Genomic DNA, 56,779 nt, shown 5'->3' on the forward strand with positions numbered 1-56,779 from the left:
TAGATCACGTATCGGTAAATACCCGTAGCCAGAGGGTACATTTCCTTCTCTGTCATAACGATGCTGGACCAATAGAATTCGTTCCAGGTTGTCGAGAAAGTTAGCATTAACAAGGTCCCGATGATCGGCATCGAAAGCGGAACTGCAATGCGGATGAAGGAGCTGAATTCGCTGGCCCCATCAATTCGTGCGGCTTCCAGAATTTCCTTGTGAATGCCATCGAAGAAGTTTTTCAGCAGCAGCATGAAATAGGCATTGGCCGCAGCCGGCAGCCAGAAAGCCCAATACGTGTTAATCATCCCTAAGCTTTGTAAATTCAGAAAGTTAGGTACGATATACGTCGCTGGCGGAATCAGCAAGGTTGAGAAGAAGAATAGCGTAACCACCCGCTTGAAAGGAACTCTTAGATGAGACAGCGCATATGCAGCCAAACCAATCAGCAGCAGCGAGCAAACAACATTTCCGACATAGATGAAAACCGTATTCTTCAAAAAGGTTAATAGCGGCAGGTCGAACCCGCTCCATGCATCTTTATAGTTTGTCCAAATCCAGTTTTTCGGGAAAAACGTCGGCGGAAAAGCGAAAAACTCTTCACGCGTTTTGAGCGATCCAAAAAAGGTGTTGAAAAAAGGATACAACGTCGTAATCGCAATCACGATCATGACCAAAACCATAAGGGTATAGCCGAATTTCACAGAACCCTTTTTCATGTCATAACCCGAAATAATGCCTCGCTCTGCTGGCTTCATGCCTTCCCCCCCCTACGTTGCATCAAGTTGTAAATAATGGATAACAGGATCAAGAAGAAGAACATTAAGCTCCCCATTGCGCTCGCCTTGCCGAAATCAAGATCACGGAACGCTGTATGGTTCATCCATAACAGATACGTCAGCGTCGCATTGTTAGGCCCGCCGTCGGTCATCGACAGCTGCGCTTGGAAACTTTGTGAGGTTGTGATCACCTGCAGCAGAAGCAAGAGCAGCATCAGCGTCTTAATACTTGGCAATGTAATGTGACGGATACGCTGCCAGACGCTTGCACCGTCGATTTCGGCAGCTTCATACACGTCTCTTGGAATTCCCACAACGGCTGCAATGTAGATGAGTGTTGCCGAACCAAAGTTTTGCCACGTTTCTAACAATACAATGGAAATCATCGCCATCTTCGGGCTGAAGAACTCTACTTTGGGAATGCCCAAGGTTTGAAACAGACTATTGATCGGACCTACAGCATCAAAGAACCACTGCCACATTCCATAAAGCACAATTGCCGGAACCGCACTAGGCAAATAACCGATAATACGGGCAGCGCCTTGAAACCATTTTAATTCAGAAATAATAATTGCAATCAGAGGCGGTATCCAGAAACCGAGTACAATACCTAAACCCATATAATACAAGGTGTTTTTTATCGAAGTGAATAATAAACTGTCTTTAAAAATACTCAGGTAGTTATTAAGTCCAATAAAATGATTGCCATCCACGAAATCAATATTGTAAAAACTGTAGAAGATTCCTTTGAAAATGGGTACCCATAAAAAGATGATAAATAAAATAATTTCCGGCAGGATGAACAATGTTCCCCACAAATACCAATTCATTTTCTTTTTGACAGCACGCTCGGCTGTGATTGGCCGTACATTCAGCTCTGTATCCATCCTGAACACTCCTTATAAAATCGGACCTAAACCGTGAAACGGCTTAGATCCGATGTTCCCGTCCCTATTCGACCTTTACTTTATCAAACACTTCGGTTTGTACTTTGTTCGACGCTTCTTCCAACGTCTTTTTCAGATCAACGTCTTTGGTTGTGAACACTTTCTGAATCACATTAGCCAGCTCTGTGTAATATTTTTGCGCTTCATATTGAGCTTCCGGCTTGCCGTCCCAAAGGCTGATCAGTTGTGGATCATATTTGAAAACATTATCGTATTTCGCTAGTAAATCTGTATATTTTTTACCGAAATCGGAAGAATCCTTCCAGTAGTTGATCGGTTGCGGAATGTAAACGCGATTTTTGCCTTTGCGATCTTCGATTTCTTTTTTCGTGGAATTCAAGAAATCGTCTGTGAAGTACTCATCTGTAATCCATTTGAAAGCCACTTGCTGTTGATCTTTGTCGCTTTTCGGATTGATTACACGGTAGTTGCCGCCCAGAACGCCTGTATGCTTACCGCCTTTGCTAATGGAAGGCATTGGATAAACAACGAGATCTTCTTTGCTGATACCGCCTTCATTAATCGCCGTATCTGCGGCATTTCCGCTTCCGCACATTACCATCGCACCGCGACCTTGGGAGAATGCATTCAAAGCATCGCCATAGCCAAGTGCCCAGTTCTGCGGAATCAAGTTCTCATCTTTCAGCTTTTTATAGAATTCAAGCGCTTTCAAGCCTGCGTCAGAGTTGAACAGCCCAACGACTTTACCATTATCAAGCTTTTGTACATCTCCGCCAGCAGCATAAAGGAAATTCGTCCAGTTCCAACCGGCTTCCGGACCTTTGCCCATCGGAATGAAGCCTGCGATCCCTTTGGCCGGATCATTGATTTTTCTAGCTGCCGTCAACAGATCATCCCAAGTCCAATCCATTGGAGGAAGATCTACGCCTTTTTCCTTAAACAGCTTTTTATTCAACGTAATGGTCATTACATAACCATCGATTGGCACACCATAGGTTTTCCCGTTAACGACAAACGGCTTGGAAAGCAGATCATTCATATCCTTGGCATGTTCCCAGCCATTAATGGAATCGGTAATGTCAGCAACCCACTTCTTATCAACGAGAACTTTTCCTTCTGTTGCATAAGTCGTATATTCCGTTGGCGCACTGTTCGATGCCATTTTGATTCCGATTTCCAGCGGGTTGTACTGCCAATCGTCCTTCTTGAAATCAACATTCGGGAATTTCGCTTTGAAGCGGGCAATACGCTGATCCAACTGATCATTTTTTTCCTTTTGGTCAGGTTTGAAGCCTTGCGCCGTAATTGTCACCTTTTTGGCTGCAGCCGGTGCCGTTGTCGCTGTACTGCCTGTAGTTGCCGCCGAGGTAGGCGCTGCTGTGCTCGTTGTTGTCGTACCGGTGCCACACCCTGCTAATAGGACCGTCAGTGCAATGGCACCAAGTGCGGAAGCATTCTTCTTTCTCATGTGTAGTTCCCCTTTCAATCGTTTCATCATATGTTTTGCTGCTACAATTTAGATTATAAAGGGAATATATGGGGCCGACGATGTGTCGTATTACGCTAATCGTGTCACATGTTACGATCCCGTTTGTTTAATCTCAGATATATTCATCCCGAAATGTTTCTTGAAAATTTTACTGAAATGCTCTGGAGATTCATAGCCGATTTCCTCTGAAATTTCGTATCTGCGCTTATCCGTCGTAAGGATCAACTGCCTTCCTTTCTCCATGCGAAGCTGCGTGACATAGTCCCAGATGTTGATGCCCATCACTTTTTTGAACAAATAACTCAAATAATTAGGGCTTAAATGCACCGCATCTGCGATATCTTGAAGCTTCAAGCCTTTGTCGCAGAAATGTCCTTCAATATAGGTTTTCGTCTCAAATACAATGCGATTATTAGCCTCATCCACTTGCGTATGGGTTAAATTTTGTTCATTCGTTGTTTTGCCGATATCATCAATGTAGAACATGTAGTGACCTTTATGCGTCTCGCTCCACGTCAAGCTCTCTATGGCTTCTTGATAAATAACAGGCCACTGCGTGACGCCTTCGCGTATGCGGCTAATTCCGATCTGGCATTTCACGTTGACGTATTTCTGCAAATTCGTATGAATCATCTGAGCAACCATGAGCAGTTGGTTAATGCTTTGAGTGCCACGATTCTCCTCTTCCGGTATTTGCAGCAGCAGCGAGAAGGTTGAATTATGGGTATTGAACACGAGATGGCACCATTGATTAGCCGTCTCTTCAATGATATTGAGCGCCGCATATTTCAGCAAGCTGCGGTCTTTCAAGGTCGCAATGGCCTGATCATGAATCCCGCCCCGGTCCAGAGCCAGCTTAATAACGAGCATGCTGTAGAAGGTTCCCGTCATGCGATTGCCAAGCTTCTCCATAATGTCCGGCACCTCAGACTCATGCAGCGTAGCCGTCACAAGCTCATTCAAATAATAGTTCAGCTCAAGCGTCGTATGCTCAGGAAGTCCTCGGTAGCCCTCCCATTCGGAGAAATGCTGCTGCTTCTCTTCCTTCTCCTGCAACAGCTTCGTGGCAACGGAGATGAGATGAGGCGGTGTGATCGGCTTCACCAAATACTCCTTCGCTCCGAAACGGATCGCTTTCTGGGCATATTCGAATTCGCCATGGGCGGATAAAATGACAATAGGAATCGTCGGATCTTCCATAAAAATATTTTCAATGAGCTCGATCCCGTTCATTTTTTCCATTTGGATATCGGTAAATACGAGATCAATTTTCTCCAAATGTATAAAATCTAAGGCTTCAAACCCGTTATATGCGATGAACACCTCAGCGATGTCCAGCTTCGACTGTTTCAATATGGACGCAACACCTTTGCAAATCATCGGTTCGTCGTCTACTACCAGAATATTAACCATAGGTCCACCTCGTCATTCTTATATGCATCATTACTATTTTAGTGTACAACGATGGATGTGGATAGGTATTTTATTACGGTAATCATGTCCGATATACGGGAAAACAAAGAAGAGCTGTCTGCTCCGTCCGTGAAGACAGAGAGACAGCTCCTTGCCAGTGACGCATGAAATCCGGTTAATTCATGAGATGCATGCTTTGCAGCAGTCGATGCAAAATAACGGTTGATTCGGCGCGCGTCGCGAGTGCTTGAGGCTCCAAGGTTGAGGCACTTTTCCCTTGGATAATGCCGCTAGACACCACTTGTGCGAAAGCATCTTGAGCCCAGCTGCTGATTGAAGCAGCATCTGTGTAGACAGCTAGCCGTCCTGAAGACACCGCCCCGGAAGTTGGCCGAAGCTTCCCGGCGCGTACAACCATCAATGCCATTTCTTCTCTTGTCACGGTTTGATTGGGCTTGAATGACTGATCCTCATATCCGTTAATGAGTGCATACTCAGCAGCCGTCTGGATATTGCTGTAATACCAGTCCTTCGAGCTGACATCACGGAAGTCCGTTTTAACCGACTCTCCTGCGGAAAGCCCCAGAGCACGCACTAACAAGGCCGCAAACTCAGCTCTGGTCACGCTCTGATCAGGTGCAAACGAAGATGATGTTTGACCGTTAACGATATGCTTCGCTGCAAGCAGCTCGATATCTTTCCTAGCCCAATGACCTGTCAGATCACCAAAAGACCGGGCATGTTGAATAATTGTATAGATGGAATTGCCCGTACTGTGGATAGCGGCCTCCGTCTGCCCATTCACGGCCTTGAATTCAGCCGGGACGTATTGGAATTCGCCTGTTTCGGGATGATAAATGGCTGCCGATGCTGTATTCGCATCAATCACCCGATCGAGCGTAATGGTACGCGTCACGTAGATACGGCCAAACTGCTTTAAAGTGATCGTTCGATCGCCATTTACTAAGCTAAGCTCAAAGCGGATCGGATACCCCACCAGCTCATTATCCTGCTTGCCGGCTGCTTGCTTGATTGCAGCAAGGTCTGTCTCGTTCACTTTCTCGATCTTCACTTTCAACCTGCTCTGCGATGGATCAAGGAGTTTGGCTTCTGGGCTCAGCAATGAAGTAATATCCGCTGGAAGCTCATAGGTTGCATTCAAGTGCTGAAGAGATACATGAGCGTCAGGAAGAGCAGAGTAAAGCTTCAATAACGCTGCAAGTGAGATCTCAAACTCCACAGCTTCGCTCGTTGAACCGCTGCTGATCGTAACCGTTTGCTGCTTGTCAGCGATTGCATCCGTAAACCATTTATCTGCAACTGAAATGCGAGTTGGATTTGGTATTGTAGCAAAACCTCCTCCCCCTCCTCCTGAACCACCGCTGGAGACGGGAGGAATCGTCGGCTGATCGGGATGAATGCTCGAGAAGCCGCGCCCTGACTCAACGACTGTCAAATTCGACCCCGCGCTAGTCGCCACATCTTGAATACGTGCTTGACGAATAATCACATTGTCTACATTCACAGAGCCCGTTATCGTACTAGCCACTTCGAAACCATTCGTACCCGCTCCGTCAATGACATTATTCTTGAATGCAACTTTGCTTACAGGGGAAGTGCCTTGAATGGAAATACCCTGGTACGTATTATCCAGCATAATATTATCTTGGATAAGGACATCGCTGTCGATTGCTTTCGTATCCGCATAGACCCATATCGCGCCGAAATTCGCATGAAGCCCTGCATCGCGACTGCCTGTGCGAATGAGGGTATTGCGTTCTACACGTGTTGTTCCTCTAAACGGAGTCAGCGGGCTAAAGCGCGTCGATACCGCAATACCGCCTCCCAATCCGATCGTATCCTGCAAAATGTTGTCCTGCATCTTGTTGTCTTTGCCGCCAAACACAACCATATTATTGGACAGCCATGGCAGCTGAACCGTGTCGAAACGGAACGTATTATTATCGGTATAATCGTCAGGGTAAGCCCCTTTGATCACCGTGGACCACATCGCAAGTCCATCATCGCCGGCATAACGCACATGAGACTGCTCCACCATGCTGTTCTTGGTATTCGTGCTGAAGTTAATGCCGTCAGCCATGAGATTGCGCATTCTTAAGCCGCCAACATAGAATTCATTCGTAAAGTTATCGCTGTTCAGCCCATAACTCAGCTGCGGTCTTGCGATCCACATCCCTGTTTTGGTATGTTCAATCCACACCTGCTGAACAGTCGAGCCCGTTCCAAACGCACCCTCGAAAGCATTCGTGTGAGCATCATCCTTGCGCACATTGAGCTCTCCGTCAATAGCCAGATCATAGACGCCGATATGGCTGCCATTCGCAAAGAACTTGGCGCCTTTGAGCGTCGTATGCCACATGCCCGCGCCACGAATGGTCACATCATCCAAGATGAACAACTTGGTCGTATCTTCCTCGCCGTCTTTCTTATCATCGGCAATGAAGCCGTTGTTATTGGCAAGTTCGAACACGCCTGCCGGAATCCAGACTCCTTTGTGTTGTAACTTGGCTGCCGCAATAGCAGCCTTCAAAGCTTGCGAGTCATCCAAGCCATCACCCGCAACAGCACCAAAATCGCTAATGGAGAGGAAGCCGCTTGGCTGTGAATATGCTTCAGGCGCTTGCTCCATTTCAACGAAATCAATTACGTAGGAACTCGCGTCATTGCCGCTGTCCTTTTGGAGCTTGATGGTTGCGCCGGCTTCCACATTTCCAATCAACGTATGAATTTCATCGAAGAAGCGGTGGGCGCTTCCTTGACCAGGCTCATTAGACCAAGGGTAATTGCCATATTCCCAAGCGTATTTGGACGTTAAATCAAGATCCTTCACCTTGACATCATTGACATACAGCCCCAGTTTAGCTTCAAGACCCTTCCCATCAGCACTGTCTGGAATGGAGTAGCGCAGCACGAGTGCATTGGCCTTCTTCGCCAACTGGAATTGCACGTACTGGCCGGTTTGGTCAAGCTTCACTGCTTGCCTGCCGGATGCTTCAGCGGCCAAATCTCTGTAAATACGCGAAGGCCCGATAAGCTGGCCGTTCGTCTGTCCGTGCTCTGCTTCATAGGTCGTATACGTTTCAATCGCTCCACGATATGCTTTATTCACGGAATCATGAACCGTCAAACGATCAATCGCAACCATCCCGCTATCACCCGCCAAATGTTCAAAAGACACCGAGTTATAGCCTGCACGCAGTGGGAGGGTGACCTCCTTTTCTTGCCAGCCAGCGCCAGCTTCGAAGGTCAACTGGCTTAAACCTAGTCCATTAACCAATAAACTTAATGTTTGATTAGTTGTACTAGTGTTCAAATAACGCACAGCCGCTTGATATGACGCCGCTTCTTGCGCATTGACTGCGATAATGGCTCTGGCGCCAACCGCCGAAAATTGGTCAAGATAACCTGATCCTGTAAAAGAACTGCTGCTAGCAGCTACTTGAACACCGCCGCCAACGAAAGCATTTTCAGCTTCATAAATGGCATCACCGCGAACAGGTTCAAACGTCCACTCAGCTACAGCTTGTTTAGCGTCAACAACTCCCTGTTTGACAGATGATCCATCGCTAAATACGATTTGCGGTACTGCCGCTGAGCTTATCAGCTTGTAGCCTAGGAAATCATCAATCATCCACTGGCTGTTGAGCTGATTCCGATCAGAACCGGTGCCAATAGCTCCGTCTGCCGTTTGCGGAGCTTGCAGCCAATGATCTGACGCACGATTCTTGATTAACTTATGTCCGTTGTAATCCTGAACAATCCATTGCGCGCTTGGCGCATTATTCGGCAAAGCCGCTGTGGACACTTGCCCATTAACTTCCTGGATAGCTTCCTTCGTAGCTTTATTAATCAGTTGAATGTAGCCTGTGTCTTCTATAATCGGTGTTCCTGTATCGGTATAGCGCTGTTCCGTGAGGTCTGGCTTAACCTGTGGCAGAACAACCTCCTCAAAAGTCCATTGCAGCTTCTTCTCGTTGCCGCCTGCACTGCGTGCGTACAATCCCCGCTCTGGGTAGCCCGCGCTGTTGACGACATTTAAGTACTCATCATCGAAGTCTGCCTGATGGCTGCGAATCCAGTATTTCCCGGCACCTGCGATATCCTCAATAACCCATTGAGACGATTGAAGATCCGGCGCTTGGGAAGAAGAAATGAATTCATACGCGGAACTTGTCAACATATAATGGCCTGTTGCCGCATTTTTGAATCGCTGAACACCATTGTCCGCTTCGATAATCCAATGGGAATAACCATCATTCGCAGCCGGCGAGCCGTACATCACGATACCTCTGCTGTTTTCATACAAATACTGTCCGTTGTCTACATTCTTAATCCGTTTCTGGCCGTTTGGCACATTAGGAGGCAGTGTAACGATTTCCATAGCAAATAAGGCGCTGTCATCATTGCCTTTCAATTTGCTTACCTTGAAATCTTGCTGGCTCACATCTGCGTACATATAGTGAGCTTGCGTCCAGCCGCTCTTCAGCATCACATAACCCGGAATGCTTGCATTGTCTATACTCCAGTTGGCACTCTTCCAGTTCGCATCTATCGTTGAATACGTAATCAACGAATCTGGCGGCGAATCCTGCTCAATATGAGGAACAACATTTTCCAACGTAACACCGGATCCGCTTTGGGCATTAATCAGATACTTGTAGTTGGCATCATTTTGAGACGTATTCAGGAACCAGAGAGAAGATAGATCACTGTCCGGTTTATCTCCGTATTTGAGCACATGATCTGCATTTTCGTACAAGTAGAGATTGGTTGCTTTATTTTTAAAACGAATAGGCTTAGGCACACCTGCTGTTACCGGAGTGAACCGCCAATTCTTGCTTTGCCATGACGATGGAATTTCGCTGTACTCCGCATACTTAATCAAGTTCTGGACGTTGATAAACTTCTGATGATTAGCATCTGTATTGGCGTCATTAACACTATGAATCTGCTTGGTGTTGCCATTAATCGTTTCAATGACCCATACTGCACTTCTCCAGGAATCCTCAACTGGGGTAACACGCAAGTGGCCGTTAACGGGATTTTCCGTATTGATATAATGACCGGTCGCTCGGTTCTTAATCCGCTTGCGTCCAGCAAACTTCTCGATGACCCATTGTGCGCGCTGATCATCTTCTTTGACATTGCCATATTTCAAATTGTTGTCAGTATCTTCAAACAAGGCTAATGAATTCCATGCATTCGTGATTTGAACGAATTGCTCAACGCCTGCGATCACAGATGGATCTTCGAAAAGCCACTGCGCAGCGTCCGCATCGGGACTCACCAAACTGGACTGAGCAAAACCAAGGTGATTGGAAGTATGGATATAGGCATTTCCATAAACCGTGCTTTGGACGGTGACGTAATCATCATACGTCTTCGAATTTGCAATCGACCATTGACCTGCCGTAGATCCGCTGTTCAAAGATGTGCTTAGCAAAGGAGCTGCGGGCTGGGCCTGATTCGGCTCCGTCATGTAATGGCCCGTACCTACGTTGCGCAGTCTTTTCTTTCCATTGTAATCTTCCACGACCCATTGATACACCGAGGTTGTAACCGTGCCCGAGGCAATGGCGCCATATTTCACAAGGCCATGCTCCTCGTAGAGATACTTATCGCTTACAGCTTCTGAGGTGTAATTGGCGATTCGAACCGGTTTGAGCTCTGACACGAGCTCGATTCTCCACTGCGCATTCGCCCGATCCAGAACGGACCAATTATTCGAGCGCGCCGAAGTATCCTCAAACTGTGTATTCAACACGTAGATTTGACTGCCTGCATCAATTTCATCGGGATCTCCGGGGATACGATCCGTGCCTTTGGCATAGACGTTGCTAAACGTCAACCAGCCATCGGACGTTCCAGCCGCCATGAGCCATTGATTTTTCGTCGTGGCTGCCATGGGCAAACTCTTGATCGGAGCCCATAGCGTGCCTTGCGTGATGTAATGGCCGCTTTGCTGATTCCTTAACCGTACAATTGGTACGCCGCTCCCGCCATCTTGGACATGTTCTATGATCCAATAAGTGCTTATGTCATCCATCGGCAGCTTGGCAAACTTAACTTCACTCGTTAATTTATCCTCGTACAAATATTGTCCTTCTCGGTACAAGTTGGAGATCCGCACAGGAACCTCATCGGACACGGCCTCAAGCTGCCATTGCGGACTGTCGAAAGCCGCATTGATATCGCTGCTCACCTGAGCAAAGCCAAGCTGGTCTTCTTCATGAATAAAGAAGTCCTGCGTGAGATCCGTTACACTCCGAATCGTGATAAAGTTCTCACTGGTCCCGTTCCTGAACTGCCACTGATCTGCAGTCGTGCTGACGGAAACCGCCGCGCTTCGCAAAGCATCTCTTCTAGCAACGCTGCTGCCCATCACGATAAAGTGGCCGGTTGAGCGGTTTTTGATCCGCTTGAAGCCGCTGTTGCCAGGTGCATCCTCGATCACCCAATGAGCGGTTTGATCTGACAAACTCGTAATACCGTAACGAATCACGCCTGCTGCATCCTCGTATAAATAATTGCTCTGCCATTTGTTCTTAATTTTCACAAAAGCTGAGCTACTAGCCCCCTGTGCGCCTGTGCCATTCACCGCAGGGGCATCAGCCGCCAGTGCCGCGCCATTCTGAAAAGGCAGCATAAGCAGAATCGCCATCCAAATAAGAAGCAACCGTTTCCACTTCAACATGACTCTTTAATACCTCCAATGGATAGATAAGATGAGTACCTGTCTTCCAGTATAGGAATGCGCTTTCACTTCAACAATGTGTAATATTATGGAAATCATGTCCAACATTACTTCTTTACGCAAAAACACCCATCCCCATCGTTTTTCGATGGGAACAGGTGTATGGACATCCAGTCTTATTTCATTTGCTGTTAAGGTATGTCCTGTCACGCTTTTCACAGCATCCGGACTCCAGTAGTGTCTTACATCAGCGAAGATTTGCGCTGTATTTGTAAGAGATTGCCAAATAACATAGCAACGCCGTTCAAGCTGTCGTTCTCTGTGGCAACCAGATAAGGGGCCCGCTTGCCGTTCCAATCAAACGAGGTATTCAAAATCGCTTCCATGAAATCTCCGTTAGGGAAGTGATCTGTCCAATGGCGCTGACCTTGGAAGCCGGAAAGGGTCGCGTTATGTCCCAGCGCTTCTTCGCCAAACTGAAGCTCGGCGAGACGCGGATTACCGATCATCAGATCTCTGACGATCAAGGACATTTTCACAACCGTCTCCCAATCCTGGTCTTTCTTGGCTCTCGTCGTTTGAATCTCGGGAGGATTCTTATCTGGTCCCTCAGCGCGCCAACGCCGGACTTCGCGAATTTGTCAGCCGCAGCTGCCGCTTCCGCAACACCACCGATACATGTGTCGGCAATAATACACTCTACAGGTTCACCGTTCGGATATTTCAACGTTTCGCTCAGCATCGCTGCGACAGCCTGTGCCATGTTCATCGTTTGCACTTCAAGAGACTCGCGAACACCTCTTCTTCTGCCGTCAATCGTTGGTCAGAATCCCGATTTTCGGGAAATCTTGCTTCCATCTGTGGTCACTGTTTGCCATATTCATTCATCCTCCTTGGGTTAGGGGGGGCTACTTAAATCCTGCCGATTTCATCAGTACGATTGGCAACAATAGAGTTATCGGTAATTCTTTTAGTTCGAAATGACACCTTTTTTCAAAATGATATTGGCGTACAGCGCCTTCTCGCTAGTCGCTACAATCGCATATGCTTTCTTGGCGCGTTCATAGAAGGCAAACCTTTCGACATATTCAATGGCTGGAGGTGCATGCTTCCCGATGAGTTCTTCGTATACGCCCCAAATCGGAGTTTCTACTTGATCTCCCGGAACGACAGCCATTAGCGCGACAGGCTGTTCACTGTATGTATCGAGGGGATACAAGGATAAAACCGCTTCCAATAATTCCGGAACGCCATGCCCATCACAGCGCAGCAACCGGTTCGTATGACTTGCCGCTGGGAAATTGCCATCCGCTAGGATGATTTCATCCCCATGCCCCATCTCCATTAGCACCTTCAAAAGCTCAGGCGACAGGATCGAAGGAATACCTTTCAGCATATTCAGAACCTCCTTGATTAATATGTGTTATCGATAACTCAAAATTAACAATTTTATGCCTTGCTGTCAATCCTTAATTTCTATACAATAGACAAATAGAAAGACACGAAAAGGTGACGTAACGATGATTACAATCTATGATATCGCTGAAAAAGCCGGCGTCTCGGCCATGACCGTCTCTCGCGTCATTAACCACACAGGACGAATCAGCGAGGCTACACGCAAGCGGGTGCGCAAAGTTATGGAAGATCTCAACTATATTCCAAACTCGATGGCGCGCAGCTTAGTTCTTCAGAAGACGAACATTCTTTCTTTGCTTATTACGGATATTACGAATCCGTTCTATACAACGCTTGCCCGCGGTGCAGAGGATGCGGCGCTGCGCGCGGGGTACCGCTTGCTTTTTGCCAATAGCGACGAGGATTACGCCAAAGAAAAAGGATACGTGGAGATGATTCTTTCCACGCGTGTGGATGGCGTGCTGTTCGCGCCAACCGGCGACCAATCGCTCGAGAATTTGCAGCAGCTCCAGAAGCACCAAATCCCCTTCGTCGTCTTGGATCGGGAAATACCCGAAATCGAGGCGGATCTCGTGCTGGGCGACAGCAAAGAAGGAGCTCGCAAGCTTGTTGATCATCTAATTGGCTTGGGCCATCGCCGCATCGCTTTAATCAATGGTTCGCCGGATGTGTCTACAGCCCGCTTGCGCTATACCGGCTATCGCGAAGCCCATTTGCTAAGCGGCTTGCCTGTCGAGGATTCCTTAGTCGTCCATCTGAATTACCGCGACTTCCATGACGAGACCGCGCTTGATGCGCTGCTGCATCACGAGAATCCACCAACCGCTATCTTCGCGGCCAACAATATGCTGGCTGTAGGCATTATCCAATCGCTGCGCCACCGCGGCCTGCAAGTTCCGGGAGATATTTCGGTTGTTTGCTTTGACGATTTTGGCCCGGTAGACGCCATCACCCCCTTTTTGACAGTGGCCTCCCAACCCGCTTATCAATTTGGCTTGCTGGGCATGCAGCTGCTCATCGACCGGATCGAAGGGGATTCCGCGCAGGAGCATCGCAAGATGATTCTGCCCTCAGAGCTTTTAATTCGCGCATCGACACAACCGCCTAAGGAGAACCGATAAATTGAATACACATGTAGAGCAAGCCTTGCTTGCAACATTAGCCAACTGGAAGGCCATGACTGCCTACCAAAGCGATGAACAGGAAGCCGTTGCGGATCAATTCCAATCGTCCTTCTATGTTTTCATTGATGCGCTCCGCGAATGGGTGCTTGCCCTAGACCCCAAACCACGGACTCTCGATGATCTAATGGCCTTGGATACTATGCAGGAGATTGCCGAGCGGCTCCCTGGCCCGCTGCTTTTGAATTTCGAAACCGAAGCCGAGTTGATCATGGACAACGAGCTGCGTGTTGATGAGGACAGCTATGATTGAGGTGGCGGATTTGGTTTTGGTTTAGTTTTGGCTCCCCGTCACCCCCAAAGGGAACTGTGATCCTCTATTTCGTGCAAAACCGCCCATTTTCATGGCGTAAGGGAACTACGTTCCTCTATTTCACGATTTCAGCCCCCTTCAAGGGGGCAAACGCTCAAATAGCGTATCTCAGTTCCCTCTCACTCCCCTTTCATCCCATTTACGCACAAATAGCGTACCATAGTTCCCTTTCACTCGTCACTCAGCCCTCTCTGCCCATGCATTCCCGCTAACTAGTGCTTTCCTACTCATCATCATCCATCCATCCCTCTCTCTGTCACGCAATTTACGCTCTCTAGTACCTTCCCACTCATCAGCTACTCTCTCCCACACATTTTCTGCTCACTAGCACCTTACTACTCATCAGCTACTCTCTCTGCCACACATTTTCTGCTCACTAGCACCTTACTACTCATCAGCTACTCTCTCTGCCACACATTTTCTGCTCTCTAGTACCTTCCCACTCATCATCTACCCTCACTGCCACGCAATTTCTGCTCTCTGGTACCTTCCCACTAATCATTTACTCTCTCTACCACGCAATTTCTGCTCTCTATTTCCTTACAACTCATCAGCCACACTCTCTCCCACACAATTTCTGCTCACTAGCACCTTACTACTCATCAGCTACTCTCTCTGCCACACATTTTCTGCTCTCTAGTACCTTCCCACTCATCATCTACCCTCACTGCCACGCAATTTCTGCTCTCTAATACCCTCCCAATCATCATCTACTCTCTCTGCCATACAATTTCCGCTCTCTAATTTCCTCTCACTCACCTCTCAGCCCCGCTTCCACACAATTGCTGCTCTCTAGTGCCTTCCCACTCACGAATCCCAATCTCCATCCACTTCCATACTGCCGCCCCTCAACTCCCTCTTATTAAGCAATTCCCTTTCAGCAGCACCACGTGTATACAAAAAAAGAACCATCAGCGCCCGTGTATTCCACGAAGCGGCTATGGTTCTTTCTAATACTACGGCTCAAAAGCCCTCAACACCTGCCGGGTCCTTCCCTACTCCGCATGAGCTAGGATGTTGATTAGCTTGCCGAACGGGTCGCGGACATAGAAGCGGCGCACACCCCACGGCTCATTAACGGGACCATACAGGATCGGAACCCCAGCCTCCCGCATACGCGCGAAAGCAGCATCGACATCGTCAACTTCGATTGACAAATCTGGTGTTGGCGACCCAGACCCTCCCTGAGAAGCAAAGCTAACTTGGACGCTCATCTCTTCACTAGAGCCATAAGTTGCGATCCATCCATGATCCATAAGAATATCCAGCCCGAGTATATCTTGGTAAAAGCTTTTTGCTTCCTTCACATCCTGCGTCTCAATATTCGCAACAATACGCGTGACCTTCACCGCTAATCCCTCTCCTCTCAGTTGCAAAAAAGACCTCCATCCCCAGGCTTGGAACACACGGAGTAGAGGCTTTCTTGGTGGCTTTGTAAATTCGGCTTACACCGTTTTATCTACAAAAGAAATCTGGTTCTGTTCGGCGAATTTCTTCAATCTTCCCGCCATTGCCGCCACGTCGAACCGATTCAACGTTTTGGTATATACCCAGCGCGGTGACTTGCCATTCAAGTCAATAATGACTTGCCCCGGCGAATAAACAATTTCTTTGATATGACTTGGCGTCAGCACAAGCTCCCTGGCCAGCCCTCTCTTGGAAAGGCTTGTCTTCGAAACTTTCAAATAAGGCCGACGAACAAAATAGATAAAAATACCAACAACCAAATAAGCGGAAGTCGTATACCAATACATGGTATCACCATCTGTTTTCGTCAACGTGGCGAGCAAAAAGATCGAAATCAGTATAAAAAACAGCGCAAGCATAATGCTGCGGCCTTTAAATACTTCAGGGCGATCCGGATCTGTGGAAATAGGCGCAATGCCCTTTTTGGAGCGATCCTTGTTGATTTTTTTCGAGTTTTTACTAACCATTCTTTCCCACTTGCGAGACATTCATTTCACTCCTCAACATATCTGCTTTGCTTTTTGCTTCATTTCAACACCCTTGTTAACACACCTTCATACCACTTCCATGGCAAAAGACTTCTTGCCCGCAGCCCCAGTTTCACGCCCCGCCCCATCGGATATCGCAGCTTAGGACGAGGGTTGTCCACAATCCTGACGATTTGGTCAGCGACTTCCTGCGGATCAGGCGCATGGGCTGCGGCTTTGCGAGAATAGATCAGCATTCGGCTGAGCGGCTTCCAGTACGGAGATTCCTCCGTGGTATGAACAGCATCGAATCCTTTTCGCCAAATCTCGGTTTTGTAAGCGCCAGGCTCCACCAGTACGACACGGACACCAAAAGGCTGCATTTCTAAGCGAAGCGACTCGCTAAAGCCTTCAATCGCAAATTTCGATGCACTGTATGGCGCATAACCGGGAAAAGCGGAGAGCCCGCTCACGCTGCTTAGATTCACAATACAGCCGGATTTCTGTACGCGCATGTGAGGAAGGACGGCTTGCGTCATCGCGATGACGCCGAATACATTCGTTTCGAACTGCGCTCTCCACGCGTCCATTGGCACATCTTCCACATAGCCGCCAACAGCAAAACCTGCATTGTTGATAAGCGCATCCATTCTTCCATACGTATACATGATATCAGAAACCGCCTGTTCAATCGAGCTATGATTGGTCACATCAATCTGCACCGTCTCCAAGCTGCCCTTGACGTGAGCTTGTTCCGCTTGTTCGAGCAAAAGCCCGCTTTTGCCAAGATCACGCATAGACGCAACAACCTGATACCCATTTCGAGCTAAAGCGATAGCTGTCAATAAACCAAATCCACTCGACGCACCTGTCACAAGCGCGACAGGCTTGCTAAAATGATCCATAGCCGCCCTCCAAATTTCTCTCATTCCTTCATATTCCCATACTCCTCACACAATGTCGATATGCAAAAGAATTTCCACACCAAAAAGCCGGAGCGCTGCCGCCCCGGCCCTTCCCTATGATGCCATTAGTTCACATTGTTGTTGTATAAATTTCCGCCGCCTGTACGCGTGTCATTCACAGCCTTAGTACCCGTTGCCGCACTTGTCGCAAAGACGACATATCCGCTCGAATTATCCAAGTTTACCGTATTGTTGTTAAACGAATTGTTCGTGCCGGTTGCATAGTCAGTTCCATGTGTGCGAACCTGGAAAGCATCCAGAATGTTCGCATTGCCGTTACGATAGCCTTGATTATAGCGAACAATCGTATTTACTCCTTTTACATCAACAAAGCTGTCTGCGCTGTTCTCACCACTGATGCCAGTTCCGTTAAATGTGCAATATTCAATAATCGTACCGCTGGCGCCTTCTTTGACATCAATATGCTCAGCCGTAATGCCGCCATTGAAATTCGTATGGCTAATGACATTGCCTGTCACCACATGCTCGTAGTTGGAACTGGAATCTGAGCCTACATAAGCGCCTTCGCCATAACCCGCCTGATACTTCCCTGTATCGTAGATCAACGAATATTCCAGCGTATTGTAGGAGCTTCCATCACGGAAATGCACACCTTCATCCCCTACATTGTGTACATTGACATTGTTCAAAAGATTGCGGTTCCCATTGTCAATGATGATCCCCTTTTGCGCATTCGTCACTTCGATATCGCGAATTTGCCAGTAGTCTCCGGTCAAGTGAATCCCGTAGGAGCCATCGTTCACATTCACCCCTTTCAAGATAGCGGGATTGGCGGCATCACAGCTTTTCAAGATGATGGGGTTGGCTGACGTTCCGTTTTTATCGGAGAAAAACAGACCTTGCCCGCCTGGATCACCGCTGGTTGAACGATTACCGACATATGTGCCTGGCGCAATGGAAATGACCGTGCCGGCCGACGCATTTTTCAGAGCATTTTGAATCGCGGTTGTTGTATTCAGTGCATTCGAGCAGCTTGGCGGTGCTGTTCCTCCAGTTGTTGTAACATTGATGCTGCTGCTTTGTGCCGATACATTCCCGGCTGCATCCTTCGCTTTGAGATAATAGCTATAAGCGGTTGAGGCGGTTAAACCTGTGTCGCTGGTCGAAGTGCCGCTGACGCTTTTGAGGAAAACGCCATTCCGATACACATCATATCCGGTCACGCCAACGTTATCGGAAGAAGCGCTCCAGTTCAAATTAATTTGACTGCTGGACGCCGCCGTGCCTGTCAATCCCGTTGGAACCGTAGGCGCCTGCGTATCTCCCGTAGTGCCTCCGCCGCTCACGACGACAAGCTGCGGCTTGTTCGCTGCATTTTCACTGCTGTTTAGCGTTGTATATTTCCCAACGCTTTCTTGCAAGGCAAATGAAACGACAGCATCCCCAGCTGCTTCTGCCGTTACGTAGGAAGTCACGTCAATCTCGTTGTATGTGTTGGTTGTGTTGATGGGTACACTGCCTGCGGAACTGCCAACCGTTGGTTTGTTATTCCAAGTGATGGCTGATTGGGTCCAACTGTCCGTCGTCTGATATGCCGAGAGCACAGTTGAGGAGGAAGCGCTGCCATAAATGCGCAGCTTGGCACTTGTCACCCCAGACAAGCCTGTTAGATTGAATTTCAGGAAGGTAAGGCGAGCTGCGCTAGGGTCATTTTTGACATACAGCGATGTCGCTGTCCCAAAATTGGAAGCCGCATTCCCTTGATGCACGTAGGAATCATCCGATGGGCTGAGCGTAGTCGTAGCTGCGCTGGCAACCGTCGGGACGGCCATAACAATTAAGGATGATATTAAAGTGATCACCCCTGATCTACCTGTGAAACTTGCGAATTGTTTGATCAAACGAACCATTCCTCCTATAAGATCTATTTTAGATAACGCTTACATTCCTTAGTATAAAAGATTGCCAAACATCCATGTGCCAGTCTATTGCCCTAAATTTGCACTGTGTTGCGGTTATTTAGAGCTGCATTCGGTAAACCTTGGGCGTTGTTCCTAAAACAGCTTTGAACACCCGACAGAAATAGGAGCCATTCAGAAATCCAACCTCTTGAGCTATGAAGCTCGCCGTTTTGGTTGTCGTTTCAAGCAGCAGGCATGCTTCCTTTAATCTGCGCGAGATAATAAACTCCGTGATGGAGCTGCCTGTCGACTGCCGAAACATATGGGATAAATAATACGTAGACAAATGAAGGTCTTCAGACATCCTGCTCAGATCAAATTTCTCTTTGTAGTGAAGCTCAATCCACTCTAGCATTTGCATGGCCGTATGACTGAAACGCGGTTTGCCCTCATCTTCCTTCCCTTTATAAATTTCCTTCTCATACGGTTCAAGATGCCGAAGAATAGACAACAGGCAGAGGATAAATTCTTCTTGCTGCTTATTAGCGGGAGCGTTTTTAAGCTTTATATTCAAATTCTCAAACAAATTGGCAACATGCTGTTGCTGCGGCAAAACTTGACTTGTTAATTCCTTCTTCCAAAGAATGTTAAACCATTTGCGGATACCGTTAAAAGCCAGCAGCGCACCATCCAGCTTATATGGATCAAACATGAGGATGGAACGGATGAAAGGTCCTTTCATTTGTATCCGATGCAGTTGAAACGGCTGAAATACAAGCAATGTGCCAGGTTCGATGCTGAGCAATCGCTTGTTCACTTCCACAGTTCCATGACCTTCGTAGACAAAAAGAAATTCCATACAAGGATGAGCATGATAAATTTCCCAAGCCTGCTTGCGACAACACTTATAGTGATTGAGATGAAATGGTTCTTTCCTTACATCAACACTTGTGCTTAACTTCAACAGCCATCCCTCCAGACTCCGGATAATGGAATGATTTGGACGTTCCATCGTGAGCACACTTTACCACAACTGCGCCAGGAATGATTGTGTAAATTCAAGGCTTTCCAGTGTTTTTTATGCATGAAAAAAGCACTATTAAGGCCATTCAAAGATGAGCAGCCTTGTTAAGAGGAATCCGGCATATGCTGCCCCCCTTCTCAACTACAATCCTTTTCTGCACCAATCAATAATAGTCATAACTGCTTCCATCTTCGCATAGTGTATATAGTTGCTTATTACTGAAAGCAAAATGAAAAGTTGCTGAAAACAACTAATTACACTTATTTGAAGGGATGCTGATTTCGTATTCTTACTCTAGAAAAAATCCATTTTATTGAGACTCGGTGCATCAACCCGCAGGACGCAATCATTATTCGTCTACTCACAGAGGGCATTGCTCCTCACGAAATCGTTTATTTGAAACAAGGCTCACTGGATGCAAAAAATCAATTACTTGCTGTCACAGATGCAATAGGAACCAAAAGATTCGTACATATCTCCAAAGCTTGCCTTGAACTTTATCAAAGCGCCCTCCGGCAAACGACCTATCTCATGAATCCCGGAGACCTTTCCAATAAGCAAAGATCTGTCGAGTTGCGCGACAGCGACTACCTGATCAAGGTAAGCATGCAGGATTATATCGCGAATCGGAGCATGATCACGGAAATGGATTCCGTTATTTTGCGCACCATTTATATGAGACTTCGGCGCTTGGCAGACTTTTTCTCAACACCTGAGCTCACCTACTTGACCACAGTCAAACTTGAGCTTAAGCAGCCTGTTCATGCTTAGCAGCTAATATTCAAAGGCCGATCGGCCTTTTTTACCATAAAAAAGACGTTTTCGGCATCCGAAAACGTCTTTTTATTTGGCGATATCAACACGTAGTCGCTCCTCTTCGAATAGCCAGTTCGATTCAGAGCTTCATTTACGATCCGAACAAGATGATGTGCTGGGATATTATTACTCCAAAAGAAACCACTCCTGCGAGTTCAATGGTTGCTCGACACTTCCATATTACCAAGGGTGGCTTCTTTTGGTTTTACAAATTTATGCTGCCTTCCTCGCGCGTTGAGACTGCCTTTTCGGCAGGCTCAGCCTACCTCAACGCGAGCTCGCTGCCTTAACTAAAGGATACTCCCAGATTTGCAGCGCAGCGCCAATCATTCCACTCCAATTGCCATGGTACGCCAATTCGATTCGAACGCCCTCCCGCATCGAAGGCATGGATCTGCGTGTCACTTCGTTCCTGATCCCCTCGAGCAACGGCTCGCCCGCCTCAGCGACCCCGCCGCCAATCACGATTAATGCCGGATTGAACATATGGATGAATGACGCCATTGCGGCGCCAAGCGCAGCTATCGTCTCATCCATAATCTCTGTCGCAGTAACATCCCCTGCCCGCCAGCGCGCAAACACCATGCGCGAATCCAATGATTCCTCCCGGCTTCCGATTCGCGCCAGCCGTTCCAGCATGCGCCGAGCTATATTCGTTCCTGACGCATACTGCTCAAGGCAGCCGATCCCACCGCAAAGGCAGGGCAGTCCGTTAAAATCTACGGACAGGTGGCCTAACTCTCCCCCTGCTCCCCAACAACCGTGAACCAGCTGGCCATTCACAACAATAGCACCGCCTACGCCTGTACCCAGCGCCAGACAAAGAAAATGATCCACACCTTTGCCTGCTCCAAGATGCTTCTCTGTCAAAGCCAATACGTTTACATCGTTGTCGACAATCGTTGGCAGCGCAAATCGCTCCTGCAGCAAACTGCGAAGTGGAGTCCCCGCATAGCCAGGGAGGATGTCGGAAGCTGAACGAATGCTGCCTTCCTCCCAGTCGACTTGACCGGCACTGCCTACGCCAATTCCTTTGTAGCGAAGGTTTGGCTGCTTCATACTTCCCTCAGCAATCAATTGTTGAATGGCTTGCTGCACGCGATCTGCGGTATCCACCTGACCAGCGCATGTCGCTAGACTAACGGTGTGCAGCACCTCGCCCTGCGAGGTGACCACACCGGCATTAATTTTGGTTCCGCCGATATCGACACCAATGGCATAGTCCGAATTCGGATCATGAAGGTTCATTTCCATGGATTAGCCGCCCCCTGCCCCTAAAGATTGCGCAGCGCTTGAACATAACGTGCGGTGATTAATTGCGGCCTAGTAATGGCGCTCCCCACCACGACGTAGGCTGCCCCTGTTGCCAACGCTTTAGCGGCATCCTCCGGAGTCCAAATACGTCCTTCAGCAACAACAGGGACTTTCACTTTCTCCACTAACTGCTGAAGCAGCTCAAAATCCGGCTCCTCAGCCTGCCTGCTGTAAGAGGTATAGCCGGAAAGGGTGGTCCCGATGTAATCCACACCCAATTGTTCCGCTGCAAGTCCTTCTTCCAGTGTAGAAATATCCGCCATAACGGCGATCCCCATCTTGTGGGCATAGGCAATGAGCGGTTTCACAGTTTCCAATCGGCCTTCTCGATCCGTCACATCCAAGGCAACAATGTCCGCTCCTGCCATCACAATTGCCTTCACTTCATCTATCGTTGGCGTAATGAATATGTCCGATCCTTCGATATCCTTTTTGATAAGACCAATGACAGGCACATCCACCTCTTGTTTGATCTTGACAATATCGACAACCCCATTCGTCCGAATGCCTATCGCACCCGCACTCACCGCAGCTCTTGCCATTTTGGCCATCGTATCTCCACCATGAAGCGGCTCATCAGCAAGCGCCTGACAAGAGACAATTAATCCTTTGACCGTAAAAATGTCGCGAGGTCCGTTCATTCTTGTACGACCCCTTCAGCTTGCGAAATATAGCTTAAGATCCGCTGGTTTAATTCCTCTACACGCTTCAATTCAGCAGCTGGGATCGGCAGCAGCGGCAGCCTTGGTTCGCCGGTATCATAGCCACGGAGTTTTAAGATAGCTTTGCAAGCTCCATATAAGGATGGGAAGGACAGCAATTCGACAATAAGCTCATTGACGATAAACTGCCATTTCTGAGCCTCGGCCATTTGCCCTTGGACATAGCAGCTTTCGATTTTCAGAAAAAGCTCTGGCATAACGCCATAAGTACCGCCGATTCCTCCATCTGCGCCTATGCTTCGTCCAGCCAAGTATTGTTCGTCAGGACCATTAAGGACCAAGAAATCTTTCCCTCCGGCAGCCTTGAACTGCTGCAGCTCAAAGGTGCTTTCGGCGGAGATTTTGACACCGATGACTTTGTCTTGTTCCGCCATTTTGACTAGAAGACTCTTCGATAATTGGAAGCCCGTCGTTTGTGGAATATGGTAAATAATGAATGGCAAATCGGTGCTGTCAACGATTTCTTGCCAATGTGTTTCCACACTTTGAGGCGATAGACGGTAATAAATGGCTGGCACGGCAGACACGGCATGCGCCCCTACAGCTTCGGCATGGCGAGCCAGCTCTACACTGTCATGGGTAGCAGCAGCACCGACATGCGCGATAATCGTCAGCTCTTGGCCAACTTCTGCCACAACAGCCTCCAGCATTTGCTTGCGCTCTTCCACCGATTGCAGCATGCCTTCTCCTGAACTTCCTCCTACATACAGCCCTTTTACACCTGATTTGGCATAGTAACGCGCTAGTTGTCTTGCGGCTTCTTGATCAACGTCACCTGCCTCGTTATAGCTTGAATACATGGCAATCGTTATCCCTTTAAAGCGTTCTAAGTCATAAGTTCTCATTATGTTCCTACCTCCGAGTTTTTTTCTCTCTTCGTTCATTACCCTTTTACAGCACCCATCGTAATCCCTTGTGTAAATGCTTTCTGGAAAATGAGGAATATCGCAATCATCGGCACGGAAGCAAGTGCCGCACCTGCCATCAACACGCCATAGTTGGTCAAAAATTCACTTTGCGTCGTCATCATGGAGACACCAAGCGGAAGCGTCATCATGGACGTGGAGCGAACCATAATCAATTGGCTGAAGTAGTCATTCCATGAAGCAATGAAGGTGAAAATAGCCAAAGCGCCCAAAGCAGGCTTAAGCAGCGGCAAAACAATTGTTGAAAACAAGCGAATTTCCGAGCAGCCATCCATTTTCGCCGCCTCGATCAATTCACCTGGAATGGTTTGCGCGAACTGTTTCATCAGGAATACGCCAAACGGCCAGCCGATCGCCGGCAAAATGAGTCCATGGTACGTGTTGACCCAACCGAAGTTAGCCAACATGGTAAACAGCGGAACAAGAATAACTTGCTTAGGCAGTGCCATCGCCGCAATAAACATCGTGAAGATGATTTTTCTGCCGGGAAATAATTTCTTGGCAAGCACATAACCAGCCGTCGAAGAAACAAGGCACACCGCCGCCATTTCAACGACAGATATGATAAAGCTGTTCAGCGTCCAGCGCCAAATCGGGTTTTTGAACAGTTCCAGCCAGTTGCTCAAGGTCGGTTTAAGCGGGAACCACTCCGGCGGAATGGCTGTCGCTACAGTTTGAATTTTAAAAGCTCCTGTCACAATCCAATAAAACGGAAAGATAAAAACTAGCGTCGATATCAGCAACAAAACAGTAGAAAGCACCTTCATCGGGGTCCATTCTCGTTTTAAACTGTTTTTGCTTTTGCGCCTAAGGTGTTGGGCATGTACTTGCACATGTGCATTTGATGTCATGATGGCCTCCTAGTACTCTACATCGCTGCCGAAATATTTGAATTGGATCGTTGAGATGATTCCGATCACGATCGCCAACAGAATGCCCATCGCGGAAGCAATTCCGAAGTGCCCGAGTAGAAATGCTTGTTCATATACGCCGTACATGACAGTGGATGTGCTATAAACAGGACCACCTGATGTTAGCAATTGGATGAGCGCGAAGCACTGAAACGTATTAATCGTAGTAATAACAATGACGTAGAGATTGGTCGGCATCAGCATCGGCCACACGATTTTCAAGAAAATCTGCCATGGTGTTGCACGGTCGATCTCCGCTGCCTCAATATAGGAAGTGGGAATGTTGCCCAACGAAGCGACATACAGAATGATCGGCTGACCGACCGATGTGGTGATTAAAACAGCTATGATGGCTAATAGAGCAGTTCTCGTATCGCCTAACCAGGATATAGGCTCAAACCCAAGCATGCCTGTCAAATAATTGAGAATTCCATAGTTTGGATGATAAATCCATCCCCAAACGACCGTAATGCTTACGACCGAGGATACAGCCGGCAAATAAAAAACGCCTCTGAAAAAGGATCTGGAAAATTCCTTCATTTTATAAATGTTAACAGCCACGAAAACGGAAAACACAATGACGATAGGAACCGCTATCACAACAAGCAATATCGTATTTCGCATGGACTTCAGGAACGTTTCGTTATGAAATAAAGAGACATAATTATCTAGTCCGACAAAGTCAAAATTCCGCAGTGAATAATCAAAAAAACTAATATAAACGCCTCTTAGCATCGGATATGCGACAAAAACCAGAAAAAATCCAAACGCTGGAAGTAAAAAGAGATAGCTCATCAGCCAGTCGCGTATGACAAATTTTCTCGATTTGCTAACCGTTGCCTCCATTTCCTTCTCCCCATTTCATGTGTTTAGTGAAAGGAGCAGCGCTGCTTGCTACGCTACTCCACTCTCCAAATGTGCTTTATTTTTGATTTTGCGCTTTCGCTTTGGCAATCGCATCATTCGCTTTAGCGGCAAAGGCATCCAAAGCTTCTTTGCCTGTTGCTCCGCCAGTAAGAGCACGTTGCAATTCTGGGAACCAGAACGTACGAATTTCTGCATAACCGTCTGCAATGGTTGGAGGATCCGTGATGAATTGACGTGCCAGATCGGCATATTTGTATTCCGGATCATTATATAATCCTGTAATGGATGTACGAGCCGATAATCCACCCGTTTGAATGATGTTTTTCTTGCCCCAAACCGGATCGTTCACGACGAAATCAATAAATTTCTTCGATGCGGCAATTTTATCGGCATTGCCGTTATTGAAAATCGCTAAACCGCCAAGGAATGGCTCTAATTTTGGCTTCGATCCATCAAGCGTTGGGAATGGCAGCAGCACATCGTCAAACTGTACTTTTTTGTTCGCCACATTCTGAGCTTTGAGAACCGGTGAATAATTCAGTGTGAACGCCAATTTACCTTGCAGGAACAAGTCGTTCACGTCGGCAGCAGCGAGAGAAGCAGCTCCGGCTACGCTGATTTTGTCTTTGGTAGCTTTCACAACCCAATCCAAGGCTTTGCCGGCATTCTCGGTATTAATCGCTACTTTGCTGTTATCCTCCGTCAAAAATCTGGACACACCTAAGTTAGCCAAGTAGGCACGTGTTCCTTGATCACCTGCTGTACTTTTTGCGAAGAACCCGGTCGGAATGATCTCCGGCGCTTTTTCTTTAACCGCGTTCAAGGCTTTCTCATATTCTGCTACTGTCCATGTACGATCCGGCCTGCTTAATGGAAGCAAATCAAGAGCGCCGATTTTCTCAAATACGGTCTTGTTGACAGCCATCATGAATGGACCTGTGTTCAAAGGATACATGACAATCTGGTCGCCCACGGTGGATTGTTTCCAGAAAGCTGGAGCAATATCGTTCTTGATGTCTGCGGGTATGATGTCATTCAGTGGAGCTAGAAGCTTCTTCTTCCCCCAGTCGATAATGCGCCCTGGTGCGTCATAGATAACGTCAGGCGCCGTATTGGAGGAGATAGCCACGTTCAGTTTCTGAGGACCGCCATCAAAGGTGATCATTTCTAGATTAACTTTAATTTCAGGATGTTTTTCATTGAAGGCAGCAATGATTTGTTTCTCGTATTTGCCAACTTCGCCATCTAGCGTTTGGAAGTTAGGGAAGTTCCACCATGTAATCTCTACAGGCTTGGCAGCCGCTTGGGTTGCCGCAGGCTTCTGAGCATCTTGTGTGGCTGCAGGCTTATTCTGATCAGACGTGTTGGAACATGCCACTAGCTGTGATCCTACAAGCGCGACGCCTAAAACTGTCATTAACCCTTTTTTCATTGCCCTCATCTAAGTACCCCCATGAATTTATTGGAATAGTAACTTGCTCTCATTCCTTGCACCTAGCATAAGGCAGAATGAAAATCGATAGAATCCCCGAGTTTTTACTTCCATAGTCGTATTCTGACCTGTTTGTTTACCGAACATTTACAATCACGATTTATCGCGGTTTTTAGTATATAATTTGTGTAAAGAATAATCAGGTCTTAACCTTGTGGGGGATTCATGTATAAACTTATGATTGTCGAGGATGAACCACTCATCAGAACAGGTCTTAAGCATTACTTTGCTTGGCAGGAACTAGGCGTTACTTCCATTGTCGACGCAGATAATGGAAAGACCGGCATAGAAACAGCATGGCGAGAGCGGCCAGATCTGGTGATCACGGATATTCGCATGCCGGAGATGGACGGCCTTCAAATGATTGAACAAATTCGCTTGAAGCTTCCTGATACCGTATTTATCATTTTGACAGGTTTTAATGAATTTGAGTATGCTCAGAGAGCCATCCGCTTGGGCGGTGTGCACGCTTTTCTGCTTAAACCCTTGGAATATGAAGATAGCTTGGCTACCATACAAGCCTGCATGAAGCAAGTCGTCCACAATCATAACAACGTGCAAACCCATTCCCAGTGGGAACAAGCCTCCAGAGAAAGCAAGCTATATAAAGGCAGTGAGTTTGTTCAATTGCTGCTTGAAGAAGAACAACTGCTTATTGAAGAAGACGGACTGCAGCATCTGTATGAATTCGCCAGCGACAAATACGCCTATCTCCCACTTGTCGTCACTTGGCTGCCCGTCATGTCAGCGCTTCCTCCATCCAAAAAAATATTAAGACAGCAAGCTTTAACGATAATCGAACAGGCTCTATCTTTCCTCTATGACAAACAGATGCACAGACAAACCCTAACCTATATGTTCAAATCCAAATTATACGTCATTGTGATCATGGATTCTGGGGAGAGCACATCTGCTCAGGAAAGCGCCCGAGATCACTTAAAGCAAGTCATAGAGAAAGTCAATCAAACACATGCCGTTTCACTGTTCATGGCCATTGGCACGCTGACGAATGAGTTGTCTGAGCTAAATATATTGCTGCAGCAAACGGACAAAGCTTTGCTTCAGCGTTATTATCACAAGGATCGCCATCTCTTCTTTCTTCCATCCGGCGATATGCCTCAGGCCCATAAGACAGCCTTAATTCAACTGAATGAGAATGATAAAAAACAGCTCCTGGCCAGTATTGAAAGCGCGAACGAAGTGGACATTCAGCAGCTTTTACAGCGCTTGGGACAGGAAATCCTGGTCCATATGCCCCATATTTCGCCGGCGAAATGGCTAGCTTATTTACAAGAAATCATTAGCGTTTCCATTCGCTTTGCGATAAAAAATGGCATCCCCATCGAAGGCGTATATAGCGATAAGCTATTAACCCTGACATGCGTGGATGATTTCCCGACACTTGATGCTCTCTTTCATTGGCTTGGCGCCTGGATGGCTCATCTTGGAACGGTTTATAGAGGCGGCTCCTCGCACAATCAGCAGCAAGACGTACTGATATTCGAGCATATCGCTTCCTTCATTAAGCAGCACATTGCACAAGATGTGACACTGCAGATGGTGGCGGACCGTTTCTTCTACAATCCTTCTTATTTAAGCCGTTTGTTCAAAAGAAAGCTCGATAAAAATTACATGCGGTTTGTGACCGAAATTAGAATTGAATATGCACAGGAATGCTTGAAGAAACCGGAGCATTTGGTAACCGATGTTTGCTCGATGTGCGGCTACAAAAGCTACAAGCATTTTGTCAAAACGTTTCGAAGCATCACGCAAATGACACCAACAGACTACAGGAAAAAATGGGGCTGGTCCTAAATTGCCTAGATGGAGACATTTGAAACAAAAGCTTCGCATGAAGCATGTGAATCACCAAATTTTCATGCTGATGATTCTCATTATTACCATACCCTTATTGATTATTTCCGTCATTATTTATCTGTTTTCCATGCAAGCCGTCAAAAACGAGTATCAAAGCAGCTCCAATTTAATTCTGACGAATTTATCCTTCAACATCGACCAATACTTGCAAAGCATCGAAAAAGGCACGCTTAATGCTCAAATGGACGGACAACTTCAAGGAGCCTTAGAGAATTGGACACTGGACAAGAACGATAATGGAAATGATCAAAAAATTCAATATGGAAATATTATTGAGCATTTCATTAGCTCGATCGAAATGACGATCAAGAATGTCGACAGCGTACAGATCTATGCCGGTTCCCGCGTCTTCTACTCCACCAACTTCAATCGGTCTGATTACGATGTGAAGGACTTCACGCATGAAGACTGGTATGTGCAAACACAGGCGCGCAATGGCGGCATCGTCCTGTTCGGCGCCCACCTGCCATTTCATCGCGTGAATGCCAAAGATAACGTCATCTCGATTGCCAGAGTCATTAATAAAGTCGGCAGCAAGCAGCCCATCGGCACCATGCTGATCGACATTCGACTGGACTCGTTACGGGAAATTTTAAAATTATCCGAGGTCAGCAAGCGCAATTTCATTATTATTGATAATAATGGCGGGGTCATTTACAATTCAGAGCGGAATGAATCCAAACTGGCCTTATCGACAAGTATTAAAAATCAGAATATGGATACCGTCCTCAAAGAGGATGCGGGCAGCTTTTATGCTCATTTTTCCGGAAATGATTCCTTTATTAACTTTGTTACTTCTCCTTATTCAGGCTGGAAGGTTATCCAATATATTGATGAAAAAGAGATGACCAAACAAGCCGATGTTCTGATCAAAATTGTTCTGACTCTCGCCTTCCTCTCACTCGGCACAGCGATCTTGTTCATGTTCATCCTGTCCGCTCGCGTGACGAAGCCGATTATTCTGTTAAGCAGACAAGTCAAATTGGTCGGTTTAGGCAAATTCGATGTCGATTTAAGCAGTGACCGGCAGGATGAATTCGGCGTGCTCTATCAAGGCATTCGCAAAATGGTGGAAGATTTGCAAATCTATATCGAGCGTTCCTCCATGGCCAAAGTTCAGCAAAAAGTAGCCCAATACGGCGCCTTAAAAAGCCAAATCAATCCTCATTTCCTTGCTAATGTGCTCGAATCGATTCAGATGAAAGCAGTCATCAATCAACAACGGGAAATCAGCGAAATGGTCGGGATGATCGGCAGACTGTTCCGCATCCATATTCAAACAGGGAAAGAGACTGTTCCCTTAAAGGAAGAACTTGAGCATATTCGACTATATGTGAAAATACAGCAGCTGCGTTTTGGCGATAAAATTCAATACACAGAACGGCTTGCTGAGGGCAGCGAAAACCTGCAGGTCATGCATTTCTCGCTTCAGCCTTTGATCGAAAATGCGATCGTTCATGGATTGGAACGTCGAAACGGACCAGGCCTGCTCGAAGTTTCATCCATGAAATCAGGCTATGATATGTTCATTATTATCAAGGATAATGGCGTAGGAATGAGCGAGGAGAAGCTTGAGCAGCTCCGCTTCCGGCTTTCCCTGCCTTCTGACACGCTGGATGAAGATCATATCGGGGTCAAAAATGTGCATGATCGCATCCTCTTTTATTTCGGAGAGCAGTACGGTCTAACTATTGACAGTCAACTGGGAGAAGGAACTACCGTTACGATCCGAATCCCTGCTTAACTGCTTAATACCTGTTTCATCCATAACTACATTTGAAGGAGATCTTATGTTAGGTTTTGCAATCTTGCTTGCTTTTCATTTACTTGGCACTTGGCTCCAATTGAGCCTGCATATACCGCTGCCTGGGAATGTCATTGGTCTCATCCTGTTTACGATCTCGCTGTTTGCCAAGTGGATTAAACTCTCTTGGGTCGAATCCGCAGCCGGGTGGCTGACAGGGCATATGATGCTGTTTTTTACACCTTTTGTAGTTGGAACGATGGTTTTCTTTCCACTTATTGCATCCAATTGGTTATCCATTAGCGTTGGCATCATTGGAAGCTCCATGGCTGTCCTTATCGTAACCGGATTGCTCACAGCTAAGCTGCAGCGCAAGGAATCGGATGGTGATGTGTCATGAGCTTCAGCGAATGGGTCAATCAGCCCTTGTTTGGTCTTGCCCTTAGCGTAGTGGCCTATACAGGAGCCCAGCTTATCCAGCAGCGCTGGCGATGGCTTCATCCGTTGTTTATTTGTTCCGGTGTTATTATCATTCTGCTGCTCGCTTGCCACATCCCCTATTCTGCTTACAAGGTGGGCGGGGATATGCTAACGCTCTTATTAGGTCCAGCAACCGTTGCGCTTGGTGTTCCTCTCTACAAACATGCAGGCTTGATAAAGCGCCATCTCGCTGGCATTCTCGTTTCAGTTACCGTCGGTTCACTGACCGGTATGATCAGTGCCGCAGCCTTCATCGGGCTGCTTGGCGGAAGCCGCGACATCCTGCTGAGCATGATGCCCAAGTCGGTCAGTTCCCCTATCGCGATAGAGATATCGCGACACTTGGGAGGCTTGCCGGAGCTTACCTCCGTGTTGACTGTGCTTACTGGCCTTTTTGGCAGTATGATCGGGAAACAGCTCTTAACGTGGCTTGGCTTTAAGGATAGCCTTTCGATCGGCATCGCCCTAGGAACCGCAGCTCATGGCATAGGAACAGCTAAGCTCGTTAAGGATTCCGAGCTGCAGGGCAGCCTTAGCGGTTTTGCCATGGGGGCCGCTGGGATCATCACGTCCGTATTATTTATACCGGTCTATTGGTGGTTGCGAGGGTGACTGCGACTGGAGCAGGTTAGCCGCAAGGCAATGAGCAAAATAAAAGAAGGAGCTGCCCGCAAGTAGATTTATCTACTTATGGGACAGCTCCTTCTTTTGGCTGCAGCGAACAACGGGTGATCCACATCCATTTGCAGCATACGGCTATGGTCGTGCATTTGCGAAGCTGCTTCACAAAGTGCCAAAGCTGCTTTTAGCCTTCTAGCAGCTCATCAAAAATCTCCCTGAATCGGTCCGCCACAGAGGAAGCTCCCTCCTCCAGCTCTTCCGCATCGAAATAATAACGTTCATGAGATTCATCCAGATCAAGCATATCAGCCATTAGCCCTTTGAAGCCGCGCGTTTTGCGGTCGAACTCCAGAATGATTTCGACGCCATCTTCATCCGGGTAAAAAACAAGCTCAAGCTCATCCACCGTGCTTCGGTACTCCCCATTTTGATAAGGAATGAATTCGAAATTCTGAATAAAAGGCAAGTGATAATCGGCTTGCGGGTAGTATTCGTTCTCAGCTTGATGCAAATGAAGACCCAGTTCTTCCAGCGCTTCAAAAATGACAGCAACATGCGGATGGGCCAATACTTCAATGTCATCCCGATCAGAAGGGTCAACGGCATTATTAATATCTAAACCCGTTCGAATCCAAATCGGACTCACACCGATTGAAATTGGCGTTTCATGAGGAAGCATGAACTCAAAAGGAATTTCAAGCTCTTCCCCTGGTGCAAAAACCAGACTCTCCGCAAGCAGAATATTCGCTACCACGATACTTTCTTTCTCTAAACGCACTTCCGTGCGACCATCGCGATTGGCATCCGTCTCCACTGGCTTCAAGTATTCCGTCATAATTTGAAAATAAATGCGATCTACCTTTTGCTCAACACTTCCGCCTTTAGCTTTGATAATCCCCTCAACGATCTCACCAGGAATGAATTCTTCCGTATGAAACTGCGTATCAATATCCACATTGCCAATTCCCACTCTGGCTAACATTTTCTTAAAAAAGGCCACGGCTGAATAATCCCCCTATATGTATCATGAATTTAGTCTTCTTGCTCGCTGTCATCATCCTCTGCAAACAACGCCCGGAAATACCGTTCTCTATGGTTCAAAAAATCTCTCGTCAAATTAAAATGATCTGTGTCTTCATACTGGATTGGCTCAATGGATGTTTCTGAAAATTGCAAAATGCGCGCCTGGGGATAAGCCATTAAGATCGGAGAATGGGTGGCAATAATAAACTGTGCTTGGCCTTGCTGTTCTAATTCCCAAATAATCCGCAAGAACGCCAGCTGGTTTTGGGGGGATAAAGCAGACTCTGGCTCGTCCAGCAAATAGATGCCCTTGCGATCCAATCGGTTTTTAAAAAAGGTCAAAAACGCTTGTCCATGCGACTGCTCATTGAGCGATTTCCCGCCATAAGGCGCGTAGGCAGAATGGCCCACGAAAGGTTCTTTCGCCAATTGATCTATATAGCCGGCAAACGTATCAAAGGTCTCCGCCCGGAAAAAGAAACCGTTGCTGATCTTTGGCAGCCATGACAATCTCATAATTTTGGCTAGTGACACATCGTCTTTCTCCTTGGTAATGGTAAGATCTCTGCCTCCTACGACACTAAACCCGCAGGACACGCCGATGGCTTCCAGCAGCGTTGATTTGCCAGAACCATTGTTGCCAATAAAGAAGGTCACATTGGATTCGAACCGATACTCATCAAAGGACTGGATGGTCGGGATATGATATGGATATTGATCTTTCTCCACTTGTGACAACTGGGACCAATCTAGGGAAACTCGTTGTAAAAATGGCATTCGTGTTGGTGGCTCCTCCATGCGTATGACGTTAATTCGTCGACGTTCTCCCCGTCATGATGTTCACTTTTATCCTAGCAGAATCATATAAAAATTTCCATATACGATATTCGATGACACGCAAAAAACTATCCCACGTAAAATTGTACGAAGGATAGTTTTTCAAATTTACCTATTCAACTTTCAAAAGCCGCCATTGTTGATTTTTACCGCCATTGTCCGTCCATTGAATCGCTGCGCCGCCATTCGCCTTGGAAGCACCGGAAATATCAATGATTTTCGAGGTTGCTCGATTTTTCAGCTTAAAATTTCCGGCTCCGCCATCCACAATTTGCCAGTGCTGACTCGTCCAGCCGCCATCTGCCCACTGCTCGATGATTGCGCCATCTGCGGTTGAACCACTCTCAACGCCGATTAATTTGCCGCTGGCGCGATTCATAATTTTGTAGTATCCACTGCCGGCACTAACGAATTTCCATTGCTGACTGTACCAGCCGCTATCGATATATTGTTCCAGATCATCCCCGTCAGCTGTCCCTTGATTCAGGACGTTGAGCGCTTTGCCGCCATTGCGGTTCTCCAGAATGTAATAAGCGTTCGTATCGATCGCCGGCGAGGAAGCCGTCACCGTCCCTGTGCTTGTATCCAAACTGACATTGCTGCCCCAGCTCATGGATAATGAAGTGCTGGAAGGAAACGACAGCGGCAGCCAAACATATCGGGATTCCATTACCTTGCCGCTCCAAGCACCTGCCCAGCGATCCCCCATATAGAGATAAGTCGTTGAACTGGAGCCTTCTATTGGCAGCACATAGGCGCTTTGAGAATCATAGGTTGTGGCATCACCGAAATTACTAAGCCCGCTCCAAGTTCCTGTAATACTGGTGGCTGTGGCATATTTCCCTTGATTCGGATCCCAGCCAGTCGCACCGGAAGTTACCAGAAAATAGACGCCATTTCGTTTGAACATAGCCGGCGCCTCACGGTATTGTCCCACCCATAACGTCTGAACCAACGAATCAACACCGAGGAAATCGGGCGTTAATTTGTAAATGTTCATATCCGCATTCACCCTTGTTGCCGAAATCAAATAAGCAGTCCCGTTATCGTTGAAAACAGTCATATCCCGCGAATCATAACCAAGCGGACGGAAGCTTCCTTGATACGTATAGGTTCCATCCACTGTGCTGGATGAAGCCACCGCTGTCCGCGCTTGCCCATAATCGACGCCATTTTCCCAATGCATCCATAGGACGAATTTATTCGTTGAGCTGTTGTAAATAACTTTAGGCCTTTCAATATTAGATACATTCAGCTCAGCTGCTGAGCTTTTCGTCAGGACATTACTGCGGAACTCCCACGTTTTGAGATCACTCGAGCGGTAGCACGACACCGCATTGAACGTACCGTCCGCATTGCGATTTTCACCAAACCAGTAATAATAGCTGCCCACTTTAAGAATACCACCGCCATGAGCATGAATGATATTTCCACTCGTGTCCTTGAATTGAATGCCATTCTGCACGTTTTCGGCAGCAGCCTCTGTTTCATTTGAAAATAACCAAACACTCACCAGCTGTAATCCCAGCACAACGACCAACAGGTAGCATAAAGAGCGCAGCATTGTCTTTTTCATCACAAAATCCATCCTCTCTTTGGTTGCATTTGTGTACACAGGTTAGGCTTCACAAGCTGTTCTGTTTACAAAGATCACTGCCGATTAAGCGCTTACATAACTGCGAGTTGCATCACCTCCTTAGACTTACAATATAAGGAAACCACGTCTCATTTCTACTGAATAATCCCGCAGAAGTATGAACTTTTGCAACTTTTTGGGTGCAAACGCGAAAAAACCGCAGGGGATTTTCCCCTTGCGGTTCTTTTACGTGCAGCCGGGCGAGACTGCTTTTTTCGCCGGCTCGGCGCTACCCCCTATTTTTCATGATAAAGATCGCAGCAAAATGTCTCTAACTGTATCCCGAGTCATGATTTTATATTGGCCTACTTGGTCTTTCATGAAGGATTTGTGCACGAGCTCGTCAAGTCGGCTGTCATCAATCCCATAATCGCCAAGTCGATTCGGCGCTCCGAGCGAATTCCAGAAATCGCGAAGGGCCTGACACCCTTCAATGGCAACTTCATAGTCCGTTTTACCTGTTGGATCTATGCCAAATACGGTTATGGCCAGCTTCTTCATACGGGACGGATCTTCTTCCGCACAATGCCGCATCCAGTTCGGGAATACGATGGCCAAGCCGCCACCGTGCGGGATGTCATAGATCGCTGACAAGCCGTGCTCAATCTGATGTGATGCCCAGTCTCCGCCATCCGTGCCGCTGGACAAAAGCCCATTGAATGCCGTTGTGCCTGCATACATCACGGTAGCCCGATGCTCATAGCTGTTCAAATTAGCCAGCAGTTTCGGTGCTGCGTCGATAACGGTCAATAAGACAGATTCCATGAAGCGGTCCATCATCTCCGCATGCTCTGTTCTGTGGAAATACTGCTCCAACACATGCGACATCATATCGACAATCCCATAGACCGTCTGATCCCTTGGGACCGAAAAGGTGAACTCCGGATCCAGTATGGAGAATGTCGGATAAGCAAGAGGGCTGCCCCAGCCGCGCTTCTCATTCCGTTCCCAATGCGTGATTACCGATATATTATTCATCTCTGAGCCTGTAGCTGCAAGCGTCAATACCGTACCGAACGGAAGCGCTCTGGTTGGCGTCGCTTTGCGGGTAATGATATCCCAGACATCCCCCTCATAATAAGCGCCGACCGCAATAGCTTTTACACAGTCGATCACACTACCCCCGCCAACGGCCAAAATGAGGTCAATCTGATGGTCGCGGCACATTTGTATTCCCTTCTGTACCGTTGTAAGCCGCGGATTCGGTTCAACGCCGGATAATTCGACGACTTCGGCTTGCATATCCTCAAGCTGTTCTTTGACAGCATCATAAACGCCATTTGTTTTTATGCTCCCGCCGCCATAGACGAGTAATACTTTTTTGCCGGCAGTACCCAGCTCCTGCTTTAACTGCACGATCTGCCCTTGGCCAAACCATAGCCGGGTTGGATTATACTGTAGAAATGACTGCATGTCTGTCTCTCCTTTGATGACTGAATTCTTCAGAATTATATCATATGCAGATAGAAATTCCGAAACCGAGCGAATCCATGTCAAAACATCAATTCCCCTATGCACAATTAGCATTCGCCCTGTTCATCCCCTGCAAGCTTTCATAAGATAGACAGAGGTGATCCATTCATGCCTAATTATCGAATTATTGTCGATCTATCCGATTTTCAATTGTATCTGCTGGATGTCAATCGTGTCGTACGCGCTTTCCCCATAGGCATTGGCAAAATGCTAACCAAAACACCCACAGGCGAGTATTTTATCATAAACAAGCAACCCAATCCCGGCGGTCCTTTTGGCGTATTCTGGATGGGGTTAAGCAAGCCGCATTACGGCATTCACGGAACCAATGATCCTTCCTCGGTTGGCCGGAGAACCTCCCATGGCTGTATCCGAATGTACAACGAGGATGTGCTTGAATTAGCTGCCATCGTCCCCATTCACACGCGGGTTACGATTCGCTCCTAACGCATGAAAAGAACCGTATATGTCACATACCATTATGTGAGACATACGGTTCTTACCCAACTGCGTATTAGATTCGATGTACAGGCAGCGAGAATGAAATACTGCAGCCTTTGCCCAGTCGGCTTTCTGCCCAGATCTGCCCGCCATGATATTGGACAATTTCCTTGGCAATCGCAAGTCCGAGTCCGCTGCCGCCTGACGTACTCCGTGATTTGGACACTTTATAGAATCTTTCGAAAATATGCGGTAAATCTTCTTCGCTAATCCCAACACCGGTATCCGTCACTCGAATAACGAGTTCGAAGGGCTCTGGTCTTATGGTGACAAGCACGTTAATAAACCCGCCTCGGGCAGAAAATTTAATCGCATTGTACAAAATATTCGCATACACTTGCTCAATACGATCCGTATCTACCGTGAGCAGCAAATCTTCTCCTTCTGTCGGAGACATATCCAATGTGTACGTAATTCCCGCATTCGCTGCGTCCAGCTCGTATTTGGCAAACAATTGCCGAACCATCGTTTGGCAGGAAGTTGGAGCCAGCTGGAAATGAAACTGTTTGGTCTCAAGTCGACTTAGCTGGTATAAATCCGTGATAAGCCGCTGAATACCCACTATGCGCATATGAACGACTGACAAATACTTTCTCTGCTCCTCAGGCTCTTGAATCACACCATCCAGAATAGCCTCAACATAGCCTTGTATCGACGTTAACGGCGTTCCTAAATCATGAGAAATATTGGACAGCAAGTCTCGGCGCGATGTTTCCATCAGGATCAATTCATTCGTCCGCTCTTTCACTTTGGACTCCAAATCATTATATAGTCTTGCATTTTCAATTGAGATGGCCGCCTGAGCCGAAAGCAGCTTGATGATATCCAAACGATCGGAAGTAAACGCATTGCGAATTAAATTATTTTCCAGATAAAAGACCCCGACAAGATTGCCTTGATGCAGGATAGGCTCGCAGAAAATGGATTTCGCATCTGTCTCGCGAATATACGGATCATGGGTGAAGAAGCCGGTATTCGCGGCATCATCCAGTACGACACCTTCTTTGGTGCGTGCTACGAATTGAATGACCGCTGCTGGGAGATCTTCTTTCGTTTCTAGAGCCACTGGGTTCACAATGCACGAATCTTTCCCGTCCAGAGCCAGCATTTCGGCTTCAACAAACAAGTTGTCTCTCTCTTTGAGAACCAAAATGCTTCGCTCTGCGCCGGAGGAGAACGTAACAATCTCCATTAATCGCTTAATTAGTTGATCCAGATTGACCTCGCTGGACAATGACCGGGATGTGTTCATAATCGTCATGAAATCTAATGCTTGCAGCGAGTAATCGCTGATATTCGTCGTACTCCAGTCCAGCTGTTCCTTCAATGAGGTCAAATAATTCGGATACCTCATCTTCAGCTCGTCGGCTTTGGCCTTCGCTCCCCAGCTCAAGTAACCATAATATGCGTCAATCAGATAGGTTTTGGCGATTTTATCACGGCCGGCTTCCTTATACAGCCGCCCTGCCAGCTCGCAAGCAATGGCTTCATGCTGAATAAAACCTTGCTCCCTTGCTTGTCGAATGGCGTGTTCATATCCTTGCTCCGCTTTGGGCACATGGCCTGTCACACGACTCCATTCAGCATGCATCAGCAAGCTCAAATGGGAGAAATTTTCCGGACAATGCGCAGCCCATTTATCCATCTTGCGCAGCATTTTACGCATCAACTTAGCGAACATTTTTTGTTCGGCAACGGCTGCATCCTTGTAAACAGCAGCAATCGAAAGAGCATAATAGAAATAATTCTCGGGAATATGGAACAAACCGAAAGAGACAGCTTGCATGGATTCTGCATCCTTGCCAGCCTTAAGCGCTTCCGCAAATTGCCCGAACAAATAATTCAGCATGATTTTCTTCACTTTGTACTCATGCAGGATGACTTGATTCGAATGAATCTCCAGCTTGCGAACGAATTGTTCTTCGTCTTCTTCATCAATGCCAATAATGAGGGGATTCGCTGCTTTCCCTTCTAGATTCAGAATGACCATACGCAGCATTTCCATCATAAGCAGCGTATCATGATGATTCGTTTGCTCTAGAATGCGATAGTGCTTATCCAGATCCTCCTGCACTTCAGCCAGGGCGACACCTTGAAAATCTTTCACCAAGACCTGATACGTAAGCGCATACCCGGCAAAAACCAAGTCGCCATCCTCGATCCCGCTTTTGAACGATTCTTTCAGATGCTCCAAGCACATTTGCAGAGGCTTAACCCATGGGGTGACGAATAATCCGAAGGAAAAGTGGCTTTTGCTGCGGAACTGATGGGACTGAAATCTGGCATTCATTCTGTCTCCCAGCTGACCATATTGATAGCCACGCTGATAATCGCCGAAGCCTGATCCCAGAATTAATCCATACGACCCGTATACATAGGCCATACAGGAAGAATTCCCGTGTTTCAAAGCACTTTTGGTCATAATAAACATAAATAACACAAATAAGTTCGTATTCACGAAGTAAGCAGAGACGGCTATGCTCATCATCAAATTCATGAGCCGCGTCATGTAGGCATCTTCCATCAGTGGCAGATCATACAATTGAAGTGTATTCTTCCGCCCAATCTTTGCTTTCAAATTCATATAAGCCAAGAAAATATTCACGCTAGTTGGCTCTTTGGGAATCCGAAGTCCTTGCTCCGCCAATGCTTTCAAGCCCACTTCCACACTTTTGTGCTGTTTCCCGACATTGGTATACAAAATCACTTGTAAATTATAGACTTCGAGCTTCAATTCATTCGTCCGCGCGTCGGAGAGCAGCAGTTCGTAGGAAGCTTCCGCCTCGTCCGCCTGTCCATTCAAATAAAGCACCTCAGACTTCTCCAAACGAATGGAAAAACCAAGTTCTGCCAATTCTGTACCTTCTACCAACCTCAGTAAGGCCAAAGCTTTATTGTAGTATTGCAAAGCAGAGCGGTAGGCATTGGAGGATTTGGCTTTGCGGCCTGCGCGAAGATTAAACTCGAGCAGTTGGATAATCTCCTGTCGCCCCGAGATTAGACCGGAACCGATGTTCATATGATTCACGATATCGAACAACCGCTGCTCGATCTCTGTTTCATGCAAATGTTCCATCAGCTTATTCGCGATCATGTAATGCATTTCAGGCAGCAGCGCTTGCTCGATGGACCCATAGACGGCTTCTTGAATTGAATCATGCACAAACATAAACCGGATATCTTGCGCCGCTGAATTCCCCTGTATTTCGGTATAAAATTTATAATCGGTTCCCACCGGGATAATGAGTCCGGTTTGAATGGAGATTTCTAATTCCTGCAAAACCTCGACAAACGGGGTCACGGCAATGATTCCCAGTGCTTCCAGATCAAAAGAAGCGCCAAGGCACGCAGCTAATCGCAGCAAATACTGAGTTCTAGACGGCATTCGCTGGAGCTTCTCAGCAAGGAGAAACATCAGGTTATCCGTAATCCGAAGCTTCTGAATTTCATTCATATCCCAAATCCAACGATTAGCTTCATAACTGAAGGTCAGCAAATTCTGTTCATACAATGCCGTAAGAAATTGCTTGACGAAGAAGGGGTTGCCGCCGGTTTTTTGCAGGATGAGCTGTGCCAGCTCCGCCACCTGTTGATGCTCTGTTTTCAATGAATCTGCGATAAGCAGTTGGACATCCCCAATGACGAGCGGCTGCAGGCGGATCATCTCTGAAGTAAGTCGAGCTGGCAGCTTGTCCAGCAGTTGAACATGCGTAGAGGATAACAAATTGTCATACTCGCTTCGATAGGAGCCAATGAAGAGGAAGTGCCGCATCTGCGAATCGTTCAAAAGCAGCTCAATAAATTGCAAAGAAGCGGCATCCGCCCACTGCAGATCGTCGAGAAACAGGACAATTGGCCTGTCCTTGGCACAGAAAATGAACAAAAATTGCTGCAGCAGATAATGTAATCGATTCTGCGTCTCCTGCGGAGGCAGTTGCTTGGCATTAGGCTGTTCACCGATAAGAAGCACAAGCTCCGGTATGAGATCGATCAAGACTTTACCGCTTGTCCCCAGCGCTTTGAGCAAGCGTCCGCGGTACTCTTCAATCTGTTGATCTTTCTCTGTCAAAAGCTGCCGAACGAGCTGCCGCAAGGCCCTAGCCAAAGCATGGTAGGAAACATGCTGCTTATTCGGCTCGAACCGGCCTGATAAAAACCAACCATGATCCTTCATGATGGTTTTCATCGTCTCGGCAATCAGAAAAGACTTGCCATACCCCGATTCGCCTGTTACCCAAACGGCTTCCAGCGATCCATGCACAGCACGTCCATATACATGAAGGAGCTTCTCATTTTCATTCGCGCGGCCATACAAGCCTTGCGGGATTTGAAACATATCTGTCATGTCATAGAGTCCAATGGCAAAGTGCTCCAGCTCATCCGGCGACTTGCTGATCATCAAGCAATGCTCAAGATCCTGAATGATGCCGTAGGCGCTTTGATAGCGTTCTTCCGCATTCTTCGCAAGCAGCTTCATCACAATATCCGAAAGCGGCTTAGGAATATCCATTCGGATGTTGTCCGGTGGGATTGGCGTCACCGCTAAGTGTGAGTGAATCAGCTCTACCGGATCTTCCGTTTGAAACGGAAGGATCCCAGTGAGCATTTCATAGAATGTAACGCCTAAAGAGTAATAGTCGGAGCGATAATCGATAATCCGATTCATACGCCCCGTTTGTTCGGGCGACATATAGCTAAGCGTCCCCTCAAGCATGAGGGGGTCCAGCATCTCCTGTCGTTCTCTGGTGAAAGACGAGATGCTGAAATCCGCAAGCTTCATAATCTGCCGTTCCGGATTCATAATAATATTGCTAGGCTTAATATCTTTATGTATGACATAGCGTTGATGAATATCTCCGACAATTTTGACCAACTGGATCGCAGAAACTAAGAACGTTTGTAAAGATTGGCGAAAAAGCGGGAAATACGACGATAACGTATCTCCATCAAAATCCTCCAGAATAAGCGCGACACCGTTCTGATGCTTGGGAAGCCCGAGCGGTTTAACAATTCCGGGAATATCCAGCATTTTACCAATTTCAAACTCTCGCTTTAATCTGGCAATATCCGTGGAAAGCGGAAAATCAGAGCGCAGCGTTTTGATAATCACTTTGTCCATGGTCGGTTTATGAACAGCCCGATAAAGCACAGTTCGGTCACCTTGATATATTTGTCTGATTAATTCGTATTCCGGCAAAATAAGCATAAACTCCTCCTAGTAAAACAAGCAGCTAGGTACGTCTCTAAAAAAGCTTGCCATCCCAAGGAAGTCCTTTTTCAAAACGACGCTTGTCATGGTGATGATAAGGCTTCAACACATCAATATTCCAAAGCTCAAACGTGTACATATCCCAAATCTCACATGGCTCTTCCGTAGAATTGTCTTGCTTCAAAATCGCATTAACCGCACGACGCGCCGCTTCATTCGCTCCTTCCATAGTTGCTAGATTCGTATTCGTACGAACGTAGTCAGCAGCAAGAAACAAATTGGGAATTGCCGTGTAGGCTTCCGGTCTTAAATCCCAAGTTCCAACACGATTGATAAGCAGAGGCTCCATATTCGTACATGCTTGTTCAGGGTTCTCAAATTGTATATCGGTATCCAAGAACCAAGAATGCAGCACTTCGTCTTCCAAAATAACAGCGCCATCCACATTCAGACTTTTCTTCATTTGCGCCCATACTTCTGCCTTGATTTCTTCAGCTGTACAATATGTAGCAGACTTGCCGAACAAAATACCAGGGGTATCCCAGTCGGAAATATCAACGGATAAAACACCTTTCACGGTGCCATCCCCATATTGGCTAAGATCAACATCCGGCCAGAACTGTTTCTGGGAAACCGATGTCAGCGACCAAGGCGCATCTAGGTAAATGACATGACCATGCGTAATCGGCAGCTCTTCCTTCAAATAATACTGAATGCCGTTCATCCAAGCAACAGAATCTACAAGCTTTTGTACACCAGCAAGAGAAGGATCTGCCTGCAGCATGGCATCCGTGACGAATTTCCCCATCACTTCCACAGGGAAGGCAGCAATGTAATAATCCGCCTCAATGTCAAAGGTTTGACCATTTTCCGTAATTGTGGCTCCACGAATCACGCCGTCCGCGCAATTTATGCTTTCAACTTTCGCTGCCAAATGATAATCTACGCCATGTTCTTGTAAAAAAGCGAGCCAAGGATTAATCCATTTATCATTCGTTGGACCGTTCAAAAGACGTACGAAGCTTGTACCTGGTGTTGTGATATCTAGGGTCATTTGTACAGCGACTGGGCCTACCGTCTGGGTGTTAGCGATTTTGGATTGGCAAGCAACGAGGGTTTTGGTAAATCCAGCAAATATTTTTTGAAAGGCAGGGGACTGTTGATCAGCTTCAATAAAGTTCCACCAATCAATAAGATTATATTCATCACGAATACGTTCATCACAGCTCGTCATCACCTGCCACATCTTGCGTCCGTATTGTTCTATGTCTTCTACCGTAAGTCCTAAACCGTTGTCAAAAAGATCCTTAAGCACGACCAAGAAATTATCTAAGCTGAATTCGATCTTAGCCAGCAGCGGCAGCAGAGGTGCTGTATAGGTTGCAATGTCTAAACGGGTTACTTCCATTAAGTTATCATAGACATAACCATTTTCATATGGAATTCGTTTCAACGTATCAATAACATGCCGGTAAAAGCGAGGAAATAAGCGGAAGCCATGCTCGCCGGGAAGATCTTTCCTGCCATCAGTCCCGCTTCCGACGTAAGGCATACTTCTGGCTTTGCCCCCTGGAATATTCTTAAACTCGTAGACTGAAACCTCATAACCTCTGATAATTAACTCATGCGCGGCACTTAATCCAGCGACACCGCCGCCCAAAATTGCGACTTTTTTCACCAATATTCCTCCTCAATTTGGATCTTATTGTAAATAATTGTGTAAATCCATCATATCATCTAGGTCATATGAATCATAGACTTTAGTTCAATAGAAATAGAAAAAGAAAATAGTGGGCAAACCATCCCGTTTTCTATTCCGAATATCTTTGATCCTAAATTCCTAAAAGCGCACGAATCATATATAATAGAGAGAAATCCTGAAGAGCCACTTCGGAGAGGATGTTATTCACATGCAAAACAAAATAGGAACAAGGTATATGCCGGGAGCTCCGATCCTCTCTTTACCACAGGGGAAACTGACATACGGTGACGATACATTTCTGACACGAAAGGTCCTTCTTTATCAAATAGAGCTGAGTGCCGGACAATCTGGCGTCGATTATATCCGCAAACTTAACCATAAAGCAGCATTCATTCATGATGGCTTTCAGCATATCCTCGACACCTCGGTTGATGAAGCATCCGTCACAATCATCCTGCAAGCCAAACCTGGTTCCTTATTCTCCCAAAGAATGAAGGGTTGGACGTATCCTCATATCGTCGAACTTATTGCCGATCTCGGAGTTTCCTTGCTGGATGCCATGGAAGAGCGCATTACAGGCTTCTCCGTTGATCCCGAGAATCTCTGGCTTTCAGATCATGATAAGCTATCAGTCATCAATTACTGGGATGTGGGCAATCCACAGAACCAAGGAGCCGTGGGGCTGTGCCGCTTAATGATTCAGCTCTTCACGGGAACAGACACGATTCCTGGCGCTTTTGAAGTGATGCATACGCATTTGGAGCGTGCTTCCATTCCTTCTGCCACCTATGAGCAAAAGATGGCCCTGATTCGGCTGGTGAAGCTTGTCTGCCAAGGCCAAGCCTCTCTCTCCTCGCTGATTTTCGGCTTGCGCAGCTTGCCTTCTTTCGCACATCAGCAGGACTCAAAACCTATACATAGCGAGATTGTACCTAATCAGTCGGTCGATAAGCCTCAGGATGATGAACCAGATGAACCTGCAGAAACAGCAGAAACACGCTCAAACCGGAAACCAGAACAATCCGCCAGCTGGCTAAAAAAAGCCGCGCTTGGCGCAGTCGCTCTATTCGTCGTAGTCATTATTATCGTCTGGGCCCTATGGCCTGCAAATAAGCCAAGTCCGCCTGTTGAAGTGCCACCAGCCCAAACAGACACAAAACCATTGCCTCCGACAGCAACTCCGGTGGCCAGCCCAACTCCGAAGCTTGGAGGAGATTCAACCAAGCAAGCCGAAGAAGTCGTCATTCCGAATCTCGTCGGCCTATCCCAAGAAGACGCTCATCAGCAAACGCTGGCAGCAAGGCTGCACTATGAATTTTTCATTGAGGCAAACGATTTGCCGAAGGGAACCGTCATTAGACAAGACCCGCCAGCTGGCACCAAAGGCTTAGAGGGCGACAATGTCACCTTCTGGGTGAGCAAGGGTAATAATTAGAAGGTAATCTGGTTCAGTTCCACCTATAAACAGTAGTTAAGTGAGCCTAATTCAAAAAGCCTATAAGCCCCTATATAAAGGGACTTATAGGCTTTTATTCTCTAGTCGAGATCTGCTGCTGTTTACTTAAATGACGAACGTGAGCTGATAAAATGAAATTTTCCGACATGCTAAGTAGTGAATAGCTTAATGTCTTTCTGCACACACCATTTGAGATTTTGCGCTTCCATTCGCTCAAGCCGCAGGGTGCAGGGTCCCAATACGCGAAAGCCTGCAAAAATGCAGGCATTTCCCTCGAAGTCGGCTGAAAATGAGTAAAGCCTGCGATTATGCAGGCTTTTCGAGCGTTTCTATCAGCTGCTCCAGAAATAGCCCCAAAAGCCTGCATATTTGCAGGAATCTATTGATTTGGGCCTTTCCAGAATTTCGGCAAAATAAGCAAGATGAGCTGCATTACAATCTTTTCATTGAGGCAAACGATTTGCCGAAGGGAACTGTCATTAGACAAGACCCGCCGGCTGGCACCAAAGGCTAAGAGGGCGACAATGTCACCTTCTGGGTGAGCAAGGGTGATAATTAGAAGGTACTCTAGTTCAGTTCCACCTATAAACAGTGGTTAAGTGAGCCTAATTGAAAAAGCCTATAAGCCCCTATATAAAGGGACTTATAGGCTTTTATTCTCTAGTCGAGATCTGCTGCTGTTTACTTAAATGACGAACGTGAGCTGATAAAATGAAATTTTCCGACATGCTAAGTAGTGAATAGCTTAATGTCTTTCTGCTTTGAGATTTTGCGCTTCCATTCGCTCAAGCCGCAGGGTCCCAATACGCGAAAGCCTGCAAAAATGCAGGCTTTTCCCACGAAATCGGCTGAAAATGAGTAAAGCCTGCGATTATGCAGGCTTTTCGAGCGTTTCCATCCTCTAATCCAGAAATAGCCTCAAAAGCCTGCATATTTGCAGGAATCTATTGATTTGGGCCCTTCCAAGACCAAAAAGGATGCATATTTGCAGGAATTTAGCAAAATAAGAAACGTGGGCTTGCACACAAGGATGCTGACCTTAAGCAACTTCCCTGCTTAAGGACACCCCTTCCGCGCCCAGCCCATTCGTTGCTTTCGCTTCGCTCCCGCACTTCTCTGCTTTCGCTTCCGCGCTTCCCTGCTTTCGCTGCGCTCCCGCACTTCCCTACTTTCGCTGTGCTTCTGCACTTCCCTGCTTCGCCCCGCTCGCAGCAAGAATAAACCTCAACCTTTTACTGCTGATCCTACGGTTAACGCTTTTTCGACTTGCTCGCTGAACAGGACATAGACAAGTACAGTCGGCACACTGGCAATGGTCATTGCCGCGCCCATGGCTCCCCAGTTTGTTGTGAACTGGCCTTGGAAAAACAACAGCCCAAGCGGCAGTGTTTTCAGCGACTCTTTGGTAATTAGGATCAGCGCCATGGTGAACTCGTTCCACGCTGACAAGAAGACGAAGATAACCATTGTGGCAATCGCCGGCTTAATAATAGGCAAAATAATCGCATAAAAAGTTCGGTAAATGCTTGCCCCGTCCATACAAGCTGATTCTTCGAGCTCAACCGGAATGCTGCGGAAGAAACCGTAGAATACCATGCTCGAAAAGGAAATATTGAAGGCAATATAGGGAATAATCAGCGCCCAATACGTGTTGGCCAAGTGGAAATCGCGCACGAGAATGGCTAGTGGAATCATGATAACTTGTACGGGAATGAACATCCCGATAACGACGTAAATTCTAGCTGCTTCTTTCAGACGCCATTGCATTCTGGCAACCGCATAAGAGAAAGTTACCGCAAGGGCAATCGTTCCTACGACAGTAGCGGCGGCAACCAGCAAGCTGTTGCTGAAGTATACCGGGACATTGAATCTGGACCATGCATCCACATAGTTTTCGAAACGCAGATGCGTCGGGAGACCAAATGGATTCGTAACGAAGATTTCATTGTTATTTTTCAGCGAATAAAAGACCATCCATAGCAGCGGATATACCGACAATCCTGCATACACCCATAAGAAGATGCCCAGGAGCGGATTCTTTTTACGCAATTTGAGTATTCCGTTCATCTGTCATCCTCCTTAAAAGGTAATTCGTTCTCTAGCGATCAAACGGTTAATAGCCAATGTTACAATCAAGCACTCAATCACAAGGAAAGCTGCCGCAGCACTGCCATACCCGAACTCACCGACGCGGAAAGCAGAGCGATACATCAAGTACGTCAAGGTGTAGGTAGAATTCCCCGGGCCTCCGCCCGTCATAATGAACATGTTTGCGAAAGCATTGAGTCCGCCCGTAATCGCCAACACTAAGCAAAATTTGTATGTTTCAGCTAACATCGGAATCGTAATGGACCAATGCGCCCGCCACTTGGATGCTCCATCAATCCGCGCAGCTTCCAAATATTGCTCGGGAACTGACTTCACAGCTGCCAATAGGAGCGCGAATTGATAACCCATGTACTGCCAGGCATTGACGAAAGCAATGGCAAAAATCGCGGTTTTGCTGCTTGTCAACCAATCTTGGCGATAGGAGATCCCAAGCGCCTCGAACAATTTATTGAACAAGCCGTATTCACTGTTATACATCGCCAGCCAAAGCTGACACACAACCGTAATCGAAAGAACCACAGGAATAAAGTAGCTAATACGCAGAAACTTGCTTCCTCTGAACCCTTCGGCCACGGCAAAAGCAAGCACACTGCCGATTCCGATCTGAACGACGGCCAGGATACCTGCAAAAACAAGACCATTATAAAGTGAAGTGTAGAAAATGTTGTCTTGAAACAAGCGAATATAGTTGTCCAGATAAATAAAAGTGCCTTCGCTTAGTCCATCCCATTCGAATGTACTGCGATAAAACGTTTGTAAAATCGGATAAAACACAATAACTGTATACAAAAGGAGTGCAGGCAGTGTGAAGAGCATGATAGCTGCCTTATTTCCCATGAATTTGCGCATGTCATCACTTCCCTTTTTTAGTAGAAAACTCACACCGGTCTTGCGATCCAGTGTGAGTTTCCTTGTCCATAGAAACCTTGTTTATTTCGCGGTAACAGCTGCTTTATTCAAATCTTTCACGAATTGATCCGACGTGTAATTACCCGTCAACAGGTTCTGTGTAGCATCTTCCAATGCTGCTTTGAATTTTGGATTGGACAATCCCCATGAGAATGCCGTCGTGCTTGTCATTTTCGGAATATCTTTGGAAAGCTGCTCCATCATCGGCGGGAATTGCTTCACGATAGGCTTATCCACTTTTGTCGCTACGATCGGGTTGCCACGGTTCGTGTATTTGTATTCCGCGTACTTCAAGGAAATAAAGGATGCGACTTTGGCTGCAAGCTCTTTGTCTTTGGTGTTGGCCGATACGGCATAGCCGCCAGGTCCGCCGCTGCCGCTGAACGCTGTTTTGCCTTTTTCGTACGCAGCTGCATCCGCAGCCGGAAGGTACATGTAGCCGGCTTTATCGCCAAGCGCTTTGGTTGCTGCTTCAATTTCCCATTGTCCGTTAATGAACATGGCTGCTTTGCCTTCATGATAAAGCGCTGCCGCTTGATCGTAGTTCAAGTTCGTTGCGCCTTTAGGCAGCATCCCTGCTTTAACGAGCTCAATGATTTTGTCAGCAGCTGTTTTGTAAGCTGCGTCCTCTGCTTTGGCAAGACCTTTATCCAGTTTCGTCACGCCTGCAGGTTCTGCACGTGAAACGAACATGTCATAAAGGGCCACGCACGGCCATTTTTCTTTGGCAAAAATAGATAACGGCGTAATGCCTTTGCCATTGAACGCTTGGACCGCTGCCATCATTTCATCATAGGTTGTTGGCACTTTCACGCCATTTTTCTCAAACAATTCTTTGTTGTAGTAAAGAAGCGCTACTTCATTGCCGGCATAAGGGAAAGCATACGAGTGGCCATCATCTGTAATCAGTGTATTCATGGCACTTGGCTGCATTTTATCCTTGAAACCGAATTTCGTTACGTAGTCATCCAATACCAAAATATTGTTCGATTTTTTAAATGTATCAATAATGTCCAGCCCTGCTTGGAAAATGTCCGGCAAATTGCCTGTAGCAGCATAGGTCTTCAGCTTCTGACCATCATCTTGCGCTTGAATATCAAGCTCCAGCTCTACATTTGGCATTTCCTTCTTCAATTCGGCAACGGCGTAGTCATAAGGTGTTTTCGTATCTTCATCCGCATATTGCGCATAAATTCGAAGCTTAACCGGCTTGGCGTCCGATTTCACGGCTGCTGATGTTGCTGCTGCCGTAGCCGCCGGCGTCGTTGCGGTGCTTCCTTCTTTGGCTGTATTCGTAGAACCGCAAGCGGCAAGACTCGTAGCAGCAAGTAAGCTTACAAGCGTGACTGCCATTTTTTTCATTTGGTTGACCTCCCAGGCATTATGTGCATTTGTCTTCTTTACAACCCCAGTATAGAAGGAAATGAGCCTTGTGATAATGGAATAACTGCGGGCTTCTTGTAAAATCCGCACATTTGCGAATATCCCTTACAAACGATTATTTTCATACTCACTAGGAGAGTAGCCAAAAAACTTCTTAAAGCTTTTACTGAAATAGCTAGGATCACTAAAGCCAATTAGTTCGGCAATATCCGCTAGGCGCATGTTCCCTTTTCCGAGCAGATCCTTCGCTTTATGCATGCGGACATGCGTGACATAATCCGTTACAGTCATCCCGATTTCCTTCTTGAAGACAGCCCGAAGATAGCTGGGATTAATAAATACCTGCTGGGCGATTTGATCCAGTTGCAGCTCAGTGTCGCCATAATGCTGCTCAATATACTCCTTGGCGGATTGGGCAATCTTCGATGAGCGTGTCTTCCGATGCTTGCCGGTATAGACAATGGCTTGACGAAACAACTGCTTAATCCACTCGGATGTGGCTTCAATTGATGCCAACCGCTTAATTTCACTGTATGGGAAAAAGGCTTCGCCAAAGCAGTCCTCGATCGGATGTCCCGTTTCTGTCACATAAGACAAGCAGACCGAAATCAAGCCCATGCTGATGACATAGGTATACTCCAGAGACAGCCGCTGCTCACGAATGGATTGAAAGATTTCTTCCAGCTTAGCCTCAACCTTTTCCTCATTTTGCATGCGTAATTGCACAAGTAAATCCTCGTTCACCTCAGTCGGATAAAACGCTTGTCCACCGCTCTCCAGCGCACCTGAGCCATAGGCAATAACCCGATCATGTCCCAGCACAAATTTGTTCTGCAGCGCCTCAAGCGCCTCCAAATAGGAGGAACGAATCCCTTTATAGCCGGACTGACTTCGACCGACACCAACCGTAATCGTAAATTTCAAATATTTCTTGATGAGGAAACATAATTTCTCGTAGCCGCCCAGCGGCGGTGTTTCCAAACTCCCCTTCCCTTGATGCTCCACCAAGCAAATAATGCGCCCCTCTGGCCCATTGAAGATCAAATGATTTTCCGTTTCCTCCAATGCTTCATTGAGAATGTTCGTTACCGCATATTTCCACAGCAATCGTTCACTCACTTTATTCCATTTGAGGTCCAAATTATCAATCTCGATACAGGCCACGACAAAACAGGAGGAATCGAAGCATTCGCCGAACTGCCCAAGCTTTTGACGTGTCTCCTCATCGGAATGATTGTATTCACTACTCAGCAAATGATTCAGAAAGCTCTCTTTCATGAGCAGCTGATTTTCCTTCAATGTAGATTTCTCTTCCTGCACCCGCTGGTGCTCCTTTTGCAGCTTAAGAAGCGTCAGCGTAAGCTCATCTTTCGAAAATGGCTTAAGAATGTAATCCTCTACACCTAATTTGAGCGCTTTGCGTGCGTAATCAAATTCGTTATGACCTGTAATCAGCACGACACTGGTCGCAGGGTAGCGTTCTTTGAGCTGCTCCGTCAAACTGAGCCCGTCCATAAATGGCATCGTGATGTCCACGAGAGCAATGTCCGGTTGATGGATCTCAACCTGTTCCAGCGCCTCGAGGCCATTCTTGGCTTCTCCGCAAATTTCAAAACCGTAGGCTTCCCAATCCAAGGCCGTACGCAAGTATTCTCGAAAAATAGATTCATCGTCCACAATTAATATTTTCTGCATGTCTTATCCTTCCTCACTTTGAAAAGGCAGCCATAAGGTCACTTTGGTTCCCTGCCCCAATTGACTTTCAATTTGCAGCCCATACTCTTCGCCAAAATAGAGCTGGATGCGATCCTTGACATTGCGCAGCCCGTAACCGACCGCTTCCTGCTCTGTTTCCGGCTTGGACACCAGCGCTTCAAGCCGTTCAGGCGGCATTCCGACCCCATCATCACTGACGATGATCCGAATTTTCCCTTCGACGATTTCTCCCGTTACTTTCAGCAGCCCAAGACTCCCCTTCGTCTTCAAACCATGATAAATCGCATTTTCAACCAGCGGCTGAATGGTTAATTTCGGAATAAGACCCGTCAGCACTTCATTATGCATGTCGAACTCAAATGTAAACACATCGGAATAACGGATACGCTGAATGGATAAGTAATCCTTCACATTATGAACCTCTTCCTCCAGCGTAATCGTTTCTCGCCCTTTGCTCAGGGCAACCCGATAAAAGTCAGCTAACGCTTTGGTCGTTCGCTGCACATCTCTGGCGCGCCCCATCTCGGATAACGTATAAATAACGTCCAGCGTATTATACAGAAAATGCGGCTTGATCTGCGCCTGAATGAGCGCAAGCTCATATTCCCGCTTCTTCTTTTGCTCAAAATTAATGTTCGTCAGCAGCTCTTGAATTCGCCGAATCATCGCATTGAACCCTGAGGCCAATAGTCCGATTTCATCTTCAGAATCAATCTGAAATTCATGATCCAATGTGCCTTCCTTGACTTTCTTCATATGTTTGGTCAGCCCCATAATCGGCTTGGCGATTAATTGCGAAAGCATGCCGGCACCAAGCAAGGCAAAAAATAAGCAAACCAAACCAATCAGAACAATTAGCAGCGTAATCTTACGTGTATCAGCGGTCAACGATTCCAGCGGAGCCATCGAAATAAGCTTCCAACCAAAGCTTGGAACGTCAGAGCTGACAACGAGCGTTTTCTCATGTTGGAAGGAAGTCAGATCCGACGTATGCGTGCTGGACGTGATCCACTCCTTCATAGCCGGATCAGCGACTTCTTGAAGCACATCCTGCGGCTGCTGCGAAGAGACAACAACCCCGGTATCGTTGACAATAAAATAGCTGCCATCCTGGATAGAGCCGATTTTCTGATAAATCGCCGACAGCGAGCTTTCCTTGATGTTCAAAACGAGAATTCCCAGCTTCTGCCCCGTATAAATATTGACAATCCGCTTGCCCAGCGTCATGACAGTCTCATCCGAATCGTGCGTCAAATAATCGCGCCTCTGCATAGGAAACCAAATATTGTTGCCGCTGGAGCCGTCAATCTGCTTCAGCATCTCACTGCTGCGGACAAGCTCCAGATTCCGCTCCAGCAGCAGATTTGAGCCAAAAATACGATTGCTCGTGTCAATGAACGCAGCGGACTGCACATCCGGGAATACGAGCAAGGCAAAGCTCAATTGATTCGTAATTTGCGTATACATTTGCAAGCTTGTTTCCGGAGCCCCCTGCGTTTGCGGGTCTTCGACAATAACCTTGTTGAGATTTATCGTCAGCATATTGGCGCAGCTCTCCACATTCGTCAACATGCCTGTGATTCGCGTAATAATTAACGAGGAATTGTCGGAGACGTTTTTAATAGTCTTTTTGACAATTGCATCCGTATAGACATGATTGGACACAAACCCCAGCACAAACAGAGGGACAAAAATAAGCGGAAAATAGATGACAATGATTTTATACCAAATGCGTTGATTGCGAAACCAATGCAGCGAAAGGATATGTTGGTAAAATGGCATAACGGCCCCCTTATGCATAATTAATCACATTGTAAAGGATTCAGCTTAGCATTGAAATATCGCTTAATCAACTGGTTTTATCGAAGGCATCCTGATCCTGCAAGCGCGAAGTTGACGAACCCTTTATTGGATTTGAGCAATGAGAACCATAGCTATTTTCATATTGGATACAAAAATGGACGACTGATACAATAAAATTCAATACATATAATTCTCAGCGGAATTATTGGTTTTGTTATTGGAGGAGGTGATCAAATGCCCTATGAAGAGGCATTCATGGAATTGAAAGATGTGAGCGTGACCTACTCCGGCCCGCTGCCAGGCCAGCTTCACCACGTCTTACATCCACTAAACCTTCAAGTCAATGAAGGAGAATTCATCTGTTTGCTTGGTCCAAGCGGCTGCGGCAAAACAACCTTGTTGAACTGCATCGCCGGCTTCCAAACCTATGAAGGCACTATCACGCTGCAAGGTCAACGGATCACCAAACCTGGGAAGGAACGGGGTGTCGTTTTCCAGGATTATGCCTTATTCCCTTGGTTTACCGTCGAGCAGAATGTCGCGTTAGGTCCCAAAATGAACGGTTTGCCTAAAGCCAAACGCTCCTCTTTAACAGAGCACTGTTTGCGCTTGGTAGGACTGGAAAGCTTCGCCTCGTATTACCCGAACCGTTTATCCGGGGGGATGAAACAACGGGCCAGCCTTGCAAGAGCTTTAGCGAATGAGCCTTCCATCCTGCTGATGGACGAACCCTTTGCCGCACTGGATGAACAAACCCGAGAAACCATGCAGAGCGAGCTGCTGGAGATTAAAAGAAAGAGCGGAATCACTTGTATATTCGTCACACACAGCATTTCAGAGGCCTTATATTTGGCTGATCGCATTCTTGTTCTTTTGCCCAGACCTGGCCGCGTCGCCCTTGACCTTGCTTTGGATTTGCCGCACATCCGGGATCGAAATGATGATCGTCTTTTCCGCTATCAGAAGTTGATCCGTTCTGTACTCAGAGAGGAGCCGCCTGCACATGGAGAAAGCAAGCCCAGCAACCAAATCTTGGAACCCATCCTTGCCTCATATCCATAAAATCACCAAATCCCCCTTGCTCACTTACGGTGGAAAAACACTGGTGGGCTCCATTGGCATCATTATGGTACTCGCGATCTGGCTTGCCATCACTTGGCTAAAGTGGCTTCCGGCTGCCCTTCTTCCCAGTCCTCTGGAAGTTGCCGACACAGCAGCAAACATGCTGCGTAACGGATCGCTGATTACACATATACAAGCGAGTCTTCAACGCGTACTGCTTGGCTTTCTCCTCGCATTCATTCTCGCGCTTCCTCTTGGTGTTGCTTTGGGCACTTGGGAATTTCTACGAAATGCCCTCAATCCGCTCATCGAGCTCATTCGCCCGATTCCCCCAATTGCCATGATTCCTTTGGCTATTTTGTGGTTTGGCATCGGTGAAATGTCCAAAATCTTCATAATCGTTTATGGCGCTTTTTTCCCGCTCCTGCTGAATATCATTGGCGGTGTCAGCCAAACCGAAGCTTTGCACATCAAAGCGGCGCAATCCCTGGGAGCCAGTCGCTTCCATATTTTCTACTTCGTTACCTTGCGTGCTGCCATTCCGAATATTGTCATCGGTATGCGGTCCGGCATTTCCATGGCTTTTATTTGCCTTGTTGGCTCTGAGCTTATCGCCGCTAATGCCGGGCTTGGCTTTCTCATTCAAGAGGGCAGAGCCTTGTACAAAACAGACCAAGTATTCGTCGGTATGATTGCCATTGGTCTTGTGGGACTCGCTATCAACCGTTTGCTAATCGCTTTAGAAACCTATCTGATTCGTTGGAAATAACGATTTCATTCTGGAGGCCATAATCCTTATGCATGTATTCAACCCTAAGTCCACTCGCATTCTAACCATCACACTCTTCTTGCTGATCGCTTTATTGGTGACAGCATGCGGGCAAACCCAGCAAGCATCAGCCCCTACAGTTTCACCAGCCTCCGCCGCCCAATCTCCTGCAGCTCAATCCTCGGATAAACCGGCAGCCGCCTCTGCCACAAGCACTCCTGCGGCTGCCGCCAAGCTGGAAACGACTTCCCTCACCATCGGTTCCGGACGCGATCCGCAGCTCTCTCCGCTTCTGATTATTGCGAAGGAGCAAGGATTTTTTCAACAAGAAGGCTTGACCGTTGATATCAAACTGTTCGCGGCAGGGCCTGATGTCGTTTCGGCCATCGCTTCCAAAAGCATTCAATTGGGTTCCACAGGGGATATCCCCCCGCTAATTGCCAAAGCTTCAGGTTTGCCTCTCCAAGCGATTGCCCAGCATTCCGATATATCCGGCGTTCAAACCCTTGTCGTCAATCCGGATAAAATCAAAAAACCAGATGACTTAAAAGGAAAAAAAGTAGCCTATGTTTCAGGAACCGCATCAGAAGCCTTTTTCCTCAAAATTGTTGAAAAATACGGACTTGATCTGGGCACTATCCAATCTTTTAAAGTTGGCCCAACCGAAATTTTACCTGCATTTCAGAAAAAAGATGTCGATGCCTTCGTCATTTGGCAGCCTATTGCAGCTAAAGGCGTCAAAGAAGCAGGCGGTTTTCAACTTCTGACTGCTACACAATCATACATCCCTGGGGCCGAAGGACCTCAAGCCTTGTTCGCTTCCTACTCCCTGCTCGTCGGCCATAAAGACTTCTTAGACAAAAACCCGGAAACGACCAAAGCCGCACTCCGCGCTTTACGCAAAGCGGCAAGCTTCATCAAATCGAATCCCGACGAATCCGCAGCTTTCGTTAGCAAGACATTAGAAACCGATATCGAAACGATCAAAAGTATCTTCCAGCTAAACAAATATGCACTGGACATTACGCCTCAAGTTGTTGATTCCTTAACAAGCATCTCTACCTTTCTGCTCAAAAACGAAAAAATCAAAGCCATACCTGACTTAAAAGAGTTTATCCAAACCTCATTCTTAAAAGCGGTCGATCCCGCCTTAGTGACTTGGGCGCCGTGACTGGACAGGTTAGGGAAATGAACAAATTGGGGACATGAACAGAGTTTATGGGGCTGAGTAGTCTCAGGTATGACTGAATTCCCATAATTGGGGGAGCCACGGCTATCCCCGAGTTAGGTGGAACCGTTCATGGGACGAAAACCTGCGATAATACAGTTTTTCTCAACTGAATCGCATGAAAAAGTGGAAAAGCCTGCGATTATGCAGGCTTTTCCTGTTATTTCTTCCTATAATCAGGAAATCGCTTCAAAAGCATGCA

40 protein-coding genes and 2 pseudogenes (1 of these 42 only partly in view) are annotated in these 56,779 nt (G+C 47.0%); 12 read left to right on the forward strand and 30 right to left on the reverse strand.

Features of this window, described 5'->3' with window-relative positions; genetic code table 11:
• The 7 genes and pseudogenes from BC351_RS11415 to fucU form a co-directional block, all read right to left on the reverse strand.
• Nucleotides 1–749: the 5' portion of a carbohydrate ABC transporter permease gene (locus BC351_RS11415; RefSeq protein ID WP_079411939.1), read on the reverse strand. It extends 133 nt beyond the left edge of the window; 749 of the gene's 882 nt are visible here — the first part of the coding sequence; its start codon is at nt 747–749; its stop codon lies beyond the left edge, outside the window.
• Nucleotides 746–1,657, reverse strand: coding sequence for a carbohydrate ABC transporter permease (locus tag BC351_RS11420; RefSeq protein WP_244208962.1), 912 nt, complete (start codon nt 1,655–1,657; stop codon nt 746–748). Before BC351_RS11420 ends, BC351_RS11415 begins: the two co-directional genes overlap by 4 nt.
• 64 nt (nt 1,658–1,721) lie before the next feature.
• Nucleotides 1,722–3,146: an ABC transporter substrate-binding protein gene (locus tag BC351_RS11425; protein ID WP_079411941.1), complete on the reverse strand. Its 1,425-nt coding sequence runs from the start codon at nt 3,144–3,146 to the stop codon at nt 1,722–1,724.
• 111 nt (nt 3,147–3,257) lie between these two features.
• Nucleotides 3,258–4,580, reverse strand: coding sequence for a response regulator (locus BC351_RS11430; RefSeq protein WP_079411944.1), 1,323 nt, complete (start codon nt 4,578–4,580; stop codon nt 3,258–3,260).
• 175 nt (nt 4,581–4,755) lie between these two features.
• Nucleotides 4,756–11,295 (reverse strand): S-layer homology domain-containing protein, encoded by a 6,540-nt coding sequence (locus BC351_RS11435; RefSeq protein ID WP_079411947.1) that lies wholly within the window; start codon nt 11,293–11,295, stop codon nt 4,756–4,758.
• 192 nt (nt 11,296–11,487) lie between these two features.
• Nucleotides 11,488–12,173, reverse strand: a pseudogene (locus BC351_RS11440) (hypothetical protein); the annotation flags it as partial.
• A gap of 92 nt (nt 12,174–12,265) precedes the next feature.
• Nucleotides 12,266–12,691: an L-fucose mutarotase gene (gene fucU / locus BC351_RS11445; protein ID WP_079411949.1), complete on the reverse strand. Its 426-nt coding sequence runs from the start codon at nt 12,689–12,691 to the stop codon at nt 12,266–12,268.
• A gap of 124 nt (nt 12,692–12,815) precedes the next feature.
• On the opposite strand from fucU, the gene BC351_RS11450 reads away from it, so the two are divergent.
• Complete coding sequence (locus BC351_RS11450; protein WP_079411952.1) at nt 12,816–13,832, forward strand: LacI family DNA-binding transcriptional regulator; 1,017 nt, start codon at nt 12,816–12,818, stop codon at nt 13,830–13,832.
• 1 nt (nt 13,833) lies between these two features.
• Entirely contained in the window at nt 13,834–14,145 is a 312-nt protein-coding gene (locus BC351_RS11455) for a hypothetical protein (RefSeq protein ID WP_079411954.1), read from the forward strand.
• A 1,055-nt stretch (nt 14,146–15,200) separates the two neighbouring features.
• On the opposite strand, the gene BC351_RS11460 is transcribed toward BC351_RS11455, so the two are convergent.
• From BC351_RS11460 to BC351_RS11480, 5 genes are all read right to left on the reverse strand, one after another.
• Entirely contained in the window at nt 15,201–15,554 is a 354-nt protein-coding gene (locus BC351_RS11460) for a VOC family protein (protein WP_079412040.1), read from the reverse strand.
• 96 nt (nt 15,555–15,650) lie between these two features.
• The gene (locus tag BC351_RS11465) at nt 15,651–16,160 is read right to left on the reverse strand and encodes a hypothetical protein (protein ID WP_079411956.1); all 510 of its coding nucleotides are present in this window, start codon (nt 16,158–16,160) and stop codon (nt 15,651–15,653) included.
• 38 nt (nt 16,161–16,198) lie between these two features.
• Complete coding sequence (locus BC351_RS11470) at nt 16,199–17,044, reverse strand: SDR family oxidoreductase (protein WP_079411958.1); 846 nt, start codon at nt 17,042–17,044, stop codon at nt 16,199–16,201.
• A gap of 125 nt (nt 17,045–17,169) precedes the next feature.
• Complete coding sequence (locus tag BC351_RS11475) at nt 17,170–18,966, reverse strand: CBM96 family carbohydrate-binding protein (protein ID WP_208629686.1); 1,797 nt, start codon at nt 18,964–18,966, stop codon at nt 17,170–17,172.
• A gap of 118 nt (nt 18,967–19,084) precedes the next feature.
• Nucleotides 19,085–19,930 carry an AraC family transcriptional regulator gene (locus tag BC351_RS11480; protein ID WP_158082054.1) on the reverse strand — a complete coding sequence of 282 codons (846 nt, stop codon included), beginning with the start codon at nt 19,928–19,930 and terminating at the stop codon, nt 19,085–19,087.
• 456 nt (nt 19,931–20,386) lie between these two features.
• On the opposite strand from BC351_RS11480, the gene BC351_RS11485 reads away from it, so the two are divergent.
• Nucleotides 20,387–20,761 carry a hypothetical protein gene (locus BC351_RS11485; RefSeq protein WP_079411962.1) on the forward strand — a complete coding sequence of 125 codons (375 nt, stop codon included), beginning with the start codon at nt 20,387–20,389 and terminating at the stop codon, nt 20,759–20,761.
• 312 nt (nt 20,762–21,073) lie between these two features.
• Here BC351_RS11485 and BC351_RS11490 read toward each other — a convergent pair whose 3' ends face one another.
• The 6 genes from BC351_RS11490 to BC351_RS11515 form a co-directional block, all read right to left on the reverse strand.
• Nucleotides 21,074–22,060, reverse strand: coding sequence for an ROK family protein (locus BC351_RS11490; protein ID WP_079411964.1), 987 nt, complete (start codon nt 22,058–22,060; stop codon nt 21,074–21,076).
• 20 nt (nt 22,061–22,080) lie between these two features.
• Nucleotides 22,081–22,761, reverse strand: coding sequence for an N-acetylmannosamine-6-phosphate 2-epimerase (locus tag BC351_RS11495; protein WP_079411966.1), 681 nt, complete (start codon nt 22,759–22,761; stop codon nt 22,081–22,083).
• Nucleotides 22,758–23,687: a dihydrodipicolinate synthase family protein gene (locus BC351_RS11500; protein WP_079411968.1), complete on the reverse strand. Its 930-nt coding sequence runs from the start codon at nt 23,685–23,687 to the stop codon at nt 22,758–22,760. The genes BC351_RS11495 and BC351_RS11500 overlap by 4 nt, the downstream gene beginning before the upstream one ends.
• A gap of 38 nt (nt 23,688–23,725) precedes the next feature.
• Complete coding sequence (locus BC351_RS11505) at nt 23,726–24,619, reverse strand: carbohydrate ABC transporter permease (RefSeq protein WP_079411970.1); 894 nt, start codon at nt 24,617–24,619, stop codon at nt 23,726–23,728.
• Nucleotides 24,620–24,628: 9 nt separating this feature from the next.
• Complete coding sequence (locus tag BC351_RS11510; RefSeq protein WP_079411972.1) at nt 24,629–25,525, reverse strand: carbohydrate ABC transporter permease; 897 nt, start codon at nt 25,523–25,525, stop codon at nt 24,629–24,631.
• Nucleotides 25,526–25,601: 76 nt separating this feature from the next.
• Nucleotides 25,602–26,987 (reverse strand): ABC transporter substrate-binding protein, encoded by a 1,386-nt coding sequence (locus tag BC351_RS11515; protein ID WP_079411974.1) that lies wholly within the window; start codon nt 26,985–26,987, stop codon nt 25,602–25,604.
• A gap of 216 nt (nt 26,988–27,203) precedes the next feature.
• Between BC351_RS11515 and BC351_RS11520 the strand changes: the two genes are divergently transcribed.
• The 4 genes from BC351_RS11520 to BC351_RS11535 are packed head-to-tail and all read left to right on the forward strand — an operon-like array spanning nt 27,204 to nt 31,752.
• The gene (locus tag BC351_RS11520) at nt 27,204–28,853 is read left to right on the forward strand and encodes a response regulator (protein ID WP_079411976.1); all 1,650 of its coding nucleotides are present in this window, start codon (nt 27,204–27,206) and stop codon (nt 28,851–28,853) included.
• Nucleotides 28,854–28,872: 19 nt separating this feature from the next.
• Nucleotides 28,873–30,660, forward strand: coding sequence for a cache domain-containing sensor histidine kinase (locus tag BC351_RS11525; RefSeq protein ID WP_079411978.1), 1,788 nt, complete (start codon nt 28,873–28,875; stop codon nt 30,658–30,660).
• 46 nt (nt 30,661–30,706) lie between these two features.
• Nucleotides 30,707–31,060: a CidA/LrgA family protein gene (locus tag BC351_RS11530; protein ID WP_079411980.1), complete on the forward strand. Its 354-nt coding sequence runs from the start codon at nt 30,707–30,709 to the stop codon at nt 31,058–31,060.
• Nucleotides 31,057–31,752, forward strand: a complete 696-nt coding sequence (locus BC351_RS11535) for an LrgB family protein (RefSeq protein ID WP_079411982.1) — start codon at nt 31,057–31,059, stop codon at nt 31,750–31,752. Before BC351_RS11530 ends, BC351_RS11535 begins: the two co-directional genes overlap by 4 nt.
• Before the next feature lie 193 nt (nt 31,753–31,945).
• Here BC351_RS11535 and BC351_RS11540 read toward each other — a convergent pair whose 3' ends face one another.
• The 4 genes from BC351_RS11540 to BC351_RS11555 all read right to left on the reverse strand — a co-directional run bounded on the left by BC351_RS11540 (nt 31,946) and on the right by BC351_RS11555 (nt 36,670).
• Nucleotides 31,946–32,761 (reverse strand): sporulation protein, encoded by an 816-nt coding sequence (locus BC351_RS11540; RefSeq protein WP_079411984.1) that lies wholly within the window; start codon nt 32,759–32,761, stop codon nt 31,946–31,948.
• 32 nt (nt 32,762–32,793) lie between these two features.
• Nucleotides 32,794–33,561 (reverse strand): AAA family ATPase, encoded by a 768-nt coding sequence (locus BC351_RS11545; RefSeq protein ID WP_079411986.1) that lies wholly within the window; start codon nt 33,559–33,561, stop codon nt 32,794–32,796.
• 172 nt (nt 33,562–33,733) lie between these two features.
• Nucleotides 33,734–35,197 carry an RICIN domain-containing protein gene (locus BC351_RS11550; protein WP_079411988.1) on the reverse strand — a complete coding sequence of 488 codons (1,464 nt, stop codon included), beginning with the start codon at nt 35,195–35,197 and terminating at the stop codon, nt 33,734–33,736.
• A 303-nt stretch (nt 35,198–35,500) separates the two neighbouring features.
• Nucleotides 35,501–36,670, reverse strand: coding sequence for an iron-containing alcohol dehydrogenase (locus BC351_RS11555; protein ID WP_079412045.1), 1,170 nt, complete (start codon nt 36,668–36,670; stop codon nt 35,501–35,503).
• Nucleotides 36,671–36,838: 168 nt separating this feature from the next.
• On the opposite strand from BC351_RS11555, the gene BC351_RS11560 reads away from it, so the two are divergent.
• A complete protein-coding gene (locus BC351_RS11560; RefSeq protein ID WP_079411989.1) occupies nt 36,839–37,177 on the forward strand; it encodes a L,D-transpeptidase in 339 nt (112 codons plus the stop codon).
• A gap of 67 nt (nt 37,178–37,244) precedes the next feature.
• On the opposite strand, the gene BC351_RS44305 is transcribed toward BC351_RS11560, so the two are convergent.
• The 3 genes and pseudogenes from BC351_RS44305 to BC351_RS11570 all read right to left on the reverse strand — a co-directional run bounded on the left by BC351_RS44305 (nt 37,245) and on the right by BC351_RS11570 (nt 44,118).
• Nucleotides 37,245–37,697 carry a sensor histidine kinase gene (locus BC351_RS44305; protein WP_425270916.1) on the reverse strand — a complete coding sequence of 151 codons (453 nt, stop codon included), beginning with the start codon at nt 37,695–37,697 and terminating at the stop codon, nt 37,245–37,247.
• Nucleotides 37,698–37,751: 54 nt separating this feature from the next.
• A pseudogene (locus tag BC351_RS11565) lies at nt 37,752–42,437 on the reverse strand (ATP-binding protein); the annotation flags it as partial.
• A 37-nt stretch (nt 42,438–42,474) separates the two neighbouring features.
• Entirely contained in the window at nt 42,475–44,118 is a 1,644-nt protein-coding gene (locus BC351_RS11570; RefSeq protein WP_244208963.1) for a hydroxysqualene dehydroxylase, read from the reverse strand.
• A 232-nt stretch (nt 44,119–44,350) separates the two neighbouring features.
• Here BC351_RS11570 and BC351_RS11575 point away from each other — a divergent pair, with 232 nt between their 5' ends.
• Nucleotides 44,351–45,577, forward strand: a complete 1,227-nt coding sequence (locus tag BC351_RS11575) for a PASTA domain-containing protein (protein ID WP_079411997.1) — start codon at nt 44,351–44,353, stop codon at nt 45,575–45,577.
• A 1,245-nt stretch (nt 45,578–46,822) separates the two neighbouring features.
• On the opposite strand, the gene BC351_RS11585 is transcribed toward BC351_RS11575, so the two are convergent.
• The 5 genes from BC351_RS11585 to BC351_RS11605 all read right to left on the reverse strand — a co-directional run bounded on the left by BC351_RS11585 (nt 46,823) and on the right by BC351_RS11605 (nt 53,497).
• Nucleotides 46,823–47,665, reverse strand: a complete 843-nt coding sequence (locus BC351_RS11585; RefSeq protein WP_079412001.1) for a carbohydrate ABC transporter permease — start codon at nt 47,663–47,665, stop codon at nt 46,823–46,825.
• Between the two features lie 12 nt (nt 47,666–47,677).
• Nucleotides 47,678–48,556 carry a carbohydrate ABC transporter permease gene (locus BC351_RS11590; protein ID WP_079412003.1) on the reverse strand — a complete coding sequence of 293 codons (879 nt, stop codon included), beginning with the start codon at nt 48,554–48,556 and terminating at the stop codon, nt 47,678–47,680.
• Nucleotides 48,557–48,637: 81 nt separating this feature from the next.
• Nucleotides 48,638–49,978, reverse strand: a complete 1,341-nt coding sequence (locus tag BC351_RS11595; RefSeq protein WP_079412006.1) for an ABC transporter substrate-binding protein — start codon at nt 49,976–49,978, stop codon at nt 48,638–48,640.
• 126 nt (nt 49,979–50,104) lie between these two features.
• Complete coding sequence (locus BC351_RS11600; RefSeq protein ID WP_079412008.1) at nt 50,105–51,694, reverse strand: response regulator; 1,590 nt, start codon at nt 51,692–51,694, stop codon at nt 50,105–50,107.
• 3 nt (nt 51,695–51,697) lie between these two features.
• Nucleotides 51,698–53,497, reverse strand: a complete 1,800-nt coding sequence (locus BC351_RS11605) for a sensor histidine kinase (protein ID WP_158082055.1) — start codon at nt 53,495–53,497, stop codon at nt 51,698–51,700.
• A gap of 255 nt (nt 53,498–53,752) precedes the next feature.
• Between BC351_RS11605 and BC351_RS11610 the strand changes: the two genes are divergently transcribed.
• From BC351_RS11610 to BC351_RS11620, 3 genes are read left to right on the forward strand one after another with little or no spacing between them, the layout of a single operon-like run.
• Nucleotides 53,753–54,580 carry an ABC transporter ATP-binding protein gene (locus BC351_RS11610; protein ID WP_079412013.1) on the forward strand — a complete coding sequence of 276 codons (828 nt, stop codon included), beginning with the start codon at nt 53,753–53,755 and terminating at the stop codon, nt 54,578–54,580.
• Nucleotides 54,522–55,349, forward strand: coding sequence for an ABC transporter permease (locus tag BC351_RS11615; protein WP_079412016.1), 828 nt, complete (start codon nt 54,522–54,524; stop codon nt 55,347–55,349). The genes BC351_RS11610 and BC351_RS11615 overlap by 59 nt, the downstream gene beginning before the upstream one ends.
• Nucleotides 55,350–55,377: 28 nt before the next feature.
• The gene (locus tag BC351_RS11620) at nt 55,378–56,520 is read left to right on the forward strand and encodes an ABC transporter substrate-binding protein (protein ID WP_079412018.1); all 1,143 of its coding nucleotides are present in this window, start codon (nt 55,378–55,380) and stop codon (nt 56,518–56,520) included.
• Nucleotides 56,521–56,779 lie beyond the last annotated feature (259 nt).

This window comes from Paenibacillus ferrarius, assembly GCF_002027705.1.
In the GTDB taxonomy this organism is placed as follows: Bacteria; Bacillota; Bacilli; order Paenibacillales; family NBRC-103111; genus Paenibacillus_E; species Paenibacillus_E ferrarius.

Bases quoted from the DNA above. Each gene is read 5' to 3' on its own strand.
- BC351_RS11420 (WP_244208962.1), bottom strand. From the start codon at position 1,657: ATGGATACAGAGCTGAATGTACGGCCAATCACAGCCGAGCGTGCTGTC.
- BC351_RS11425 (WP_079411941.1), bottom strand. From the start codon at position 3,146: ATGAGAAAGAAGAATGCTTCCGCACTTGGTGCCATTGCACTGACGGTC.
- BC351_RS11430 (WP_079411944.1), bottom strand. From the start codon at position 4,580: ATGGTTAATATTCTGGTAGTAGACGACGAACCGATGATTTGCAAAGGT.
- BC351_RS11435 (WP_079411947.1), bottom strand. From the start codon at position 11,295: ATGTTGAAGTGGAAACGGTTGCTTCTTATTTGGATGGCGATTCTGCTT.
- fucU (WP_079411949.1), bottom strand. From the start codon at position 12,691: ATGCTGAAAGGTATTCCTTCGATCCTGTCGCCTGAGCTTTTGAAGGTG.
- BC351_RS11450 (WP_079411952.1), top strand. From the start codon at position 12,816: ATGATTACAATCTATGATATCGCTGAAAAAGCCGGCGTCTCGGCCATG.
- BC351_RS11465 (WP_079411956.1), bottom strand. From the start codon at position 16,160: ATGTCTCGCAAGTGGGAAAGAATGGTTAGTAAAAACTCGAAAAAAATC.
- BC351_RS11470 (WP_079411958.1), bottom strand. From the start codon at position 17,044: ATGGATCATTTTAGCAAGCCTGTCGCGCTTGTGACAGGTGCGTCGAGT.
- BC351_RS11490 (WP_079411964.1), bottom strand. From the start codon at position 22,060: ATGGAAATGAACCTTCATGATCCGAATTCGGACTATGCCATTGGTGTC.
- BC351_RS11495 (WP_079411966.1), bottom strand. From the start codon at position 22,761: ATGAACGGACCTCGCGACATTTTTACGGTCAAAGGATTAATTGTCTCT.
- BC351_RS11500 (WP_079411968.1), bottom strand. From the start codon at position 23,687: ATGAGAACTTATGACTTAGAACGCTTTAAAGGGATAACGATTGCCATG.
- BC351_RS11505 (WP_079411970.1), bottom strand. From the start codon at position 24,619: ATGACATCAAATGCACATGTGCAAGTACATGCCCAACACCTTAGGCGC.
- BC351_RS11510 (WP_079411972.1), bottom strand. From the start codon at position 25,525: ATGGAGGCAACGGTTAGCAAATCGAGAAAATTTGTCATACGCGACTGG.
- BC351_RS11515 (WP_079411974.1), bottom strand. From the start codon at position 26,987: ATGAGGGCAATGAAAAAAGGGTTAATGACAGTTTTAGGCGTCGCGCTT.
- BC351_RS11520 (WP_079411976.1), top strand. From the start codon at position 27,204: ATGTATAAACTTATGATTGTCGAGGATGAACCACTCATCAGAACAGGT.
- BC351_RS11530 (WP_079411980.1), top strand. From the start codon at position 30,707: ATGTTAGGTTTTGCAATCTTGCTTGCTTTTCATTTACTTGGCACTTGG.
- BC351_RS11535 (WP_079411982.1), top strand. From the start codon at position 31,057: ATGAGCTTCAGCGAATGGGTCAATCAGCCCTTGTTTGGTCTTGCCCTT.
- BC351_RS11545 (WP_079411986.1), bottom strand. From the start codon at position 33,561: ATGCCATTTTTACAACGAGTTTCCCTAGATTGGTCCCAGTTGTCACAA.
- BC351_RS11550 (WP_079411988.1), bottom strand. From the start codon at position 35,197: ATGAAAAAGACAATGCTGCGCTCTTTATGCTACCTGTTGGTCGTTGTG.
- BC351_RS11555 (WP_079412045.1), bottom strand. From the start codon at position 36,670: ATGCAGTCATTTCTACAGTATAATCCAACCCGGCTATGGTTTGGCCAA.
- BC351_RS11560 (WP_079411989.1), top strand. From the start codon at position 36,839: ATGCCTAATTATCGAATTATTGTCGATCTATCCGATTTTCAATTGTAT.
- BC351_RS44305 (WP_425270916.1), bottom strand. From the start codon at position 37,697: ATGGTTCGGCAATTGTTTGCCAAATACGAGCTGGACGCAGCGAATGCG.
- BC351_RS11575 (WP_079411997.1), top strand. From the start codon at position 44,351: ATGCAAAACAAAATAGGAACAAGGTATATGCCGGGAGCTCCGATCCTC.
- BC351_RS11585 (WP_079412001.1), bottom strand. From the start codon at position 47,665: ATGAACGGAATACTCAAATTGCGTAAAAAGAATCCGCTCCTGGGCATC.
- BC351_RS11590 (WP_079412003.1), bottom strand. From the start codon at position 48,556: ATGCGCAAATTCATGGGAAATAAGGCAGCTATCATGCTCTTCACACTG.
- BC351_RS11595 (WP_079412006.1), bottom strand. From the start codon at position 49,978: ATGAAAAAAATGGCAGTCACGCTTGTAAGCTTACTTGCTGCTACGAGT.
- BC351_RS11600 (WP_079412008.1), bottom strand. From the start codon at position 51,694: ATGCAGAAAATATTAATTGTGGACGATGAATCTATTTTTCGAGAATAC.
- BC351_RS11605 (WP_158082055.1), bottom strand. From the start codon at position 53,497: ATGCCATTTTACCAACATATCCTTTCGCTGCATTGGTTTCGCAATCAA.
- BC351_RS11610 (WP_079412013.1), top strand. From the start codon at position 53,753: ATGCCCTATGAAGAGGCATTCATGGAATTGAAAGATGTGAGCGTGACC.
- BC351_RS11615 (WP_079412016.1), top strand. From the start codon at position 54,522: ATGGAGAAAGCAAGCCCAGCAACCAAATCTTGGAACCCATCCTTGCCT.
- BC351_RS11620 (WP_079412018.1), top strand. From the start codon at position 55,378: ATGCATGTATTCAACCCTAAGTCCACTCGCATTCTAACCATCACACTC.